Origin of the sequence: Mycobacterium sp. RTGN6 (assembly GCF_033804605.1) — a bacterium.
GTDB lineage: Bacteria > Actinomycetota > Actinomycetes > Mycobacteriales > Mycobacteriaceae > Mycobacterium.
Genome location: NZ_JAPZKZ010000008.1, coordinates 344086 through 396978 on the forward strand (window position 1 = coordinate 344086; position 52893 = coordinate 396978).

At 65.1% G+C, this 52893-nt stretch carries 51 protein-coding genes and 4 pseudogenes (1 of these 55 only partly in view); 26 read left to right on the top strand and 29 right to left on the bottom strand.

Going from position 1 to position 52893, the window contains the following annotated elements:
- The 11 genes from SLQ33_RS21300 to SLQ33_RS21350 form a co-directional block, all read left to right on the top strand.
- A protein-coding gene (locus SLQ33_RS21300) for a sugar ABC transporter ATP-binding protein (RefSeq protein ID WP_319455857.1) crosses the window boundary here: on the top strand, positions 1-222 show its 3' end. It extends 1311 nt beyond the left edge of the window; only the last 222 of its 1533 coding nucleotides appear in the window; its start codon lies off the left edge, out of view; its stop codon occupies positions 220-222.
- Complete coding sequence (locus SLQ33_RS21305) at positions 219-1304, top strand: ABC transporter permease (protein ID WP_319455858.1); 1086 nt, start codon at positions 219-221, stop codon at positions 1302-1304. The genes SLQ33_RS21300 and SLQ33_RS21305 overlap by 4 nt, the downstream gene beginning before the upstream one ends.
- On the top strand, positions 1301-2302 hold the full coding sequence (locus SLQ33_RS21310; protein ID WP_319455859.1) for an ABC transporter permease subunit: 1002 nt from the start codon (positions 1301-1303) through the stop codon (positions 2300-2302). The genes SLQ33_RS21305 and SLQ33_RS21310 overlap by 4 nt, the downstream gene beginning before the upstream one ends.
- Positions 2299-3327 (top strand): LacI family DNA-binding transcriptional regulator, encoded by a 1029-nt coding sequence (locus SLQ33_RS21315; RefSeq protein ID WP_319455860.1) that lies wholly within the window; start codon positions 2299-2301, stop codon positions 3325-3327. Before SLQ33_RS21310 ends, SLQ33_RS21315 begins: the two co-directional genes overlap by 4 nt.
- The gene (gene araB / locus SLQ33_RS21320) at positions 3309-4991 is read left to right on the top strand and encodes a ribulokinase (RefSeq protein ID WP_413467672.1); all 1683 of its coding nucleotides are present in this window, start codon (positions 3309-3311) and stop codon (positions 4989-4991) included. Before SLQ33_RS21315 ends, araB begins: the two co-directional genes overlap by 19 nt.
- Entirely contained in the window at positions 4988-5701 is a 714-nt protein-coding gene (locus tag SLQ33_RS21325) for an L-ribulose-5-phosphate 4-epimerase (RefSeq protein WP_319455862.1), read from the top strand. The genes araB and SLQ33_RS21325 overlap by 4 nt, the downstream gene beginning before the upstream one ends.
- Positions 5698-7209 carry an L-arabinose isomerase gene (araA, locus tag SLQ33_RS21330; RefSeq protein WP_319455863.1) on the top strand — a complete coding sequence of 504 codons (1512 nt, stop codon included), beginning with the start codon at positions 5698-5700 and terminating at the stop codon, positions 7207-7209. Before SLQ33_RS21325 ends, araA begins: the two co-directional genes overlap by 4 nt.
- A 4-nt stretch (positions 7210-7213) precedes the next feature.
- Complete coding sequence (locus tag SLQ33_RS21335; RefSeq protein ID WP_319455864.1) at positions 7214-8242, top strand: zinc-dependent alcohol dehydrogenase; 1029 nt, start codon at positions 7214-7216, stop codon at positions 8240-8242.
- 135 nt (positions 8243-8377) lie between these two features.
- Positions 8378-9676 (top strand): cytochrome P450, encoded by a 1299-nt coding sequence (locus SLQ33_RS21340; protein ID WP_319455865.1) that lies wholly within the window; start codon positions 8378-8380, stop codon positions 9674-9676.
- Between the two features lie 42 nt (positions 9677-9718).
- Positions 9719-10513 (top strand): SDR family oxidoreductase, encoded by a 795-nt coding sequence (locus SLQ33_RS21345; protein ID WP_319455866.1) that lies wholly within the window; start codon positions 9719-9721, stop codon positions 10511-10513.
- Entirely contained in the window at positions 10506-11276 is a 771-nt protein-coding gene (locus SLQ33_RS21350; protein ID WP_319455867.1) for an enoyl-CoA hydratase, read from the top strand. The genes SLQ33_RS21345 and SLQ33_RS21350 overlap by 8 nt, the downstream gene beginning before the upstream one ends.
- Before the next feature lie 11 nt (positions 11277-11287).
- On the opposite strand, the gene SLQ33_RS21355 is transcribed toward SLQ33_RS21350, so the two are convergent.
- Positions 11288-13051 (bottom strand): alpha/beta hydrolase, encoded by a 1764-nt coding sequence (locus tag SLQ33_RS21355; RefSeq protein WP_319455868.1) that lies wholly within the window; start codon positions 13049-13051, stop codon positions 11288-11290.
- A gap of 131 nt (positions 13052-13182) precedes the next feature.
- Here SLQ33_RS21355 and SLQ33_RS21360 point away from each other — a divergent pair, with 131 nt between their 5' ends.
- A complete protein-coding gene (locus SLQ33_RS21360) occupies positions 13183-13842 on the top strand; it encodes a TetR/AcrR family transcriptional regulator (protein WP_319455869.1) in 660 nt (219 codons plus the stop codon).
- On the opposite strand, the pseudogene SLQ33_RS21365 reads toward SLQ33_RS21360, so the two are convergent.
- The 3 genes and pseudogenes from SLQ33_RS21365 to SLQ33_RS21375 form a co-directional block, all read right to left on the bottom strand.
- Positions 13826-14648, bottom strand: a pseudogene (locus SLQ33_RS21365) (SDR family NAD(P)-dependent oxidoreductase). The gene SLQ33_RS21360 and the pseudogene SLQ33_RS21365 sit on opposite strands and share 17 nt — an antisense overlap.
- Positions 14645-14863: pseudogene (locus tag SLQ33_RS21370) on the bottom strand (hypothetical protein); the annotation flags it as partial. The pseudogenes SLQ33_RS21365 and SLQ33_RS21370, both read right to left, overlap by 4 nt.
- A 94-nt stretch (positions 14864-14957) precedes the next feature.
- Positions 14958-15647, bottom strand: coding sequence for a TetR/AcrR family transcriptional regulator (locus SLQ33_RS21375; protein ID WP_319455870.1), 690 nt, complete (start codon positions 15645-15647; stop codon positions 14958-14960).
- A gap of 43 nt (positions 15648-15690) precedes the next feature.
- On the opposite strand from SLQ33_RS21375, the gene SLQ33_RS21380 reads away from it, so the two are divergent.
- From SLQ33_RS21380 to SLQ33_RS21390, 3 genes are all read left to right on the top strand, one after another.
- Positions 15691-16374: a class I SAM-dependent methyltransferase gene (locus tag SLQ33_RS21380; protein ID WP_319455871.1), complete on the top strand. Its 684-nt coding sequence runs from the start codon at positions 15691-15693 to the stop codon at positions 16372-16374.
- Between the two features lie 134 nt (positions 16375-16508).
- Positions 16509-16934 (top strand): MmpS family transport accessory protein, encoded by a 426-nt coding sequence (locus SLQ33_RS21385; protein ID WP_319455872.1) that lies wholly within the window; start codon positions 16509-16511, stop codon positions 16932-16934.
- A complete protein-coding gene (locus tag SLQ33_RS21390; RefSeq protein WP_319455873.1) occupies positions 16931-19828 on the top strand; it encodes an MMPL family transporter in 2898 nt (965 codons plus the stop codon). Before SLQ33_RS21385 ends, SLQ33_RS21390 begins: the two co-directional genes overlap by 4 nt.
- A gap of 15 nt (positions 19829-19843) precedes the next feature.
- On the opposite strand, the gene SLQ33_RS21395 is transcribed toward SLQ33_RS21390, so the two are convergent.
- Positions 19844-20377 carry a VOC family protein gene (locus SLQ33_RS21395; RefSeq protein WP_319455874.1) on the bottom strand — a complete coding sequence of 178 codons (534 nt, stop codon included), beginning with the start codon at positions 20375-20377 and terminating at the stop codon, positions 19844-19846.
- A gap of 112 nt (positions 20378-20489) precedes the next feature.
- Here SLQ33_RS21395 and SLQ33_RS21400 point away from each other — a divergent pair, with 112 nt between their 5' ends.
- Complete coding sequence (locus tag SLQ33_RS21400; RefSeq protein ID WP_319455875.1) at positions 20490-21011, top strand: MarR family winged helix-turn-helix transcriptional regulator; 522 nt, start codon at positions 20490-20492, stop codon at positions 21009-21011.
- A 57-nt stretch (positions 21012-21068) separates the two neighbouring features.
- Here the strand turns inward: SLQ33_RS21400 and SLQ33_RS21405 are convergent, their stop codons facing one another.
- The 7 genes from SLQ33_RS21405 to SLQ33_RS21435 form a co-directional block, all read right to left on the bottom strand.
- Positions 21069-22091, bottom strand: coding sequence for a ketopantoate reductase family protein (locus tag SLQ33_RS21405; protein WP_319455876.1), 1023 nt, complete (start codon positions 22089-22091; stop codon positions 21069-21071).
- An 85-nt stretch (positions 22092-22176) separates the two neighbouring features.
- A complete protein-coding gene (locus tag SLQ33_RS21410; protein ID WP_319455877.1) occupies positions 22177-22728 on the bottom strand; it encodes a YceI family protein in 552 nt (183 codons plus the stop codon).
- A 47-nt stretch (positions 22729-22775) separates the two neighbouring features.
- Positions 22776-23636, bottom strand: coding sequence for an enoyl-CoA hydratase/isomerase family protein (locus tag SLQ33_RS21415; RefSeq protein ID WP_319455878.1), 861 nt, complete (start codon positions 23634-23636; stop codon positions 22776-22778).
- 31 nt (positions 23637-23667) lie between these two features.
- Positions 23668-25116, bottom strand: a complete 1449-nt coding sequence (locus SLQ33_RS21420; RefSeq protein ID WP_319455879.1) for an NAD-dependent succinate-semialdehyde dehydrogenase — start codon at positions 25114-25116, stop codon at positions 23668-23670.
- Positions 25113-26012, bottom strand: coding sequence for an NAD(P)-dependent oxidoreductase (locus SLQ33_RS21425; protein WP_319455880.1), 900 nt, complete (start codon positions 26010-26012; stop codon positions 25113-25115). Before SLQ33_RS21425 ends, SLQ33_RS21420 begins: the two co-directional genes overlap by 4 nt.
- Positions 26013-26072: 60 nt before the next feature.
- Positions 26073-27077: a transketolase family protein gene (locus tag SLQ33_RS21430; RefSeq protein WP_319455881.1), complete on the bottom strand. Its 1005-nt coding sequence runs from the start codon at positions 27075-27077 to the stop codon at positions 26073-26075.
- Complete coding sequence (locus SLQ33_RS21435) at positions 27070-27909, bottom strand: 1-deoxy-D-xylulose-5-phosphate synthase N-terminal domain-containing protein (RefSeq protein ID WP_319455882.1); 840 nt, start codon at positions 27907-27909, stop codon at positions 27070-27072. The genes SLQ33_RS21430 and SLQ33_RS21435 overlap by 8 nt, the downstream gene beginning before the upstream one ends.
- A gap of 113 nt (positions 27910-28022) precedes the next feature.
- Here SLQ33_RS21435 and SLQ33_RS21440 point away from each other — a divergent pair, with 113 nt between their 5' ends.
- Positions 28023-28784: a FadR/GntR family transcriptional regulator gene (locus SLQ33_RS21440; protein ID WP_319455883.1), complete on the top strand. Its 762-nt coding sequence runs from the start codon at positions 28023-28025 to the stop codon at positions 28782-28784.
- Between the two features lie 14 nt (positions 28785-28798).
- On the opposite strand, the gene SLQ33_RS21445 is transcribed toward SLQ33_RS21440, so the two are convergent.
- On the bottom strand, positions 28799-29719 hold the full coding sequence (locus SLQ33_RS21445; protein ID WP_319455884.1) for an IclR family transcriptional regulator: 921 nt from the start codon (positions 29717-29719) through the stop codon (positions 28799-28801).
- A 169-nt stretch (positions 29720-29888) separates the two neighbouring features.
- Here SLQ33_RS21445 and SLQ33_RS21450 point away from each other — a divergent pair, with 169 nt between their 5' ends.
- Positions 29889-30683 carry an SDR family NAD(P)-dependent oxidoreductase gene (locus tag SLQ33_RS21450; protein ID WP_319455885.1) on the top strand — a complete coding sequence of 265 codons (795 nt, stop codon included), beginning with the start codon at positions 29889-29891 and terminating at the stop codon, positions 30681-30683.
- Here the strand turns inward: SLQ33_RS21450 and SLQ33_RS21455 are convergent, their stop codons facing one another.
- Positions 30684-31151: a hypothetical protein gene (locus SLQ33_RS21455; protein WP_319455886.1), complete on the bottom strand. Its 468-nt coding sequence runs from the start codon at positions 31149-31151 to the stop codon at positions 30684-30686.
- A gap of 12 nt (positions 31152-31163) precedes the next feature.
- Positions 31164-31337, bottom strand: a pseudogene (locus SLQ33_RS33625) (TetR family transcriptional regulator); the annotation flags it as partial.
- Positions 31338-31659: 322 nt separating this feature from the next.
- On the opposite strand from SLQ33_RS33625, the gene SLQ33_RS21460 reads away from it, so the two are divergent.
- The 5 genes from SLQ33_RS21460 (at position 31660) to SLQ33_RS21480 (ending at position 35885) form a co-directional block, all read left to right on the top strand.
- Entirely contained in the window at positions 31660-32988 is a 1329-nt protein-coding gene (locus SLQ33_RS21460; RefSeq protein ID WP_319455887.1) for an aromatic ring-hydroxylating dioxygenase subunit alpha, read from the top strand.
- A gap of 57 nt (positions 32989-33045) precedes the next feature.
- Complete coding sequence (locus SLQ33_RS21465; RefSeq protein WP_319455888.1) at positions 33046-33579, top strand: 3-phenylpropionate/cinnamic acid dioxygenase subunit beta; 534 nt, start codon at positions 33046-33048, stop codon at positions 33577-33579.
- Between the two features lie 40 nt (positions 33580-33619).
- Positions 33620-34063 (top strand): hypothetical protein, encoded by a 444-nt coding sequence (locus tag SLQ33_RS21470; protein WP_319455889.1) that lies wholly within the window; start codon positions 33620-33622, stop codon positions 34061-34063.
- A 95-nt stretch (positions 34064-34158) separates the two neighbouring features.
- A complete protein-coding gene (locus SLQ33_RS21475; RefSeq protein ID WP_319455890.1) occupies positions 34159-35100 on the top strand; it encodes a PDR/VanB family oxidoreductase in 942 nt (313 codons plus the stop codon).
- 74 nt (positions 35101-35174) lie between these two features.
- Entirely contained in the window at positions 35175-35885 is a 711-nt protein-coding gene (locus SLQ33_RS21480; protein ID WP_319455891.1) for an IclR family transcriptional regulator, read from the top strand.
- Here the strand turns inward: SLQ33_RS21480 and SLQ33_RS33630 are convergent.
- Together SLQ33_RS33630 and SLQ33_RS21495 are read right to left on the bottom strand one after the other, a co-directional pair.
- Positions 35827-36307: pseudogene (locus SLQ33_RS33630) on the bottom strand (hypothetical protein); the annotation flags it as partial. The gene SLQ33_RS21480 and the pseudogene SLQ33_RS33630 overlap by 59 nt on opposite strands.
- A 7-nt stretch (positions 36308-36314) precedes the next feature.
- Positions 36315-36881 carry a MarR family winged helix-turn-helix transcriptional regulator gene (locus SLQ33_RS21495; RefSeq protein WP_319455893.1) on the bottom strand — a complete coding sequence of 189 codons (567 nt, stop codon included), beginning with the start codon at positions 36879-36881 and terminating at the stop codon, positions 36315-36317.
- A gap of 160 nt (positions 36882-37041) precedes the next feature.
- Between SLQ33_RS21495 and SLQ33_RS21500 the strand changes: the two genes are divergently transcribed.
- Together SLQ33_RS21500 and folP are read left to right on the top strand one after the other, a co-directional pair.
- The gene (locus SLQ33_RS21500) at positions 37042-37917 is read left to right on the top strand and encodes a methylenetetrahydrofolate reductase (protein WP_319455894.1); all 876 of its coding nucleotides are present in this window, start codon (positions 37042-37044) and stop codon (positions 37915-37917) included.
- 80 nt (positions 37918-37997) lie between these two features.
- Positions 37998-38822 (top strand): dihydropteroate synthase, encoded by an 825-nt coding sequence (folP, locus tag SLQ33_RS21505; RefSeq protein ID WP_319455895.1) that lies wholly within the window; start codon positions 37998-38000, stop codon positions 38820-38822.
- On the opposite strand, the gene SLQ33_RS21510 is transcribed toward folP, so the two are convergent.
- The 11 genes from SLQ33_RS21510 to SLQ33_RS21560 all read right to left on the bottom strand — a co-directional run bounded on the left by SLQ33_RS21510 (position 38819) and on the right by SLQ33_RS21560 (position 50596).
- On the bottom strand, positions 38819-40057 hold the full coding sequence (locus SLQ33_RS21510; protein WP_319455896.1) for an FAD-dependent monooxygenase: 1239 nt from the start codon (positions 40055-40057) through the stop codon (positions 38819-38821). The two genes, folP and SLQ33_RS21510, sit on opposite strands and share 4 nt — an antisense overlap.
- A 44-nt stretch (positions 40058-40101) precedes the next feature.
- A complete protein-coding gene (locus SLQ33_RS21515) occupies positions 40102-41796 on the bottom strand; it encodes an amidohydrolase (protein WP_319455897.1) in 1695 nt (564 codons plus the stop codon).
- On the bottom strand, positions 41796-43154 hold the full coding sequence (locus SLQ33_RS21520; protein ID WP_319455898.1) for a hypothetical protein: 1359 nt from the start codon (positions 43152-43154) through the stop codon (positions 41796-41798). Before SLQ33_RS21520 ends, SLQ33_RS21515 begins: the two co-directional genes overlap by 1 nt.
- A 219-nt stretch (positions 43155-43373) precedes the next feature.
- Positions 43374-44510: an aminodeoxychorismate synthase component I gene (gene pabB, locus SLQ33_RS21525; protein ID WP_319455899.1), complete on the bottom strand. Its 1137-nt coding sequence runs from the start codon at positions 44508-44510 to the stop codon at positions 43374-43376.
- A gap of 80 nt (positions 44511-44590) precedes the next feature.
- Positions 44591-44893, bottom strand: a complete 303-nt coding sequence (locus SLQ33_RS21530; RefSeq protein WP_319455900.1) for a bifunctional 3-phenylpropionate/cinnamic acid dioxygenase ferredoxin subunit — start codon at positions 44891-44893, stop codon at positions 44591-44593.
- A gap of 191 nt (positions 44894-45084) precedes the next feature.
- On the bottom strand, positions 45085-46143 hold the full coding sequence (gene dmpG / locus SLQ33_RS21535) for a 4-hydroxy-2-oxovalerate aldolase (RefSeq protein ID WP_319455901.1): 1059 nt from the start codon (positions 46141-46143) through the stop codon (positions 45085-45087).
- Positions 46140-47087, bottom strand: coding sequence for an acetaldehyde dehydrogenase (acetylating) (locus SLQ33_RS21540; RefSeq protein ID WP_319455902.1), 948 nt, complete (start codon positions 47085-47087; stop codon positions 46140-46142). Before SLQ33_RS21540 ends, dmpG begins: the two co-directional genes overlap by 4 nt.
- Positions 47088-47113: 26 nt before the next feature.
- Positions 47114-47908: a 2-keto-4-pentenoate hydratase gene (locus SLQ33_RS21545; RefSeq protein WP_319455903.1), complete on the bottom strand. Its 795-nt coding sequence runs from the start codon at positions 47906-47908 to the stop codon at positions 47114-47116.
- Positions 47905-48786: a bifunctional methylenetetrahydrofolate dehydrogenase/methenyltetrahydrofolate cyclohydrolase gene (locus SLQ33_RS21550; protein WP_319455904.1), complete on the bottom strand. Its 882-nt coding sequence runs from the start codon at positions 48784-48786 to the stop codon at positions 47905-47907. Before SLQ33_RS21550 ends, SLQ33_RS21545 begins: the two co-directional genes overlap by 4 nt.
- 10 nt (positions 48787-48796) lie before the next feature.
- Positions 48797-49654: a formyltetrahydrofolate deformylase gene (gene purU / locus SLQ33_RS21555; RefSeq protein ID WP_319455905.1), complete on the bottom strand. Its 858-nt coding sequence runs from the start codon at positions 49652-49654 to the stop codon at positions 48797-48799.
- Between the two features lie 258 nt (positions 49655-49912).
- Complete coding sequence (locus SLQ33_RS21560) at positions 49913-50596, bottom strand: TetR/AcrR family transcriptional regulator (protein ID WP_319455906.1); 684 nt, start codon at positions 50594-50596, stop codon at positions 49913-49915.
- 306 nt (positions 50597-50902) lie between these two features.
- On the opposite strand from SLQ33_RS21560, the gene SLQ33_RS21565 reads away from it, so the two are divergent.
- Positions 50903-51688, top strand: a complete 786-nt coding sequence (locus tag SLQ33_RS21565; RefSeq protein WP_319455907.1) for an IclR family transcriptional regulator — start codon at positions 50903-50905, stop codon at positions 51686-51688.
- A 98-nt stretch (positions 51689-51786) separates the two neighbouring features.
- Here the strand turns inward: SLQ33_RS21565 and SLQ33_RS21570 are convergent, their stop codons facing one another.
- A complete protein-coding gene (locus tag SLQ33_RS21570) occupies positions 51787-52632 on the bottom strand; it encodes an alpha/beta hydrolase (protein WP_319455908.1) in 846 nt (281 codons plus the stop codon).
- Between the last annotated feature and the right edge of the window lie 261 nt (positions 52633-52893).

Sequence of the window (52893 nt, forward strand, 5' to 3'; positions counted from 1 at the left end):
CGGGGTATCGACGTCGGCGCGAAGGCTCAGATTCAGAAACTCGTCGCCGACCTGGCCGCCGACGGGATGGGCGTGGTCTTCATCTCCGCAGAACTCGACGAGGTCTCGCGGATCAGCGACCGGATTGCCGTGCTGCGTGACGGGCACTACATCGCCCAGGTCGGGTCGGACTGCACCGTCAAGGAACTGACGGCCCTCATCGCCGGTGGGACGCAGCCGTGATCAAGAGAATCGGCGCATCGCCACTGCTCTGGCCGGCTCTGGCGCTGGTCGCACTGCTCGCGGTGAATGTCGTTCTCACGCCGACGTTTCTGAGCATCCGGGTGCAGGACGGCCACCTCTTCGGGAGCCTGATCGACATCCTCCGCAACGGCGCTCCCACGATGCTGGTGGCCCTCGGCATGACACTGGTCATCGCCTCGCGGGGTATTGACCTGTCGGTCGGCGCCGTCGTCGCCGTCAGCGGTGCGCTCGCGTGCGCCCACATCGCCGCCTCGGCCGACCCGACCAGCGCGGGCACCGTGATTTCCGCGATGGGAATCGCCCTCGGCGCCGCCGTCGCGCTCGGACTCTGGAACGGAATGCTGGTCTCCGTCTTTGGAATTCAGCCCATCATCGCCACGCTGGTCCTGATGACGGCGGGCCGCGGCATCGCGCTGTTCATCACCGACGGCCAGATCGTCACGACCGCAAGCGCACCGTTCAAGATTCTTGGCGCCGGTTTCGCGTTCGGCCTTCCGGTGGCGATCCTGGTGAGCCTGACGGTGTTCGCGCTGGTGGGTCTGCTGACCCGGCGCACCGCGTTGGGGATGCTGCTGGAATCGGTTGGCATCAACCCGGAAGCCAGCCGGCTGGCCGGAGTGCGTTACCGCACCATCGTCTTCGCCGTGTACGTCTTCAGCGCGCTGTGCGCCGGAATCGCCGGCCTGATGATCGCGTCGAACATCTCGGCGGCCGACGCCAACAACGCGGGACTGTGGATCGAGATGGACGCCATCCTGGCGGTGGTGATCGGGGGCACCTCGCTTCTGGGCGGACGGTTCAGTCTGACCGGAACCATCCTCGGCGCCTTGATCATTCAGACCTTGACCACGACGGTGTACACCGCAGGGATCACGCCGGAGACCACCCTGGTGTTCAAGGCCTTGGTGGTGATCGCGGTGTGTCTGCTGCAGGCGCCCAAGTTCCGCGCGCTGCTGTCGCGCAAGCGGCGCACCCCGACGCCACCCGCGCCAACTTCGGACGCACCCGTGCAGGCCCTGTCGGTACCCGTCCCACCGACCTCGGCGATGGCGACCAAATGAGCACCCCGACCACCACCCGGCCCCGGATCGACGTCGCCGACCTCGCACGGCGCGCGCGGGGCCGCTACCTGTCACCGCTCGCCTCGCTGGTGCTGTTCGTGGTGATGTTCGCCGTGGTCATCGCCCGATACGACTTCGCAAGCCCGACCCAGCTCTTCCTGAACCTGTTGGTGGACAACGCCTATCTGATCGTGCTCGCCGTTGGGATGACGTTCGTGATCCTCACCGGCGGCATCGACCTCAGCGTCGGATCCGTCGTCGCGTTGTCCACCGTCATCGTCGCCACCACCCTTCGGGCCGGCTGGCCCATGCCGCTGGCCGTCCTCACCGTGCTGGTGGTGGGCCCACTGCTCGGTCTGCTGATGGGCCTGGTCATCGAGTACTTCGACGTGCAACCGTTCATCGCCACGCTCGCCGGGATGTTCCTAGCCCGCGGATTGTGTTACGTGATCAGTGTCGACACGCTGCCGATCAAGGATCCGGTGCTGCGCGAACTCGGGTTGAACTACGTGTACCTGTACGAGGACAAGTTCATTCGGTGGACGGTCGTCATCGCACTCGTGGTCGTGCTGGTTGCCGTCTACGTGCTGCACGAGACCCGGTTCGGAAGGACGGTCTACGCCATCGGCGGCAACCGGCAATCGGCACAGTTGATGGGGCTCAACGCGTCTCGGGCACGGGTATCGGTGTACGCGATCAGCGGACTCTGTGCGTCGCTGGCCGGGCTGCTGCTCGCCGTGCAGAAGCTGTCCGGGTACAGCCTCAACGGCATCGGTCTGGAACTCGACGCCATCGCCGCCGCGGTAATCGGAGGCGTACTGCTTTCCGGCGGAGTGGGTTTCGTCCTCGGCTCGGTGATCGGCGTGCTGGTGCTCGGCACCATCCAGACCTTCGTCACGGCGGCAAACCTCGACTCCTACTGGACCCGCATCACGACTGGAATCCTGCTGCTGGTGTTCGTCCTTGTTCAACGCGTCTTGGTGAGGAAGTCCGAATGAACGGTCCCACAGGCCAACCGGTGACACAGAAACCGGTCATGGCCGACGTCGCACGACTGGCGGGCGTGAGCCACCAAACCGTGTCTCGGGTCATCAACGGGTCGCCGAGCATCCGGCCCGAGACGAAGGCGCGGGTCGAGCAGGCCATCGAAGAACTTGGGTACCGACCCAACACCGCGGCCCGCGCGCTGGTCACTAGGCGCTCCGGAATCGTCGGGATCGTCGGCACCAACAGCGGGCTTCACGGGCCGTCGAGCATTCAACGATCCGTGCAGGAGGCCGCCCGTGCGGCCGGCTACTTCTCGAGTCTGGTGCCCCTTGCCGAGGTGACCCGCGAGGAACTCCGCAGCGCCCTTGATCATCTCGCGCGTCAGTCCGTCGAGGCGATCGTCATGATCGCCGCGCAGGAGGAGGCGCTCGCCGTCGTGCACTCCGCGGAAGCGGGAGTGCCGATGATCGTGGTGGAAGGCGACCTGTCGGGGCGCGGGCTCAGTGTCGGCGTCGACCAGATCGACGGCGCGCGCCAGGCCACCCAACACCTAATCGACCTCGGGCATCGCGCCATCTACCACGTAACGGGCCCGCTGACCTACACCGAGGCCAAGGGCCGCCGCACCGGCTACGAGCAGGCCATGCGGGCAGCGGGGCTCGTTCCCCGAGCGGAGTGGGAGGGCGACTGGACCGCTGCCCGCGGCTACCAGCTCGGACGTGAGTTGGCGCGCGAAGGCGGTGCGACTGCGGTATTCGTGGCCAACGACCAGATGGCCATCGGGGTGCTGCACGCGTTCGCCGAGGCGCGTCTGCGGGTGCCGGACGACATCAGCATCGTCGGATTCGACGACATTCCCGAAGCCGGCTATCTGAATCCCGCGCTCACCACGGTGCGCCAGGACTTCAACGCCGTGGGTCAGCGCGCCATCGACATGGTCACCGCGACGTTGAACGGAGCGGCTGTGAGCGTGCCGCTGCTTGCCCCTGAACTGATCATCCGCGACAGCACTGCACCATGCGAGGAGACGCCGTGAGCGGCGAGAAGTACACCGTGGGTGTCGATTTCGGCACCCTCTCTGGACGTGCACTCGTCGTGCGCGTCAGCGATGGCCATGAGCTGTCCAGCGCCGAACACGCCTACGAGCACGCCGTCATCACCGATTCCCTACCCGGCAGCGCGGTCCGGTTGCCCAGCCTATGGGCGTTGCAGGTCCCCGCGGACTACGTCAACGTGCTGCGCACCGCCGTTCCAGAGGCGGTGGCGCGCGCCGGCATCGATCCCGCTGACGTGATCGGCATCGGCACCGACTTCACCGCCTGCACGATGGTTCCAGCGCGCAGCGACGGCACGCCGCTGTGTGAGCTGGAGCAGTACGCCGACCGGCCCCACGCATACGCCAAGTTGTGGCGACACCATTCGCCGCAACCGCAGGCGGACCGCATCAATGCCGTTGCCGCTCAACGCGGTGAGTCGTGGCTGCCCCGCTACGGCGGGTTGATCTCCAGCGAATGGGAGTTCGCGAAGGCGCTGGAAATCCTGCAGGAGGACCCGCAGGTGTACCAGGCGATCGACCGCTGGGTCGAAGCGGCCGACTGGATCGTGTGGCAACTGTCGGGCACCTACGTCCGCAATGCGTGCAGCGCGGGCTACAAGGGCATCCGCCAGGACGACCAGAATCCGTCGCGGGAGTTCCTCGCCGCGGTCCATCCAGACTTCGCCGACTTCGTCACTGAGAAGCTGGATCAGCCGCTGGGCCAACTCGGCGACCGCGCCGGTTCGCTCACCGCGCAGGCCGCCGAATGGACCGGACTCCCAGCGGGAATCGCCGTCGCCGTCGGCAACGTCGACGCCCACGTCACCGTGGCCGCGGCCGACGCCCTGGATTCGGGACAGCTGGTCGCGATCATGGGCACCTCGACCTGCCACGTGATGAATTCCGACGTGTTGCGCGCCGTTCCCGGAATGTGCGGCGTGGTGGACGGCGGCATCCTCGGCGGCAGCTGGGGATATGAAGCAGGCCAGTCCGGCGTTGGCGACATCTTCGCCTGGTTCGTCGACAACTGCGTCCCGGAGCGCTACCAGGTCGAGGCCCGCCAGCGCGGCATGTCGTTGCACGAGTACCTCACCGAGCTCGCGGGCACCCAGCACGTCGGCGAACACGGCCTGCTCGCCCTGGACTGGCACAGCGGAAACCGTTCGGTGCTCGTCGATCACGAACTCTCCGGTGTCATCGTCGGGCAGACGTTGGCGACCACCTGCGTCGACCAGTACCGGGCGCTGCTGGAGGCCACGGCGTTCGGTACCCGGATGATCGTGGAGACGTTCATCAACAGCGGAGTTCCCGTCACCGAGCTGGTGGTGGCCGGCGGGCTGCTGAAGAACCACCTGCTGATGCAGATCTACGCCGACGCCGTCGGGCTGCCACTTTCGACCGTGCCCTCGACGCAGGCACCTGCCCTCGGCTCCGCGATCCACGCCGCCACCGCCGCAGGGGCGTTCAGTGACGTCCGCGCTGCCGCCAAGCAGATGGGCAGACGAACCCGGCACGCCTACCACCCGATTCCCGAGAACGTCGCCGCCTATGACCGGCTCTACCGCGAGTACGTGGAGCTGTACGACTGGTTTGGCCGCGACAACAAGATGATGCGTCGACTCCGCAACATCGGGTCACGTGAACCGCTAGGAGCATTGCCATGACGATCACGTCGGAGACCGACAAGGTCATCGCCAGGCTGCGGCAGGAGGTCTGCGACTTGCACGCCCAGCTGACCCACTACCAATTGGTCATCTGGACGGCGGGCAATGTCTCGGCCCGCGTGCCCGATCGCGACCTCATGGTGATCAAACCATCGGGGGCGCAGTATGACTCGTTGACTGCCGACGACATGGTGGTGTGCGACCTGTACGGCAACCTCGTCGATGGTCACCTCACTCCGTCGTCGGACACCGCCGCCCACGCGTACGTGTATCGACACATGCCCGAAGTGGGTGGCGTCGTGCACACTCACTCCACCTACGCCACCGCGTGGGCCGCGCGTGGTGAGCCGATACCGTGCGTGCTCACGATGGCCGCCGACGAGTTCGGCGGCGACGTCCCGGTGGGGCCGTTCGCCCTCATCGGCGACGACTCCATCGGCCGCGGCATCGTCGAAACGTTGCGGGACAGCCGATCACCCGCGGTGCTGATGCGCAACCACGGACCGTTCACCATCGGCCCCACCGCGCACGCCGCGGTCAAGGCGGCGGTGATGGTCGAGGACGTGGCGCGCACCGTGCACATCAGCCGTCAACTCGGTTCGACGCCGCCGATCGACCCGTCCGACGTCGCGGCACTCTTCGACCGCTACCAAAACGTGTATGGCCAAGCCGCCCAACACTCCAACGCGTGTGAGGAGAATCAACGATGATCGCGTCCCGACTCGTCACCAGCCAGGTATGGCTGGTCACGGGCAGCCAGTCCATGTACGGACAGGAGATCCTCGACCAGGTCGCCGATCAGTCCCGCCAGCTCGCCGAGCAGCTCGACGCCAGCACGGAAGTCCCCGTCGAGGTGCGCTGGCTGCCCGTCGTCACCAGCTCCGACGAGATCGCGCGGGTGCTGGCCGAGGCGAACGCCCGATCCGAGTGCATCGGGGTGATCGCGTGGATGCATACGTTCTCGCCGGCCAAGATGTGGATCCGCGGGCTCAAGTCGCTGCGCAAGCCGCTGCTGCACTTCCACACTCAGTTCGCGGTCGAATTGCCCTGGCACAGTATCGACATGGACTTCATGAACCTCAACCAGGCCGCCCACGGCGACCGCGAGTTCGGCTACATCCAGTCGCGGTTGTCGACGTCCCGCAAGACCGTCGCCGGCCACGTCAGCGACCCGAACACGCGTCGCCGAGTCGGCTCGTGGGCACGCGCAGCGCTCGGCAACGCAGAGCTTTCGACGATGAAGGTGGCGAGGTTCGGTGACAACATGCGTGGGGTCGCCGTCACCGAAGGCGACAAAGTAGAGGCAGAAGCTCACTTCGGCGCATCGATCGACACCTACGGCGTCAACGATCTGGTGGACCTCGTGCAACGGGTACAGCCCGCTGACATCGACAAGTTGGTCCGCGAGTACGAGAGCGCCTACGAGATCGCCCCCGAGCTACGACCCGGCGGTGACCGGCACGCATCGTTGCGGCACGGCGCTCAGATCGAGCTCGGGCTGCGGAAATTCCTCCAGGACGGTGGATTCCACGCGTTCACGACGAACTTCGAGGACCTCGGCGGATTGCGTCAGCTACCGGGGCTCGCCGTGCAGAGGTTGATGGCCGACGGATACGGGTTCGGCGGAGAGGGCGACTGGAAGACCGCGCTCATGCTGCGCACGGTGAAGGTGATGGCCGAAGGCCTGCCGGGTGGTACCTCGTTCATGGAGGACTACACCTACGACCTGACGCCAGGCCTCGAGCGCATCCTCGGCGCCCACATGCTCGAGGTCTGCCCGAGCATCGCCGCCGGTGTCCCGACCCTTGAAGTCCATCCACTGGCCATCGGTGGCCGCGAAGACCCGGTGCGGCTTCGCTTCACCGCGGCGCCCGCGGACGCGGTGATCATAGGCATATGCGACATGGGTGCACGATTCCGCCTGGTGGCCAACGAGGTTCGGGTGGTCGAACCGACGGCGGCGCTGCCGAACCTTCCCGTCGCCTGCGCCGTGTGGGAGCCGCTGCCGTCCTGGTCCACCTCGGCCGAGGCGTGGTTGATCGCCGGCGCGCCGCACCATACGGTGCTGACCACGGCCGTCGGCACGGAGACCATCGACGACTTCGCCGCGATGACCGACACCGAACTGCTCATCATCGACGCAGACACGACGATGCGCCGCTTCCAGCACGAGGTGAAGTGGAACGACGTGTACCACCACGTCGCGGCCGGATTGTGACCCCATGATCGCCGCCCGACTCCACGGCGTGGGCGATCTGCGCGTCGCTGCGGAACCCGACCCCGGCCCGCCACCGCCGGGTTGGTCGCTGCTCGCCGTCACGTCGGTGGGGATCTGCGGCTCGGACCTGCACTGGTTCACCGACGGCGGGATCGGCGAGAACCGGATCGACACCCCAGTGGTGCCGGGACACGAATTCGCTGCCGTGGCCGTGACCGGTCCGCACGCCGGCCGACGCGTCGCCGTCGATCCGGCCATCGCCTGCGAGACCTGCGAGTTCTGCAAGTCTGGCCACCAGAACCTCTGCGCAGAAGTCCGTTTCGCGGGCCACGGGACCTTGGATGGGGCGCTGCGAGAGCACCTGGTGTGGCCCGACCACCTGCTGCACCCACTTCCGGATGGGCTCAGCGACGATGCCGGCGCCCTGCTCGAACCGCTTGGCGTTGCGATCCACGCGGTCGGGCTGAGTCACCTGCGCCCCGGAGCCGACGCGCTCGTGGTGGGCACAGGTCCCATCGGCGTGCTCGCGGTGCAAGTGGCACGCGAGTCCGGTGCCGGGCGAGTGTTCGCCGTCGAACCCCTAACGCACCGCAGGGCCACCGCTTTGCGCAGCGGAGCCGATGCCGTGTGGGCGCCGGAGGAGGCCGTCGATGCGATCATCGATGCGACCGGTGGTCGCGGTGTGGACGTCGCGATCGAGCTGGCCGGTACCGATGGCGCGATCGATTGCACGGTTGCCGCCACCCGGCCGGGTGGCCGCGTAGCACTCGGAGGCATCCCGTCGCAGGACAGGTCGTCGTTCGTCGCGTCGACGGCCCGCCGAAAGGGGTTGACCTTCACGATGGTCCGGCGAATGAACGACACCTACCCGCGCGCCATCGCGCTCGCCTCCAGCACGATCGACCTCGACGCGCTCGTCACCGACCGCCACCCACTCGACGACGCCGCCAAGGCCTTCGCCGCGGCCGCCGAGCGGCAGGGGGACAAGGTCGTCGTTGCCATCCGCGACGGTCGGGCGCCGCTCGGCGGCTGACATCCGCGGTTCTGACGTCGTCGATTCGAACCTCAAGGTAGAGTCGCGGACCGTACAACTGTAGTCTTTACCGTATTGCGATCGATAGGCTGGACGGAACAGCTACGGGCCCGTTGTACGGGATGGAGATGTCGGATGACCGCGCCGGAGTTGGTTCAACCAGTTGATCCGCCGAGTGGCGCGCGGCGGGTGGCGGACATCGTGGACGTCGACCTCACCGACTCCGTCGGCTTTTCGGAGGGCGTGCCCTATGACGCCTTCGACGCGCTGCTCGCGGCCGGCGGCATCGCATGGCACGCAGAGGCTCCCATCGACAGCTCGGTCGAGCACGGCGGCATCATCCAGTACGCCGACAGCCCGGGATTCTGGGCGGTGACGAGTCACCAACTGGTCGACGAGGTGTCGCGCAACCCGTCCCGGTTCTCGTCCGGGGTCGGCTCGACACTGTTGGAGACCGTCTCCCCGGAGACCCTGCCCCTGTTGCAAGCCTCGATGATCAACATGGACGCACCTGCACACCTCCGGCTGAGGCGCATCCTGTCGCCGATCCTCACGCCACGCGCCGTACGGAAACTCTTCGAATCGGTCGAAATGAACGCCCGTGAGATCGCCAGCGCGGCCGTCGACGACGAGCTCTGTGAACTCGTCACCAGCGTCTCGGCCGAACTGCCCCTGAGGGTTCTGGCCGACCTGTTTGGAATGCCGCACGAGGACCGCCACCTGCTGTTCAAGTGGAGTGACGCCGCCCTCGCCACCGAGAAGGCGACCGACGCCGACGTGGTGTCAGCGGGCCTGGACGCCTACGTCGAGTCGCTGGCCTATGCGCAGCGGATGGCCGAGGAGCGCCGCACTCGGCCGCTCGACGACATCGTGAGCATGATCGCCAACGCGGAGGTTGACGGGGACCGCCTGAGCGACTCCGAATTCGCCATGTTCTGGATGTTGCTCGTCGTCGCAGGCAACGAAACGACTCGGAATGCCGTGTCCGGGGCGGTGATCAGCCTTGTCGAGCATGACCAGTGGAGTTGGCTTGCCGCACATCCGGAACACCTGCCGACGGCCGTCGAGGAGCTGCTTCGCTACGTGTCACCGGTCCTGCACTTCCGCCGAACGGCGACCGAAGACACGGTCCTTGGCGATCAGTACGTCAGAGCCGGCGACAAGGTCGTCGTCTGGTTCAATGCCGCCAACCGGGACCCGGCCGTCTTCACCGAGCCCCACCAACTCAACCTGCTGCGCGAACCCAACCCCCACTTGGCATTCGGGGTTGGCCCGCATTTTTGTCTTGGCGCCCATCTTGCTCGCCTCGAACTCACCCACATGCTCGCCGAATTGCTCGACCACGCCCCAAATCTGCGGCTCGCCGGAACTCCGACCCGGTCACCGTCGAACTTCATCAACGGCATCAGTGCCCTCCCGGTGGCGTTTCGGTGATATCGCGAGCCGACTCCGACAAGAAGGAAAGTGCCGAGGCAGATGACTACTGACCAACGTCGAATCGTGGTGGTCGGCGCCGGATCGGGAATCGGGGCGGCGACCGCCAGGTTCTTTCACGAGCGCGGCGACTATGTACTGGGCGTCGACGTCCGCCCTCGACACGATGCGGCATCGGACTGGATCCAGTGCGACCTGCGCGAGCCCCTTGAGATCAAGGCCCTTCTCGCACAGCTGAGTTCAGGATGGGACGTCCTCGCGCACGTCGCCGGCGTGCCAGGAACGTTGCCGGCCCCCGACGTCTTCAAGATCAACTATCTGGGCATGCGACTCATGATCGACGGGATGATTCCGTTGATGCGGCGCGGCGGTTCGGTCGTCGTGGTGGCTTCGACCGCCGCCGTCGGTTGGGAACAGAACACCGCCGAGTTGTCGGGCTTGCTCGAGGCCACCGACACGGCATCGGTTGACCGTTGGCAAGCCGACCGCGATCCAACGATGGCCTATTACACGTCCAAGCAGGCGGTCGTGTCGTACGTCAAGCGGGCCTGCGGATCGGCGTGGTCCACCTACGGTGTCCGCGTCAACTCCGTCAGCCCCGGTCCCGTCGAAACACCGATTCTGGTGGATTTCGAATCACACATGGGCAAGGAGATGCTCGACGGGGTGCGCGACACCATCGGACGGCACGGGACCGTCGACGACATCGTGCCCGTGATTGCGTTTCTCGGCTCGGCCGAGGCCCAGTGGGTGAACGGCCAGGACATTCAGGTCGACGGCGGATTCACCGTGTCGTTGTTCAACCAGCCGCCGATTCCTGTCAGCGCCAATGGCTGACGGCACGGTCGACGTCGAGGTGGCCGATCGCGTCGCCATCATCACCATCAACCGGCCCACGAAACGCAATGCGTTGAATGTCGCACTGTTGCGGGAGCTGACCACAACCGTCGACAGGGTCGACGCCGACGACGACGTCGACGTGTTGATCCTCACCGGGGCCGACCCGGCCTTCTGCGCGGGCCTTGATCTACAGGAGGTGGGCGCCTCCGGTGGAGCCGTCGTCGCCGGGGGCGAGACTGATTCGTCGTCGCCGTGGCCCGCGTTGACCAAGCCAATCATCGGTGCCATCAACGGGGCGGCCATCACCGCCGGTTTCGAACTTGCCTTGCACTGCGACTTCCTCGTCGCCAGCGAGCAGGCCCGCTTCGCCGACACCCACCTGGCCGTCGGCGTCATGCCGGGCGGCGGGCTATCCGCCCTGCTGCCGCGACGCATCGGTTTTCCGCGTGCGGTCGAGCTCAGTCTCACCGGCCGTTTCGTCGGCGCCACAGAAGCACTCGAGCTCGGCCTGGTGAACCACGTTGTCCAGCATGCGGATCTCCTCGCGACAACGCGGGGCATCGCGCGCGACATCGCGGCGAAGGATCAGCGTGCGGTGCGCGCGTTGCTCGCCAGCTTCCATCGCATCGCGGGCGCCGACGGTGACGAATCAGCCCTCACCATCGAGCGTGAGACCGCGCGAACGTGGCTTCGATCGTTCGACCACACCGAGGTCGAGAACCGCCGGGAAGCGATCCTGACTCACAATCGCCGACAGTAACGCGGCGCGTTTCACACGGCGGTGGGCTGGCCGGCGAGCGGCTCGTAGACGAAGAAGTTCCTGGCCGCGAAGTCGAGCAGCCCGTTGAGCACGTAGCCGATCAGTGACACCTGCGCCGAGGGGAAGGGCAGCGCGACGGCGGTGGCGGTCCCAGTGCTGGTATCGATCTGGATGGTCTCCCCCGGCGCACCGTAGATTCCGTCGTCGGTTCCGGCGAACATGTCGTTGACCCAGCCCACGGCAAGCGTGCGGACGGCCTCGATGTTCTGAGGTTGCGAGAACCCCGCGATGAGGTACTCGCTGAACTGGATCAGAGGATTGCCGCCCTGTAGCGCGTCGATGTGCCGACCGCCCACGAGCATCACCCCGTTGAAGAGCCCGGGCCGGGCCGCCTCCAACTCGTCGCTCACCTTGCCGTTCATGTTCCAGAAGTAGCGCTCGGACGAAATGTTCAGCACCGGACGGTAGTTGACGCCGGTCAGCTTCTCGAGCGCGCTCGGCACTGCGCCGTTGAGATCGACGGCATCGAGCAGCAGCACACCGGCGAGGTCCGTGATCGCTCCGTTCTCGACCATGTAGCCGGCCGCACCCGAGACGAGGGTTCCGCCGAGCGAGTGCCCGGCCAGCACGAAGCTGGTCGGCAAGGTGACGTCGTATCCGGCGGCGGCACTGGCGCTTTCGGTCAGCGCCGCGCGGTCTCCGGTGAACAGCTCGGCGACCGCGCGCTGCATGGGCGTTCCGCCAAGCCACGCGCCGTCGGCGTCGAAGAAGTTGGACGTGATCGACGGAGCCACCACGATGCTGTGGGTCTGCTCGGCCAACGTTGCCGCGGTGTAGCTGTACATCGGGGCGCTGGCTCCCAGGCCGTGCTGCAAGTAGATGAGCCGGGTCGGTTCGGCGTCGGTTGGGAAGTACCAGTCCGCTTCCACCGATCGGCCGCCTGCGACGGGAATCGTCAGGGTGGACGTGCGCACGGTGACCGTGCTGCCCGCCGGCAGCACCGGAGGGCCATCGAAGACCTGGATCAACCCCATCACCAGGTTCAAGACGATCGAACCAACCACGTCGACCAGCGTCGGCGCGCGCGGGGCTGCCACCTCTTCGTCGAGCGTCACGGTCGAGCGCACCGCGACGGCCGCGGCCGCCTCCGTGGCCGCACCGGACTCCGGCTGCGAAGCAGCGGCGGTCGAATCGGTTTCGGCAGCGACGCGGGATTCGCTCGACACGGCTGCGGTACTCGACGCGGCCGCCTGCTCGGATTCCTCCGAGTGCGCCGTGGAGGTGTCGGACGGCGTGGTGGCAGCCGGCTTCGCCGCGCTCTCCGTTTCGGGCTTCGTTGAATTGTGGTCTTCCGTATGCGGTTTGGTGGCCTTCGATTCGTGGCCGGTGGTCGGCTCGGCGTCAGTCTCGGCGTCAGTCTCGGCCGGAACTGTTGGTTCGGATGACGGTTCGGCCGTCGGTTCGGCCGTCGGCTTCACGCCGCCTGTGTCGACGTCACTAGGGCTGTCGGCAGGCGTGCTGTCGTGCTCTGTCGGCTTCGTGGCGTCCGAGGATCCAGCGCCGTCCGTCTTCGACTCCGTCGACGTGGCACCGGTTTTCGTCGTCTTGGGCTCGTCGGCGACCGCGGGGCTCTTGGGTGTCGATGCTGATGACTCGCTGCTGGTGCTGCCGGCGCTGCCGGTTTCGGAAGCGGGCTCGGCGGTCGCATTCGCGGCCCCGGTAAGTGCTGCCGCGCCGATCGCCACCATCACCACGGCCATCCACAGAACAGCCATCAATCGATTGACCACACGGACCTCCTCAGCGTCGACGGTTACGTTAGAGGCCCACCAACGGTCTCCGAGGTTAATTGAACAAATTGAGCGAAATGTCATATATTGCGTAGGTCTACGACAGGACGCACCGAGTGAATGTCGCACCCCCCACCCGCCCTCGCGGCCGACCCGTCGGCGGCGGCATCTCGGCTGAACAGGCCAAGGACGCCTTCCTGGATGCGGCCGAGCAGTCGTTGGCGTCGCGCGGCTACCGCGCCTCGACCATGGACGTGATCGCGCGAGACGCGGGCTACTCTCGGGGGAGCATCTACCGCCACTTTCCGACCCGCGAGCGCCTCGTCGAAGCGCTCGTCCAGCGCGCGACGCAGCGCAATATCGCGCGGATCGTCGAGCGACAGCCGCCAGGCACCGACCCCATGAGCGCCCTGGTCGACAGCATGGTGATCGTGGCCACCGAACTCGTCGACGACCCGTTGATCAGGAACATCTCGGATCAAACCGACGAGCGCACGGTCGCGCACATGCTTGCCCACGACGCAGCGTTGACTCAGCTGGTTGAGGTGGGGATCGAAGCCATGTTCGCCCAGGACGGCGGAGCGCGATTCAGGCCCGGTGTCCGCCCAAAGGATGTGGCGCAGTTCCTCATTGGCACGTCGATGAGCATGCTGCTCGGCGTCATACCAGGGACTGAGGACCCCGCGATCGCGCGTCGCTACATCGAAGTGTTCGTGCTCCCGGCGCTCGTCGCCGACCCTCCCCCACCACGGGCCGTTTTCACCGAGAGTTCGTGAGCCTCGCGGCGTGGGCGAGCAGCCCGGCGTAACCCGCGCCGAGCAGCCGAGGCATCGCTGCGGCGACGCGCCCGTCCGGCCCGATGAGGATTCTGGCTCGGTTCTTCTCGACTCCCCGGAGGATGACCCGGGCGGCCTTCTCGGGCGAGGTCAGTGCCGCACGGTCGAAGAGTTTCGCCGCCTGTTCGGGGTCCTCTGCATCGGCGGTGCGCATGTTCGTGCCGAAGTTGGTACGTACGACACCTGGGTGCACGCAGTGCACGGTGACGGGACGACGTTCCATGATCATCTCCTGGCGCAGCGCCTCGGTGAGGCCGCGCACCGCGAACTTCGACGTGCTGTAGGCGCCCTGGTAGGGCACCGCGATAAGCCCGAAGGCACTCGACAGGTTGACCAACCGCGCGGGGTGCTTCCGGGAGCCGGACTCGATGAGCTGTGGCAGGAAGGCCTTGGTGCCGTTGACGACGCCGCCGATGTTGATGCCGATGAGCCAGTCGAAGTCCTTCCATGACATGTCGGCCACGCTGGCGAGCAGATCGACCCCGGCATTGTTGAACACCATGGAGGCGGGCCCAAGGTCGCGGCGCACGACGTCGGCGGATACGAGCACGGCTTCGCGGTCGGCGACGTCGAGCTGGTACGTCGTCATGTGGCCGGGAACGCAGATCGCTCGTGTTTCAGCGAGCCCCGTCTGCGAGATGTCGAAGGCTGCGACGTGTGCGCCGTCCCGGGTCAGCGAGCGTCAAAGCACGGCCGATGCCGGATCCGGCGCCCGTGACGACGGCAACACGGTCCTGGTAGGTCATGGCGCCGTCCGGTCCACTGACTGTGCCCCGACGATGGCGCGGATCCGGAGGCGCCGCTGGATGTCGGTGTTGTGCGATTGCGTGCTGGACTCAACGACTTTCGGGTGCCCTCGCTGTTCACCGATGCTGTCGGAGCCGTAGTACTGGCCGTTGTGCACGTCGGGAGCGGTGGCCGCGCGCAGTGTCGGCAGCGCACCCGTGCCGCGGTTCTGGGTCACCCCCACGCCAGCTGGGTGGGCCACCGAATCGGGCCCGGCAGATTACGGGTGAGCCCGGACTTTGCGCTCGGTTGGTCGCACCCTGCCCCGATTACACGATCGACAGGTGTCTGAGACACGCACGGACTTCCTCGCCAAGGTTGTGCTGGCCATCCTTTCGGGACCAACGTTGGCCGGCAACCCGGACGGCGGCCAGGAACGCAGCGGAGATGACCGCGGGTTGGGCATCATCGGGGTCGACGCGCAGCCGCGCCGCAATCAATTCAGTGAATTGCGTCTCCAGCTCGACAAACACTGCGAACTGCAGCTTCGCCAGGGCGGGAACGCTCAACACGATCTGAATCGCGGCCTCGAAATCTGAGGGTGGCGCTCCACCTTCCGCCAGTTGACTGACGGCCAAGTCGGCGAGATCGGCCAGCAGGTCGTGCGGGCCACCGCCGGCGAGGAAATCCTGCATTGCCACTGCAGACAAGGGCGGCGGCGAGGCAATCATCGCGGACTCCTTGTTGGCGAAGTAGTTGAAGAACGTGCGCACGGAGACACCGGCACGCTCGCTGATCAGGTCGACCGTGACGGCGTCATAGCCGCGATCCTGGACGAGTTCCAGTGCGACCCGGCGAATGTGATCATGCGTCTCCCGCTTGCGCCGCTCGCGAAGCGGTGAGGGACGGCTACTAGCGGACATGGCGTTGACCCTACATTCGACCAATACTGCATTCACTGCATATCTTGCATCTACTGCACTTTGTACTAGGGTGGACCGGGTGGCGACGAGCGGCACGAAGAAGATCCAACCAAGAAGGCAAACAGGGAAGAAGGAATCAATGACCGCACCACAACAGGACATGTGGGAATCGGCATATCGCGGCGGAGCTCCCGGCTTCACTGGGATACGCGTGCCATGGAGCCTCGGCGAGCCGCAGCCGGAGATCGCCGCTCTGATTGAACAGGGCAAGTTCCACGGCGACATCCTCGACGCCGGCTGCGGGGAAGCCGCCGTGTCGCTGTACCTGGCCGAACGCGGACATACCACCGTCGGACTCGACATTTCGCCAACGGGAATCGAACTGGCTCGTGCGGAAGCCACGAAATGTGGTCTGACCAACGCCACCTTCGAGGTCGCCGACATCAGCTCATTCACCGGCTACAACGGCCGCTTCGGCACAATCGTGGACAGCACGCTGTTCCACTCATTGCCCGTGGAGCTTCGTGAGGGCTACCAGCAGTCAATCGCACGGGCCGCGGCACCAGGCGCGTCGTACTTCGTGCTCACCTTCGACTCCACGAACATGCCCGCCGACATCCCCATCAATCCCGTCACCGCCGAGGAACTGCGTGCCGCGGTCGGAAAGTACTGGGAGATCGACGAACTCCGCCCGGCCCGCATCCACGTCAACGTCCCGGAAGAGATCGCCACGGCGGCCGGTTTCGCCGGGGCAGACATCCGTGACGAAGGCAACGGCCGCAAGTCCGTCCCCGCATGGCTGCTATCGGCCCAGCTCCGCTGACGTCCCATCCAAGCCGGCTAAGCGGTCAGCGAACGGGGAACGGGCGGAGTCGGAGCCGACCTCCGGCCCGCCAATCCGAGGAACCTCAAGCAATTCCCGATGAGAGAGGTCGTTGGGCAAATGGTGCCTCGGCAATGAGTGTTCTGAGGCGGACGTGGCTTCCGCTCATCATCGTGGTCGTAGTCGTCGTCGGCGGGTTGACCGTCGTGCGCATCCGCACCTTCTTCGGGTCGGCGGACGCGTATGCCTCCCCCAGTGCGCCGGCTGAGGAGAGCAAACCGTTCGATCCGAAGGTGGTCAGGTACGAGATCTTCGGCAGGGGTTCTTACGCGAACATCAACTATCTGGACCTCGACGCCCAGCCGCAGCGCCTGGATAATGCGCCGCTGCCATGGTCCCTGACGTTGAACAGCACCGTGCCATCGGTGTTTCCGAACATCGTGGCCCAGGGTGACGGCGACAGCATCACGTGCCGCATAACCGTTGACGACGAAGTCAAAGACGAACGCACTTCCACCGGCGTCACCGCCCAGACCTTTTGTTTGGTGAAATCCGCATGAGCGCAGCGATGAACGACGCACCGACCGACACCATCCCCGCTGTCGGGCCGCCGGTCAACAGCGGTCTGGCGGTGTGGATCCGCCGGCTGGCGATACCGATAATCCTTGGCTGGATCGCGGTCATCGCTGTCGTGAACATCGTTGTCCCCCAATTGGAAACGGTGGGGCAGATGCGTTCAGTCTCGATGACTCCCGACGATGCACCGTCGATGGTCGCGATGAAGCGCGTCGGCAAGACGTTCGAGGAGTTCGACTCCAACAGCTCGGCCATGATCGTGCTCGAGAGTGATCACGCTTTGGATGATGCGGCACACCAGTACTACGACCAGATCGTGGACAAGCTCGAACAGGACAAGAAGCACGTCGAGCATGTGCAGGACTTCTGGGGTGACCCGCTCACCGCGACCGGCGCCCAAAGCGCCGATGGGAGAGCCGCTTACGTCCAGGTGTATTCCGCCGGCAACCAAGGCGAAGCGCTGGCCAACGAATCAATAGAAGCGATTCAACACATTGTCGCAAGCGTCCAGGCACCGCCCGGACTGAAGACCTACGTGACCGGTCCGGCGGCCATGATGGCGGATCAGCAGAATGCCGGCGACCGCAGCATGCAGCTGATCGAGTTACTGACCTTCTCGGTGATCATCCTCATGCTGCTCTGGGTCTATAGGTCCATCGCGACAGTGCTGTTGACGCTAGTGATGGTGGCGCTCGAACTCGCCGCGGCCCGCGGTGTGGTGGCGTTTCTGGGCTTCCACGACATCATCGGGTTATCGACATACGCAACCACGTTGCTGGTGACGCTCGCGATAGCCGCCGCAACGGACTATGCCATCTTCCTGACCGGCCGCTATCAAGAGGCCCGTAGCGCCGGCGAGGACCGAGAAGCTGCGTACTTCACCATGTTCCGTGGTACTGCCCGCGTCATCCTCGGCTCAGGTCTGACCATCGCCGGAGCGACCTTCTGCCTGCATTTCACCAATCTGCCGTACTTCAAGACTCTCGGCATTCCGCTTGCCGTCGGCATGATGGTCGTCGTACTCGTTGCACTGACGCTGGGTCCTGCAATGATCACGGTGGCTAGCCGGTTCGGAAGGGTGCTGGAGCCGAGGCGCGCAATGCGGGTGCGGGGTTGGCGCAAGGTTGGCGCTGCGGTCGTGCGCTGGCCGGGGCCCATTCTGGTCGCCACCATCGCGCTGGCGTTAATCGGGCTGCTCACGCTGCCCGGGTACCGGACCAACTACAACGACCGCAATTACATGCCGACCGATCTGCCGGCCAACTCGGGCTATGCGGCCGCCGACCGACACTTCTCCCAGGCCAGGATGAACCCCGAATTGTTGATGATCGAAAGCGACCACGATCTAAGGAATTCGGCCGACTTCCTGGTCATCGACAAGGTGGCCAAGTCGATCTTCAGGATGCCCGGTATCGGCCGGGTTCAGGCCATCACCCGACCGCAGGGCACGCCCATCGAGCACACCTCGATCCCATTCCAGATCAGCATGCAGGGCACCACCCAGAAGATGAACGAGAAGTACAACGAAGACCTGATGGCCAACATGCTGAAACAGGCCAACGACATGCAGGCGACCATCGATTCCTTGGAGAAGATGTCGAGCGTCACCACGCAGATGGCCGCCACGATGCACAGCATGGTCGGCAGGATGAAGGACATGACCGTCGACATCGCCGAATTGCGTGACAACATAGCTAATTTCGATGATTTCTTCCGGCCGATCCGCAACTACTTCTACTGGGAGCCGCACTGTTTCGACATCCCCGTATGCTCGTCGATCCGCGCGGTATTCGACACCCTCGACGGCATTGACACCATGACCGACGACATCCAGTCTCTGATGCCCGACATGGAACGCCTGGATACGTTGATGCCACAAATGGTCGCCATCATGCCTTCGATGATCTCGACCATGAAGAACATGAAAACGATGATGCTGACGATGTATGCCACCCAAAAGGGCTTGCAGGATCAGCAGACGGCCGCATCGGACAACTCCGCCGCGATGGGTCAGGCCTTCGACGCATCCAAGAACGACGATTCGTTCTATCTGCCGCCGGAAACGTTCAACAACCCCGATTTCAAGCGGGGCATGAAGATGTTCCTCTCGCCCGACGGTCATGCGGTCAGATTCATCATCAGTCATGAGGCCGACCCGATGACCCCAGAGGGCATCTCTCACATCGAGGCCATCAAAGAAACGGCGAAGCAAGCGATCAAGGGGACCCCGCTGGAGGGTTCGAAAATCTACCTCGGCGGCACCGCCGCAATGTTCAAGGACATGCAGGAGGGTGCCAACTACGACTTGCTGATCGCCGGAATCGCCTCGCTGTGCCTGATTTTCATCATCATGCTGATCATCACCCGCAGCGTCGTCGCGGCCGCCGTGATCGTTGGCACCGTCGTGTTGTCCCTAGGTGCATCGTTCGGGCTGTCCGTGCTGATCTGGCAACACTTGATCGGGATCGAGCTGCACTGGATGGTGTTGGCGATGTCGGTCATCATCTTGTTGGCCGTCGGCTCCGACTACAACCTGCTGCTGGTCTCGCGGTTCAAGGAAGAGATCCACGCAGGACTGAACACGGGCATCATCCGCTCGATGGGCGGAACCGGTTCGGTGGTGACCTCGGCCGGCCTGGTGTTCGCGTTCACGATGATGTCAATGGCCGTGAGTGAATTGACTGTCGTCGGTCAGGTCGGCACGACCATCGGCCTCGGTTTGTTGTTCGACACGCTGATCATCAGATCGTTCATGACACCGGCGATCGCGGCGCTGCTAGGAAAGTGGTTCTGGTGGCCACAGCATGTCCGCAGCCGACCCGTGCCAGTGCCTTGGCCGACGCCCGTCCAACGCCACCCACAGGAGGCGCTGTTCTGATGAGTCGATGCTGGATCAGCGATCCGAAGACTCGGCCAGCGGTGGGCTTATCCCGTCGATGAACTGGTTGGCTGTTCGAACACCCGACCAGCGGTCCAATTCTGCTGAGAGATCCAGGCTTTCAACGACCGCAGCATTCTCGTAGGCGCCCCAATGCTCACGGGGCAGCAGCCACATGATCTCGAACTCGTTGTCGTCGGGATCCCGGCCGTACAGACTCTTCACGGCCCCGTGGCTGGACTCGCCAGTCAGTACGCCGGCATCGAGCATTGTTTGGCGGAATTCGACCAGCTCGTCGATCGTGTCGAGCTGCCAGCCCAGGTGGAGCAGGCCAAGCGAGGGACGCGACGCCAGCGCGGACCTCGGTAAGCCGAACAGGCCGAGGTCGTGGTGCTGCCCCGAGCGAGGCAGGCGCAGAAAGGCATGTCTCCCCCGTGGATCACGGGTGACGGGCTCCATGCCCAGCACCTCGACGTAGAAGCGCGTCGACCGATCAACGTCCGCGACTACCAACACGGCGTGGTTCAGGCGGACGGGTGACACAACCATCGGCGGGTGCCTCCTCCACTCAAGAACTGGACTACAAATAGATAGTTGTAGCTACAATCATCTACCGTACCTCGCTACAGTTGTAGCTGCAACTACTGATGAAGGGCACGGCGTGGGCACTCAATGGTTGGACGAGGACGAACTCGTCGCTTGGGTGCGTCTTGCTTCAGTGATGGAACTGCTGCCCGGCGTGCTCGACAGTCAACTACGCCGCGACGCCGAACTGATGCACTACGAATACTTCGTTCTGGCCATGTTGTCGGAGGCTCCGCAACGGACGCTGCGGATGACGGCTTTGGCGGCCAGGACCAACGCGACCCCAGCTCGCTTGTCCCACGTCGTGCGCCGACTCGAGGATCGAGACTTCATCGAGCGGTTCCCTTGCCCCCACGATGCGCGGGTGACAAATGCCCGCCTGACTGGTGCCGGGTTTGACAAGGTGCGCAACGCGGCACCGGGGCACGTCGCCACGGTCCGTCGGACCGTCATCGATGCTCTGACCACAAAGCAGGTGCACCACCTTGCCGAGATCGGTGAAGCCATCTTGGGCCGGCTGGATCCGGAAGGCACGATGTCGACCGCGCCCTACCTGGCCGACCGAGCGGCCCGGGTCGGGAGCAAATCCCGTAGGTGAAAACCACGCCCGACCTCAAACTCCCACGCTCCCAGCGTAATCCGGCTCTCGACCTCGTTAGTCTTGGGCGTGCGCGGCACCGAGAAGCGCACGCAGCCCGGCAGGCGAGCTGCCGCCGGGGGCGCGTTGGTTGCGGGCGTAATCCGTGACCAGACGCTGCAACAGGTCGTTGAGGGGAGTCGGCACACCATTGAGCCGGCCGAGGAGGGCAATCTCACCGTTGAGGTAGTCGGTCTCCACCGAACCCGTTCCGCGGACCAGGCTTTGCCGGGTTGAGCCACCGGCGCGGGGAGCACCTGCGATGGTCTGGATTTCCATCCGGTCGCCTTGCAGAGCGCGCCGTTCGTCGTCGGTGTTGTAGGCGATGCCGGCAGCTGCCAGCGCGGCTTTCCCCTCGGCCTCGCACTCCTGCCATAGCTCAGCCGTGGTTTTCGGGGATTTCGCCGCTTCATCGCCTAGCAGCGCGTCCAGCGCGTTGCCCAGGTTCTTCAGCAGCTTGCCGTACTTCCACCGCATCACGTCATCGACCACCGGCGCGTCGAAGACGCTTCGGGACAGGTCCGCGCCGATCTGTTCGACCACCGGGTCGACGCCGTGCGGATAGCGACCCACTATCAGGATCCCGCTCAAGGGCGCGCCATTCGTGATCACCACACCCGGCTCCAAATGCGTTGCAGGCAGCCAAACGCACAGGCCGTAGACCGTACGGAACAGCCGCTGAACCATGCGCTCATTGTCGACCCCGTTCTGCGCACAGACGATCGGAATCCTGTCACCGGCCACCCCGCCGCCGGCGACGGGCATCGCGGCCCACTCCCGGGCCGCACCCGCGGTGTCTTGCGACTTCACCGCGAGTATCAGGACGTCATCAGGTCCTAGCTCCCCGATGGCGGCTGGACCCTCCACAGTCGGGATCGCCTGCGCAAAGGTGCCCGAGGCGGTGATCAAGCGCAAGCCGTTACGCTGCAACGCCGCGAGGTGCGCTCCGCGAGCGACCAGCACGACGTCGTGGCCGCTTTGGGCAAGTCGCCCACCTATCGTGCCGCCGACGGCTCCCGCTCCGATGACGATGTAACGCACTGAAACACTCTCTACTAGGAAGTGTTGAACTCAACCCCCTTGAGGCCAACTCGTCTTTGGGCTTGCAACGCCCGCGGGCGCCAAGCTAGGCCTGTTTGAGCGCTTCGATCGACAGGGTGATGGTGACCTTGTCACCGACCACAGTACCGCCGGTTTCCAGTGGCATGTCGATGTCGATCCCGAAGTCCTTGCGGTTCAACATAACCGATGCTTCGAAACCAGCGACCTCACCGTGGCCCATGCCAGGATTGACGCCGTTGAACTCGAGGCCGAGGCTGATGGGCTTGGTCACCCCCTTGAGCGTGAACTCGCCATCGACGACGTAGTGGTCGCCATCCCTTGTGACGCCGGTCGAGGCGAACGTGGCCGCGGGGTGCTTGTCGACGTCGAAGAAGTCGGCCGACTTGATGTGCGCATCGCGTTGCTCGTTGCCAGTGTGGAGTGAGTCGACCGCGATTTCGGCCCTGACCGACGAGGTGCCGCCATCGGCGACGACGATCTCGCCGCTAAACGTCTCGAAGCTGCCACGCACCTTGCTCACCATCAAGTGCCGCACCGAAAAGCCGATCGACGAGTGCACGGGATCGATCGCCCAGGTGCCCGCGCTCAGCTCAGTGGTTCCGGTCGCTGCAGTCATGTGGATTTCCTCCTAGTTGATAGTTCGCCCAAACGTGTTCGGGGCCGCTAATCGAAGTTGTTCTTCCTACCTTCGCGTACGTAGTCGACGGTCGACTTGATGTGTCCCTCCCCGTGGATCGACTTCTTCTTCGCCACGTGTCCGAACATCTGAATTCCGAAGCCGCCGTCGAGGTCGTTGACGATCCGCTGCTTCCAGGGTCGCCGCACGATCTGGGTGGTGAGCCGGCGCGTGGTTCGCGGCTGCGTCATGATGTGGTCGGCGACGGTGTAGGCCCGGGCGATCAGCTCGTCGCGGGGCACGACTTCGTTGACCATGCCCCACTCGAGCGCCTTCTCGGCCGTGATCGCTTCTCCGGTCAGCAACGCGTAGGCGGCCCGCTTCACCCCGAGCAGTTCTTGGAAGGCGTTGTGGATGCCGTCGGCCGGCACGGACCCGATGTCGTAGTGCAGGTCGAAGATCGTGGCGTTCTCGGCGGCCAGCGTCACGTCGCACATGAGCACGATCTCGGAGTGGAAGCCCGGCCCGTTCATCAGGCCGATCGTTGGAATCTCCAGGTCGTTGATCAGCGAGCTGACGTTGATCCGACCGTCCTTGTAGGCGTATTCGTAGGCCCAGTACTCCATGTCGGCGTCTTCGAGGGCGAAGCCTTCAGGGTCAGACTTCATCATGAAGTCCTCACCGGATCCGGTGAGGATGAGGATCTCGTTCTGCGGGTCCGCACCGACGGTTTTGAGCATCTGGCCGAGGGAGCGGTGGTTCTGCACACTCAGCTGAATCGGGCCGTCCAACGTGTGTGCCTCTACCAGGAGGACACCGTCCTCACGGCGCGTCATGCGGTAGAAGTCCTTGAACCGCTCGCTGTAGTCCTCGAACTTGGGCGGCGCTATGAATTCCTGCAGTGACATCGTTCGGTCCTCTCCAAAGGTCGGGTTTCGGTCACCAGCTGGTGGCGATGTACTTGGTCTCGGTGTACTCGAGCAGGCCCTCGTGGCCGCCCTCGCGGCCCAGCCCGCTTTGCTTCGTTCCGCCGAACGGGGCCGCTGGGTCGGAAACGACCCCGCGATTGAGCCCGACCATCCCGGATTCGAGGGCCTCCGACGCTCGCAGGCCCGCGGCCAGGTCCCGGGTGTAGACGTAGGACACCAGTCCGTACTCGGTGTCGTTCGCCATCGCAATCGCGGACTCCGTGTCATCGACGCGCACGATCGGGGCGACCGGACCAAAGATCTCCTCACGCAGAATCGCTGCCGACGGCGGCACCTGGTCGAGGACCGTCGGCGCGTAGAAGCAACCCCGGCGGTCCAGGGCGTGACCGCCGGTACGCAGGACGGCACCTTGGCCGATCGCATCGGTGACCAGGCGGTCGACGGTGGCCACGGCCGCGTCGTTGATCAGAGGGCCAAGCTGGGTGTCGGCGTCACGACCCCGTCCGATGCGGAGCGCGGACATTGCCTCCGTCAACCGCGTCGAGAACTCGTCCGCGATCGAGCTGTGCACGAAGAACCGGTTCGCTGCCGTGCAGGCTTCTCCGCCGTTGCGCATCTTGGCGACCATCGCGCCGGCGACCGCCTCATCGACATCGGCGTCGGCGAGCACCAGGAACGGGGCGTTGCCGCCCAGCTCCATCGAGCTGCTGAGCACGGAGTCCGCCGCGGTGTGCAGCAGCGTCCGCCCGACCTCGGTCGAACCGGTGAAGGACACCTTGCGCACCGCCGGCTTTCGCATCATCGCCTCGACGACGGCGCCCGAGCGGCGGGCGGGCAGAACGTTGACCACCCCGCCCGGAACCCCCGCCTCTTCCAACAGGGCTCCGATCGCCAGGGCGGTCAGGGGTGTGTCGCTGGCCGGCTTCAGCACGACGCTGCATCCGGCGGCCAGTGCCGGTCCGATCTTGCGAGTGGCCATCGCCGCGGGGAAGTTCCACGGAGTCACGAGGACAGCGACGCCAATCGGCTGGCGCAGCACCAGAATTCGGTTCGTCCCCGCGGGGGCGGTCTGCACTGACCCGAGGACACGCACCGCCTCCTCGGAATACCACCGGAAGAACTCCGCCGCATAGGCGACCTCTCCCCGCGCGTCACCGATGGCCTTTCCGTTCTCGAGGCTGATCAGCTCGGCGAACTGGTCTGCCCGCTCGATCATCAGGTCGAAGGCCCGACGCAGCACGTCGGCGCGGTGCCGCGGCGAGGTCGCCGCCCAGGCCGGCATCGCCGCGGCGGCCACGTCGACGGCGCGCTCGGCGTCCTCGACCGATGCGCTGGCCACCGACGCGATCACCTCCGCCGACGACGGATCGACCACGTCGAAGCGCGCCCCGTCGGTAGCTGCCCGCCATTGCCCGCCGACGAGCAGGTCGGTGTGCAGGGCTGCTGCGACCCCAATCACGACAGGCCTTCGTCGAGCGCAGCGCCTCGGGCCTGCAGGTCGTAGAGAGACAGGAAGTCGACGTCCCGCTGGCCATTTCCGATCGCGGACTGGATCAGCTGATAGACGGCCGAGCCGACCGGCATCGGGACCTCCAGCGAGCGTGCCGCCCCGAGTCCGAGGTCGAAGTCCTTGCGCAAGAGTTCGGTGGTGAAGGTGGGGGTCCAGTCCCGCTTGATCAGGTCGTCGGAGCGCTTGCGGACCCAGTCCGACGCCAGCACCGTCCCGTTGAGGAACTCGAGGAATGCCGCGCGGTCGGTCCCGCCCTTCTCAGCGAGGCTGGTGACCTCGACGAGCGCCTGAACCATCATGCCCAGATACAGGTTGTGGCACAGCTTCACCAACCTGCTCTGCTCACCGTCACCGGCGTGAACGGCGACCTTCGCGATCTCCTCGAGGTAGGGCCTCGCCCGTTGGAAGACCTCGACGGGCCCGGATGCCACGATGCAGGCCCCGCCCTCGGCGACGACGTGGGGGTTGCCGCTGACGGGTGCCGCCAGGAAGTCGACTCCGACCGCGGCGGCCGCAGCTCGCACAGTTGCGGAGGTCTCCGGCGACACCGTCGAGCAATCGACGATGACGTCCGGCTTGGCGGCGCCACTCAGCAGACCACCAGGGCCGCTCACCACCTGCTCGAGGTCACGCGGGGTGGTGACCATCACGAACACGATGTCGCAGCCCCCGAGATCGACGATCTCGTCGACCGCGACGGCGCCCTTCGCTACGAGAGGTTGCGTCTTGGACTTCGTCCGGTTCCACACGTGCACCCGCTCGTCGGCGTCCACGAGCCGGCCGGCCATGGCCGCACCCATTCGTCCGGTCCCTAGCCAGCCGAGCGTCGGGTTGTTCGATGCCATTCGTTCTCCTTTGCCGATTGCCGGGCGCACCGCCAGGCAGCGACCCTCAGTGGACCGGTGTCAGACCGGCGAGTACTCACCCGTCGCAGCGACGGCGACCGGCGCGTCCGGGACGGGGCCGCTGCGGCCGAGCGCGCCCCACGCCGCGGCGATGATGCTCTGCGTGGACAATCCGTATTTCTCGAACAGGTACGGGCCGTCCAGGGAGCCCTCGGCGAACGTGTCCTGCAGGCCGACGCGGCGCAGCGGACGCCCCAGCCCGGCTTCCGCTACGGTCTCGGCCACCGCCGAGCCGAGTCCGCCGATCACGGAATGGTTCTCGGCGGTGACGATCGCCCTCACCTCGGCGGCCACACCCTGCACGGTCGCGGTGTCGAGCGGCTTGATCACCGGGACGTTGACGACCGCCGCGGACACCCCGTGCTCGCCGAGCACGCGCGCCGCCGAAAGCGCTGCGGCAAGCATCATCCCGCACGCGAAGAGCGCGACATCGGTACCACGCACGAGCACCTCGGCGCGATCGATGTCGAGGAAGTGGTCGTCCTCGAAGATCACCGGGATCTCGCCGCGCTTCAGCCGGACGTACACCGGACCGGGCAGATCGACGATCGCGTCGACCACCTGCCGTACCTCGACCGCGTCCGCGACGTCGATCACCGTCATGTTGGGCAACGCCCGCATCAGCGCAACGTCGTCGATGGCCTGATGGCTGGGTCCCCCCGGGGTGGAGACACCCGGCATGAACCCGATGATCCGGACCGGCAGGCTCGGGTAGGCGATGGCGTTCGCGATCTGGTCGTAGGGTCGCCGCGTGGCGAAGACGCCGAAGGTGTGGACGAACGGGATGTGTCCGCACCTAGCCAGCGCCCCGGCCATGCTCATCATGTTCGCCTCGGCCATCCCGCCGTGGATGAAGCGCTCGGGCAGCTCCGCCTGGAACAGGTCGATCTCGCACTGGCGGGTCAGGTCCCCAGTCAGGCAAAGCACCTCCGGACGGCGCCGCCCGAGGTCGAGGAGAGCGCGGCCGTACGGCTTGAGCTCGATCGGGTAGGGCGGCTCATGCACGGAGGACCTCCAGCTTGTCGGTGAGCTCGCCGATGGCCGCGTCGGCCAGGTTCGGCGGGAGCTTGATGAAATGCCCGTCGGCGTCGGGGGGCAGACAGTCCAGCCCGTGCACGGTCGACGTGCGGCACACCAGCACGCTCGGGCGATCCCGTTCCGCTACGGCGTCCTGCACTGCAGCGGCAACTGCCGCGATGTCGTGACCGTCCAACTCCTGCACGTGCCACCCGAACGCGGCCCACTTTCCAGCGATCGGTTCGAGCGTCGTGATCGAGTCGACCGGTCCGTCGACCTGCGAGTTGTTGGCGTCGAGCAGGACCACCACTCTGTCCAACCGGTGGTGGGCGCTGAACATTGCCGCTTCCCACACCTGCCCTTCCTCCAGCTCGCCGTCGCTGACCAAGGCGAATGTCGTCGCATCGGACCCTCGCATCCGATCCGACAGCGCCAGCCCGGCCGCGGCAGACAGGCCCTGACCGAGTGATCCGCAGGTGTAGTCGAGCACCGGGGAACGCTCCGTGCCGATGGCCTCGATCGGCGATCCGTTGCGGCCATAGCCGGCCACCTGGTCCTCCGTGAGCAGCCCCAGCTCGACAGCGGCGGCGAAGGGCGCGATGACGTAGTGGCCGGGAGAGCACACGAGCCGATCCATGCCTGGGCGGGCCGCGGCGAACACCGCGGAGATCTGCTCCGCTGCCGACAGTGCCTGACCGAGATAGCCGAACCCCTGCGGAGCCACCATCCGCACCGCCCGCAGGCGAATTCGCAGCGCCAACTCCTCCGCATCGTCGACGGTCCAGTGCGTTCCCGGATCGGACACACTTTGCGACACCATCGACTCTCCTTGCGAAAATTGGCTATGCCAAAGCTGGGGGCGAGTGCCATTGTGGTAAAGCCACTCGGGCATAAACAAGGCGATCGTTCCGCCAGGCGGAAAGGAGATATCTCGTGGCTGACCACACAGCGCCGCAGGCGAGCTCCCGACTGTCAGACGCGCTGGCCGACCGGATCCGCGAACTGATCATTCGCGAGAACATGGCCGAAGAAGCCCGACTGCCGTCGGAGCGGGAACTCGCTGCGAGGTTCGGCGCGAGCCGACCCATGGTCAGTCAGGCGCTGCGCTCGCTGTCCCTCATGGGCCTCGTCGAGATTCGGCGCGGCTCGGGTGCCTATGTCGTGCGGCGCCCCGAATCGACCTTCATCGCATCGGTCAATCTCATGCTCGAGTTGGACGAGCACTCGGTCGACGATTTGTTGGAGCTACGTTTCTGGCTTGAGAGCGTCGGGGTGCGCGAGGCGGCAACCCGCGTGCCCGAACTGCCCGCGTACGAGAAGGCCGAGTTGTTCAACAAGCTCCACCGGCTCGGGGCTGCCGCAGGCAACGCCTCCGAGTGGATCTCGGCGGACACGGTGTTCCACGCAGGTGTGGTCCGTGCGGCAGGCAATCCCTACCTCACAGCCGTATACGAAGGCGTTCACACCGCGGTGCTGTCGTATGAACACCGCCAGTGGGTGCAGAGCGAATCCGTTCCCGACTGGCTGCGTCACACGAGCTCGGAACAGCAATTGGCGCTGCACGCGCCCATTCTCGACGCGGTCCTCGCCGGCGACCCGGATGCAGCGAGCGTCGCGGTCACGGCCCACCACCGCGTCATGGTCGAGCATCTCAGGGCCGCTAAGACCCAGGCCGGCTCCCACGGAGGCGATTAGGCGCAGAAACCCGCTCAGGCCTGAAGGCGACGGTGCCCACGCCGTCCCGCGCCGTTCGACACGGCGGGCTCATCCAATTGGGGCGCGTAGGCAGCCTTTTCGACAACGAACGCGGCGTGGTCCGTCGCTGTCGAGCCGCTCGTTCGGGTCACTCCCGCGGCAAGCGTCCGTGAGAGGACACGCCCGATCCTGGTCGAGGCCTCTCGCACCATCGGAACGAGCGCCTCGCCCGATCCGTCTCCGACGGGAAAAGAGACGGAGACAGCAGCGACGGCTGAACCGTGAAGGTAAACCGGCGCGGCGAGGCATGCCAAGCTTTCCAACGATTCACCCCTGTCCACCGCGAAGCCGCGCGTCCGGATGACCGACAAAGTGCCGCGGATGTCACCCGGGTCGGTGATGCTGTTGCGGGTGAGAGGAGAAAGCTGAGCCCGCGGTCGGTCCCAGTCATGCTCTGCGGCCATCAGAGATTTCCCGATGGCAGTGCAGTGCGCAGGAAGGGGCTGGCCGATCTTGGCTGGCGTCGAGATGGATCCCGCCGCCGTGAGCTTCTCCAGATAGACCACATTGGTCTGGCGCAGAACCGCGAGATGCACCGGTTGTCTACTGCGGCGGTGCAATTCCTGTAGCACGGGCAGGGCGCGGCTGCGCAGGCGGCTCTCAGCGGATTCGACGCCCAGTGCAAAGATCCGCATACCGAGCTGATACGCCGCACCTTGGCGTTCGAGTGCTCCGGTCAGCAGCAGCATGCCGATGATGCGGTGGGCAGTCGACTTTGGCAATCGGCTCCGTCGGGCAATCTGCGCAAAAGTCAGGGTTTGGGGGCCACCCCGGAATGCGTCGAGGACATCGAAGCCACGTTCGAGCACGGAAGTCGTCTGAATCGACGAGTTCGACTGATGTGGGTCCTGTTGTAGTTCAGCATCTTCCGCCATCACGCTACCTTTACCAGGCCATCTCTAGAACGACATTCTAGACCGTACTCGTGATGCCGGTCATAGTCAATCCGCAATGTGTTCCGCGACGTGGAACTGCGACTGGTTGAAGTGGCGGAAGCTTCCGATGATGCAGATGCGCCGAGATCGGTCGCAGGAAGGAACTTCGATGAACAGGCTGCTCGGGACCACGGCGGTCGTCACGGGCGGTGGTTCGGGACTCGGCGCTGCGATCACTGAACGCTTCGTCGTGGAGGGTGGTCGAGTCGTCGTTCTGGACCGTTCTGAGACGAAGCTGCGGGTACTGGCTGATCGCTTCGGTGACAGCGTTCGCACCGTGTGCGGCAGCGTGACGGACTTCGCCGACAACGCGAAAGCCTGCATGATCGCCGAGGAGAATTTCGGCGGGTTGGACGTTTTGGTCGGCAACGCCGGGCTGTGGGACTTTTCTCGCTCGCTCCTCGGGTCCAGCGTCGAGCATCTCGACGCAGGTTTCGACGAACTCTTCGGCGTCAACGTCAAGGGTTACCTCCTGGGAGCCAAGGCCGCCGCCCCGTATCTGCTGGCACGTGGGGGCCGCATGGTGTTCACCTTGTCCAACGCTGCGCTATACCCCGGTGGCGGTGGCGGCGTGCTCTACACCGCGTCCAAGCACGCCGGACTGGGGCTCGTCCGCCAGCTTGCCTACGAATTGGCTCCGCAGATTCGGGTCAACGCGGTTGCGCCCGGGGGCATGGCAACCGACCTGCGCGGGCCTTCGGCGATGCAGTTGGCTGAACAGCCCATCGGAGACGTGTTGCCCATCGGGCAGCTACAGAAGGACACCCTGGCACTGGGTATCGAGGCCACCCCGGCCGACTACACCGAGGCCTACGTCCTACTTGCGGCTGAGGGTGAGGCGCGCACGGCGACCGGGACAGTCATCGATCTGACTGGCGTCGGCGTTCCGCGACGACCCCGCTGATCAGGAGCGCTCGACGAGCTGAGACATCGGAAAAGTGCCGTGCGCCACCGCATCATCGATGCAAAGGCCGATCAGATGCGCAAGTCGGCGCATCGTGATCTTGACCCTTTCGGCGTCGTCCGCTCGGCCAAGCGGTCGAACGCTGCCCCGGGTCAGGGAGATGGTCAACTCGGCCATCTCGACTGCGAAGGGACCAGGCCGCGGTACGCCCGCGTCGGTGGCGATGACTTGGATTACGTTGGCGATTTGCCCAAGCAAGTACCGCTCGCTTTGTTCGAAGGTTTCGATCAAGTCGCTGCCCGCGGGCGTCTCCTGATAGAGAACGGCCTCCAGCCGGAAATAGGTCGAACGGGTAGCGATCACGTCTGCGGCAGCGCCGTAGAACGCGCGTAGGCGTTCTTCCGTCTCGCCGCGAAGATCTTCAGGGCGTGGGAGTTCGGCGAAGAACGAGTCGATGTTCTCCCGCATGACGGCGGCGGCGATACTTGCCTTGTTGGCGAAGTGCCAGTAGAGCGACCCCGTAGGCAGTCCCGACTCCCGACAAATCGCTGCGATGGAGGTTCGGGTGTAACCGCGCTCAGCCATCAGTCGTTCCGCGGCGATGAGGATCAACTCACGGGAGCTGTTAGTGCCATCGGTACCGCGCGTCACCACGCCCTGACGATAGCGCAGCTCCGGTGCCCGGAGGCTTCCGTGCTCGGGGGAGTTCCGTTTGGCGGAACCAACGGTTGAGTAGGCCCGCGTTCAGGATCAGCCTTTTGATGCGCACCCGAGGTTGCAACGAAAGGAACACCGCCAGTGAGGATCACATCATTGGGCCATGCCTGGGTGGAAACACCCGACGCCAAGGTGTGGTCCACCTTCGGGCCAGACCTACTAGGACTCGCGGTACCTGCCGACACTGGGCGTCGCTTGAGTACCCACAGTTGGCTTCCCGCATAGCATTTGACTTCCTCGACGACGACAAGGAGTAGTGATGACCGATCTGGTGCACGCACGCACGGACCTACGAGGCGGTGCTGCGCTCGTCGAGGATGTCGCCCGAGCCCTGCAGGACGGCAGGATGCCTGCCGGCGTCTACAACGATGTCGACATCTTCGAGATGGAGAAGCACAGGATTTTCCGGCGCAGTTGGGCGTTCCTGGCCCACGAGTCCGAAATCCCGAACCCGGGGGACTACGTCGTCCGCTACATCGTGGACGATTCGTTCATCGTGGTGCGCGACGAGCACGGTGAGATCAGGGTGCTGTTCAATGCCTGTCGACACCGCGGGATGCAGGTGTGCCGCAGCGAGGTCGGCAATGCGTCGCACTTCCGTTGCCCCTACCACGCATGGACTTACAAGAACGACGGCGCACTACGCGGGGTGCCCTTCCGCGGAAGGATTTACGGCTCCAACCTCGACAGGTCGCAGTGGGGGCTGATGCCAATTCCGCGCATGGACTCCTACGATGGACTGATTTTCGGCAATCTCGACCTCGAGGCGCCGAGCTTGATCGAGTACCTGGGCGGCGCCGAGTGGTACCTGAACTTCTACACACGCAGGAGCGCGGCCGGCCTCGAATTCGTTGGTGCACCGCAACGATGGGTGGTTTCCGCTGATTGGAAGCTCGCCACGGAGAACTTCATTGGCGATGCGTACCACATCGCGTTTAGTCACCGCAGCACCATCGATGCGGGCATCACAGCGGTGTCCGGCTACGACTTCCATCTCGAGTCACCGCAGTGGGTCACCGACCGTGCAGGTGGTGGCCTGTTCCGAATTCCACCGGGAAGCTACGCAGGGTGCCCCCCAGAACTGGTCGCGGAATGGAAACGGAACCTCGATCCCGATCAGCTGCACATGCTCGAGGAGCTGAGCTTGATCCCGTCACATGGAAGCATCTTCCCCAACCTCAGCTTCCTCAACGCTCCTGCCGCGCCAGAGGCAGACGGTATTCCGGCCCCTTACACGACATTTCGGGTGTGGCAACCAGTGGGACCCGGGCGCATTGAAATCTGGTCATGGTTCGCAGTCGAGAAGGAGGCGTCCCAGGAGTTCAAGGATGCTTCCCGCAAGGCATACACGCTCTCGATGGGCGCCTCCGGAACGGTCGAGCAAGACGATGCGGAGAACTGGACCAGCATCACCCGTGTCGCCCGCGGCAACATGGCGAACGACTTCTACCTCAATTTCAGCATGGGGCTGAACCACCTTGAACCCATCCCGGACTGGCGTGGACCGGGTAAGGCCTACCCCATCGCCTACACAGAGTTCGCCCACCGCCAGATGTGGTCCACCTGGCTCGACTACATGACCACTTAGTCGCTTCGGCCGGGATCGGCGGGTTGAGCATACGTCCTACGACTGATCGGAATCCTGATGACGACAACCGAAATAACACCGGACCTCCCCGTGGACCGTGGAGTCTACGACGAGGTCCGCGACTTCTTGTTCCTCGAAGCCGAACTGCTCGACGACGGACGCCTCGAGGACTGGCTTGGGTTGCTCACAGACGATGTGCAATACCTCATGCCCGTGCGTGTTACCCGTGCCCGCGGCGAGGGGACGGGCTTCCTCGACAACATCTTTCACTTCGAGGAGAACAAGTATCGCTTGGCCAAGCGAATCGAACGCCTGGCCGGGGAGTACGCGTGGGCCGAGGATCCCCCCTCACGCACTCGCCATGTGATCTCCAACATCCGGGCCCGACCGGGCGCTGCTCCAGATGAGGTGTTGGTGAAGTCCATTGTCATCCTCTACCGGACACGCGGGGATTCACCCGCCTACGACCTACTTTCCGCGGAGCGTTGTGATGTGCTGCGCCACGGGGAGGGTGGCTGGCAATTGGCCCACCGGCGAATCCTGGTTGATCAGTCGACCCTGGCCACGCACAGCCTCTCGGTTTTCCTTTAAGGGTCGGCGAATGTCTTCGCCCGCAACGAACATCTCGATCGTGCTCAACGAAAGCGCGAAACCCTTGGTGTTCGTCACCAAGGTCCCCACACGAAACGGGAACCGCATAGAGATCGTCGCCGGCCGCTCCGGCGCCACCGTTCTTCTCGACCCGCTTCAGTTGGAAAGCCTTACATGGCAATCCGCGGAAACGTTCACACTGTGGCGCTTGGCGGCCGCCGACGACATGGCGGACCGCACTTGTCGCTACACACCTCATACGCAGGGTGAGAAGGTGACATCGATCGACTTCGGCAACGAGTTCGCGACGGTCCGGCTCAACCGGGTGAATGTAGATGAGTCCACCGACCGGCTCGAGATCGTCGCGCCCAAACTCGGTGGCAGTGTGCGGCTTTCCATCGTTGATCTTGAAGCGTTGGCTCTCCAGACCAAGGAGTCCCTGTCCCAGCTGCTCGAGTATCCCTACGGAGCAGGCGTGCGCTGACTTGAAGAGTCGGGGTCGAGCATCAATCCGCCGCAATCCGTTGCGTCGCAATTGATATCCGAAAGGACACACCATTGCACACCATTCACGACGAGGTGGACCTGCAGCTGCAGGTAACTGCTCGTAACGTCGGCGCTGAGGGCGTCGTCGTCCTCGACCTTCGATCCCCGTCCGGCGAGAATCTACCGGTGTGGTCTGCTGGCGCTCACATCGACATCAAGACCGGTCATGACCTGGTCCGGCAGTACTCGTTGTGCGGAGTTCCTGCTGAGCGCGACGTGTGGCGCATCGCGGTTCTGAGGGAGCCAGGCGGTCGGGGCGGCTCTCAGTACGTCCACGACAAACTTCATCAAGGTGCGCTGGTCGACGTGCGCGGTCCACGCAACCGTTTCCTCCTGGAGCGTGCGCCGAAATACATCTTCATCGCAGGGGGAATTGGCATTACTCCACTCCTGCCGATGGCCTGCGCGGCCGAGGACGCGGGCGCGGATTGGCAGCTGCACTATGGGGGTCGCAGTCGCGAGTCGATGGCCTTCTTGGCACGCCTGCAGGACGCCGGCAGGAACCGGGTCACGGTGTACCCGCGGGACGAGGTCGGCTTGCCTGACCTCACAGCCATTCTCGGAGCCCCGCAATCAGACACCCTGGTTTACGTCTGCGGGCCCGAGCCCCTCATCGAGGCGGTGGAGCGGCAATGCGAGTCCTGGCCGCGCGGCAGTCTGCATCTCGAGCGCTTCAGCCCGAAGGACGTCAGCGACCAGGTACGTGCCGAGACCTTCGAGGTGGAGCTGAGCACATCGGCGATAATCCTCACCGTCCCACCGGACAAGTCGATCCTCGAAGTGGTGAAGGAGGCAGGCGTTCACGTGGACTACTCCTGTGAGGAGGGGACGTGTGGGAGCTGTGAGATCAGCGTCCTCGAAGGCGAGATCGATCACCGCGATTCGGTATTGTCACCGGCCGACCAGCAGGCCAACGACACGATGTGCATCTGCGTGTCCAGGGCCGCCTGCCCGCGGCTCGTGCTTGATCTGTGAACCCCGCCGACATCATCGAACAGGAAGCTGCGGAGTGTTCTGAGCCCGCCGCCCACAGCTCCTCGCCGAGCAACGTGGCAAGTCGTACCTTGGCGCTGTTGAGCGCGTTCGACGAAACGCGGGCGGTGCTCGGGGTGACCGACCTGGCCCGGGCCGCCGCGGTACCCAAGTCAACTGCCCACCGCTTGCTGACGGTGATGCTTCGTCATGGCTACATCAAGCGAGACGGCAACCGGTACCGCCTCGCAGAGCACGTGTTCGAGCTGGGCTCGCGGGCCGCCGGCCCACGGGGACTCCGGGATCGTGCCATCCCGTTCATGGTCGAGTTGCATCACGAAACGCGGGCCGTCGTCCACCTCGCGGTCCTGCACGACGACCAGGTGCTCTACCTGGAGAAGGTGTTCGGACACGGCGGCTGGCCGTGTCCGACCGCCATTGGGAGTCGCAATCCGGCGCACTGCACGGCACTGGGCAAGGTGCTGTTGTCTCGCTCCCCCGACGGCGTCGTCGAAGACATCGTGCGGCGTGGGCTGCCCCGACTCACCGAGAAGACGGTCAGTGTCCCCGGGGCGTTCTACCGCGAACTGAGTCGGGCGCAGGACGACGGTGTTGCCGTCGAGATCGAGCAATGCCGACTCGGGCTTGCCTGCGTGGCCGCCCCGATCATCGATAGGCGAAGCCAGCAGCCGATCGCCGCGCTGTCGATCAGCACCACCACCGCCCACTTCAACGCAACGCGCCTGGCCGACCGAGTCCGAAAAGCCGCCGCCGCGCTGTCCAGCTGAACAACGGGCCCGACGTCCATCGGTCGGGCATCGACTCAGCAACAGCAGATGCGGACAGCGCCAGGGTGGCACTGTCCGCACGCCGTTCACCGGTCGAATCAGCTGCCGGCTTGGTAGTCGTCGAGGAAGTCCAACGTGACACTGGAGAACAAGTCCGGATATTCGAGCATCGCCCAGTCGGGGTGAAGTGCAAGACGAATCTGGGATGGTTTGTCAGCCAACGCTTCACCGCGAGGTCTCTTGGTGGAGGCGTTGTCGAGCAGGACGTGGCAGTCCAGGTTGGCGGGGACGTCAGCGTCGATCTTCTTGAGGAACGCCAGGAACTCCTGGGCGTGATGGCGGGCTTGCAGCGAGCCGATACCTTTGCCGGTGGCCAGGTCCAACGCGGCATCCAGACTCGAGGTGCCGCGCCGTACGTAGTCGAGCCAGTCAGGGTTGGACGAGGGACACGCGTCTGCGTTGCGGCTCAGGCGGTTCGTGGTCGCCGAAACCGATCAGAACCCGCCGTAGGGCGTCGGATGCCGCCTGGCTCGCCTCGACGGGCACGGCCCGGAAGAGGTCCTGCTGCACACGGGCCCACTCCTTGACGATCTCGTCGGCGAGCTCCAGGCCCGTCGTGGTCAGGCGAACGAAGCTGCTCCGCCCATCGGTCGAGTCGGGCGCGCGGGTCACCAGTTCGGCCTTCAGGAGACGATTGAGGACGTTGCTGGTGCCTCCCGAGGAGAGCAGGATGCGCTCGCGTAGGTCGGTCGGACGAAGCTCGTACGGCTCACCCACCGATCGAAGGGCGGTGAGCACCCCGTAGTCGGCACGGGTCATCCCCCACCGCGCCAGGCAGGAGTTCATTGCGTCCTCAAGCATCACGCCGAGCCTGCCGACGCGCTTGGTCAGGTCGTACTCGACGCGGTCGAGCCCACCGATCTGCGCATTTAGGTCCTCCGACAGTCGGTCGACGCGGTCGCGCGGGCCAACGCCGCGCTTCTCAGTGCCCGTCACGCTCCCACCTCGCTCAATCCCGTTCGACCCTCGCAGAATAGTACTCCAGCCGAATGCTTGATAGAAAGCTTGCGTAATAGCATTCCGGTGAGATATACCAGAGCGCGTAGCTCACGCGCTTCGAACTCCCGTCGCGTCCGGCTGCAGAGGAAGGAACGCCGTGCATCCCGACGAGAAGCCATCCGATGATGACGCCGAGGTCATCCGCACCCTGGTCGCCTCGGCAGCCCTCGAGGTCATTCCGATGCGCAGCGCCGAGGAGAAGCTCCAGCAGGTGCCGACCGGTACGACGATCACGGTGACCTGCTCCTCGAAATTCGGTCTCGACGCGACTCTGGCCCTGGCAGCCACCGCGGCCGCCCGTGGCCACCGGGTGATCCCGCACCTCGCGGCTCGCCAAATCGTCGACGAGGCCGAACTCGGGCGCATCGTCGAGACCCTGGTATCCACGGGGATCGAGGACCTCTTCGTCATCGGTGGCGACGCACCCGACCCCGCAGGCGAGTTTGCGTCGTCGGCCGAGCTACTGGAGGCGTTGGCCCGATCGGGCCACACCATCCGTTCGGTCGGCGTGGGGTGTTACCCCGAGGGACACCCGCAGATCGCCGACGACGTCCTGGTTGCCGACCTGTTGAGGAAGCAAGAGCTCGCGGCCACCTACATGGTGAGCCAGCTGTGTTTCCACGCCGGCTCGCTGGTGGACTGGGTGCAGCGGATCCGGGCCGCGGGCGTTCGCCTGCCGTTGAGCCTTGGGCTCGCCGCACCCCTCAAGACGAGGAAGCTCGTCGAGCTGTCGCTGCGCATCGGGGTTGGCTCCTCGATCAAGTTCCTCACCCACCAACGGGGCTTTGTGGGCAACCTGCTGGTCGGCAACACCTACCGGCCCGAGCACCTGCTCGACGAGATCGGCGACGACCTGACCTCCGACGACCTCGGGATCAAGGGGCTGCACCTGTTCTCGTTCAACCAGGTCGCCGCCACCATCGCGTGGCAACGAGAAGTCGACGGCAGTGCACCAATCGAACTGCGGCCCTGAACCAGCGACCGGCCGTGCTACCCGGGTTCTCCGAACCTCCGCAGATCCCCGGTTTGCCTTGCCCCGGCCGATGTCTCGTCATGGGCATCGTCAACGTCACCGCCGACTCCTTCTCAGACGGTGGTGCCTATCTGCGGACCGAAGATGCCATCCGCCACGCAAGGATGCTGGCCGCCCAAGGGGCCGACATCATCGACGTGGGCGGCGAGTCAACGCGTCCGGGTGCCCCGCGCGTACCCGTCGAGGTGGAGCTCGAGAACGTCGTCCCGGTCATCCGGGAACTTGCCTCCGCGGGATTGGCCGTCAGCGTGGACACCACCCGCAGTCGAGTCGCCGACCGCGCGCTGTCGGTCGGTGCCGTCGTCGTGAATGACGTGAGCGGCGGTCTCGCCGACCCAGCGATGGCCGCGTGTGTCGCCTCTTCCGGTGCCGCATACGTGGCGATGCATTGGCGTGCACCCAGCGCACAGATGAGGGGCCACGCCCAGTACGACGACGTCGTCCGCGACGTCGTAACGGAGCTCGAACGACGACTCGACGCGCTGGTCGCGTCCGGCGTCGATGCGGAACGCATCGTGCTCGACCCCGGCCTCGGGTTCGCCAAGAGAGCCGAGCACGACTGGCGCCTGCTGACTGCCCTCGACGAGTTGGGCCGCCTGGGAAGGCCGATCCTCGTCGGAGCCTCACGCAAGTCATTCCTCGTGGATGTGCTCGCCGACCTTCCCGGCCCCATGCCTCCCCCGAGGGAGCGCGATCCGGCCAGCGTGGCGGTCGCCGCGCTCGCAGCGGCCTCCGGCGCATACTGCGTCCGAGTGCACGACGTGCGCTCGACTCTGCAAGCCGTCGCGGTTGCCGCGAGCTGGTCCAGGGCGGCCACGAAGTCAGCGGCGACCCTGCTCCCCTAGCCCGCGTCGGAACCGTTCACACTCACCGGGCGCCGCTCCTCGAATTCCTGCTCGACGTCGTGTTCGTAGACCCAGCTGTTCGCCGTCAACGGGTCGGACGAGGCGAGCCGCTCGTCGCGGGCGACCTGCTCGGGGCCGTCCTCGAAGTGGTAGGAGTGCAGGCGCGCATTGGCGTTCTGCTGGATCGCGCCGCTTCTCGGTCGGCGGATCGCCGCGTAGGTCGAAAGGGCTTCCGCCACACCGTCTCGTGACACTCCCTGCAGGCTCCGGGCAAGCACTGCCGCGTCCTCGATCGCCTGTCCCGATCCCTGCGCGAAGAACGAGAGCATCGGGTGCGCGGCATCGCCAAGCAGCGCGATGGGCCCGTCGGTCCACGTGGGCAGTGGGTCGCTGTAGTAGAGCGCGAATTTGCGTGTGGTCGTGGCCGCGGAGATGAGGGCATCGACGGTCGGATGCCAACCCGCGAAGGCCTCCCGGAACTCCTCGACGGTTCCGTCAGCCCAATTCGAGGGGTGATCCCACGTCGGCGTGGGCACCGCGCAGACGAGGTTCACCACCTCTCCGCGTTCGATCGGGTAGTGCACGAAGTGTCGGTCCGGTCCCAACCAGATGGCCATCGCGGCGGGACGCGCGGGCAACGGCGTGGCGGCTCGGTCCGCGACGGCACGGAAGGCGTAATAACCGGAGAACAGCGGTGGGGCGAACCCAAATACCTTGGCGCGCAAGGGCGACTGGATACCGTCGGCGATGATGACGGCATCGAACACCGGCCGGTCGGGCTGGCCGTCGAGGACGAGCCGTACTCGCCCGTCGGGCAGCCGCTCGAGATCGGTACAGCGAGCACGCAGCCGGATCGTTCCCGCTGGGAGGCCCTGGCACAGCGCCGCGAGCAGCTTCGCCCGGTGCACGAGGAAGTACGGAGCCCCCCACGCCGCTCGGTTCGCGTCGCTGAGCTCCTGCTCGAAGATGATCTCGCCGGTGCGCCACTTGTGGAACTGCCAGATGACGTCAGGCGTCGCGGCGAACTCGGCGAGTCGCTCCGCGATCCCCACCCGCTCCAGTAGGCGCACGGCGTTGGGGCTCACCTGCACGCCTGCCCCGACCTCGCGAAACTCGTCGGCCTGCTCGAACACCGTCACGTCGACACCCGCTCGACGGAGGAATTGGGCGGCGGCGGCGCCGCCGATTCCGCCTCCGATGACGCCGACGCTCAACCGCGCTGAAGCTGCGGACATGGGTTCTTCCTTCCTGTGAAACCGGTGGACGCCGCCGGGGACTACTACCCCGTCACCGCAGCGGTGCCCGGCGCCGGGCGGGACGGGTGGAGCTCGATCGGGAGGTCCGCGAAGGCGTGTCCGGCATGCACCACGCGCCCGGCGACGATGGTCAATTCCGAAGTAATGGAGGGGATCTCGTCCTCGTCGACGGTGAAGTAGTCGGCCGACAGCACGCTCAGGTCGGCATCGGCCCCCGCCAAGAGGCGACCGCGGCGGTGGTCCTCGAACGAGAACCAAGTGCTGCCCCGGGTGTAGGCGTCGAGCGCCGTCGCACGGTCGAGCCGATGACGCGCGTCCCGACGGGGACCGCCGTCCTGGCATCGGCCGGTCACGAACCACCACAAGGCCCGCCACGGGTTGTAGGAGGCGGCGCGGGTGCCGTCGGTCCCGGCGCCGAACGGGATGCCGAGCTCTGCGATGTCCCCGAGGGGCGGGGCGTGCCGGAACACGTCCTCGCTCCACCTCTCGGCACAGACCGCACCCTTGTGGGAGATGCGGCTCTGCACCGTCAGCCCCAGCCCGAGCGCGCGCATCCGCTCGAGATTGCGCATGCTGGCGCACTCGGCGTGACACAACGACCACCGGAGGCCCTCGATCGGTACCTGCCGTACGACCGACTCGATGGCGTCCAGCACAACGGTCACCGAGGAGTCGAGGATCGCGTGGATGGTCAACGGCCACCCGCCGCGGGCGCTGCGCAGCAAGGTCTCGGCGAGCTCGTCGCGGGACTGCTGCGACACCGCGAACGGCGCCATGCCCTCCCAGTCATGACACCCGTAGTGCAGGGCTTCACCCAGACCGAGGACGGAGAGCATGTCGTCACCGAGCGCCGGCGTGAGGTAGCGCTGCCAGTTGGCGAGCTCCTCGGCCTCCCGACCGGCTGTGACGGCACCAACGAACATCCGCACCCGAAGCGGCAACTCGCCACGCCGCCAGAGTGCGCGCACGGCACCGTATTTCTCCGGCACCATGCCGAGCCCGCCTGCGTCGATTACGCCGGTGAGGCCCAACCCGGCGAGCCTGCCGAAGAAGGCCCGGGTGGACGCCTCCGACTCCTCGGTGGTCGGCTGCAAGGCCTCCGCTACGACGGCCTGGAACGCGGACACCCCGGTCAGGCGACCGTCCGGCGTGCCGTCGGACAGGCGGTACAAGGTGCCGCCCGACGGGTCCTGGCACTGGCCGGTCCAGCCGAGCGCCTGCAACGCAACGGTATTGAGCACGCCGTGATCGGCGAAGCCGTAGACCGGATGAACGAATACGGGATGCCGGGGCGCGGCAGCGTCGAGCTCGGTACGACTCGGCCCCCGACGCTCCGAGAACTGCGTCGGGTGCCACCCCCCAAGCGCGGTGATCCATCGCCCCGGCGCACGCTCGCGCGCCGCGACGGTGATGGAATCCAGAGCCGCGGCCACCGAGCCCGTCTGAGTCCAGTCGAGTTCGGCGAGGTAGCTCCACCCTGCGCGCACGGCGTGCAGGTGCGAGTCCACCAGACCCGGGACTATCCGACGCCCCTCGACATCGACCACGTTGGTGTGGCTTCCGATATACGGGAACACCTCGGAATCGCCGCCGACGGCCTGGATCCGGCCGTCGGTTACCGCGACGGCCGTCGGCATCCCATCCCCAAGTGCACAGGTGCGGTCGGTCCACACCCGCCCACCGACGAGAACAAGGTCCGCGGGAATGGTGGCCGGCATCAGACGAGCGGGCTCGAGCTGATCGTGGCGCGGATGTGCGTCTGCACGTGACGCTCGACGGTGGGCTTGCGCGAGCCGCCGCCGCTCTCGCCCCAGACGACGGTGACTTCGGCTCCGTCTCGGATGTCGGCCTCGTCGAGCATCGCCAACGACAGCCAGCCGCCGACGTTGACCGTGTATCCGGCGTAGGTCGACAGACCGACGAGCCGATCGCCGATCAGGACTTGGTCGAAGGGCAACGACGAATAGACCGTTTTCGGGGTGTCGAGGTATTTCGCGCCGGTACCGGGCTCGTCGAAGAGACTGCTCGCGATCACCCGTTGCACGTCGTCGTCGTTCCAGCGCAGCCACACCTTGCGCCGGTGGGGTCCGTCGGCCAGCTTTTCGAGGGCCGAGCGGCCGATGAAGTCGTGGTCGAACTTCACGAGGTGGCCGTATCCCAGTTCCCACGGGGTTTGGTAGTAGTCGGCGATATCGGCGGACTCGAAGCTACCGCCCAGCGAAATGCTCGCCTCCCAGCTGTCGGCACCGAGCCACTGCCGGTACGGCTTCATCGCGTCACCCGAGTAGATCGCCGGGGTCACCGAGGGAATCCATCCCGACTCGAACGTGGTCGTCGGGTACGCGATGGCCCCGCCGCGAACCAGACCGAACTCCCCTCCCGCCTGCACGAGTGCCTCCATGACCTCGGGTCCCTGCTCAGCCGGCCCAATGAGCTCCAGACCGGTCAGCTCCTCACCGGGGATGCCGGACATGGTGTGGTTGAGCGCACGGACCGGGCAACCGGCCAGGCTGAACTCACCCATCTGGAAGAACTTGATCCGCGCGATCGGACCGCCATGGGCCTTTTCCACGACGCGGCCCGCGTTCGGCCCCTGCAGCTGATACCGGAATGTCCGGCGAAGCCCCTTGTTCGCAAGGGTCCTTTCATCACGTGACACCGTCACGTCGTAACCGCCAGTTTCGGCGCGATAGGCCACCCAGTTCGGGATGGCCGGCCGGCCGACGAGACTCACCTCGTCGTCCTCGAACCCGAACAGGATCGAATCGCCGACGACGTGGCCGTCCTCGTTGCAGGCCACAAACTGCTTCGCCTTGTTCCGTCCGAAGGTGCCGAAGCCGTTGACCCCGGTGTCCGAGAGCAGGCGTCTCACGTCAGGCCCGGTGAAGTAGACGTCGGTCATGTGGAAGGACTGGTCGAAGACGACAGCGGTCTTCTTCCACGCCGCCTGCTCATCACGCCAGTTTCCGAATTCACCAGTGCCGGGGATCTCGAACGCACCGGCCTGGGCGTTCCTGAGCATCTCGACCGCGCTCCCGATGCGGTTGATCTTGTCGTCAAGACTCTCGGTGGTCATGTCGCTGTCTCCTCGTATCGGTCGACGAGGTGACGCACCCGGCTCGGGGAGCGCGACGTCGTCGTAAGCGCGGAATTTCCAGAATCTGTATATCTCACTGTAAAGCTTCTTGTCTAGCTATATGAACAGATTCTCTCTCGTGGTCGGTGTCCGGGTGTGGGCATGACGGACGGACCGGCGGTAGACCGGCGAATTGACACGGACACGGTGCCCGTCAAGTCATGTGGTAAGCAGCGCGGCCTTGGCCTGGAGTTCGGCGTACTCGCTGGCGGGCCGCGAATCCCAGGTGATGCCACCGCCGGTGCCATAGGTGGCGATTCCGGTGCTTCGGTCTGCGACCGTGGTGCGGATCGCCACGTTGAAGCGCGCACGGACGGGCTGGTCAGGCGGTGCGACGACGCCTATCGCTCCGCAGTAGACGCCGCGGGGCCCGTCCTCGAGGTCCCGGATGAGTTCCATCGTCCTGGCCTTCGGCGCACCGGTGACCGATCCGCAAGGAAACAACGCTCGGAAGACATCGACCAGGTCGACGTCGGGCCGCAACTGCGCAACGACTTCGGACGTGAGCTGGTACACCGTCTCGTACCGTTCGGCGCGGCACAACGACGTGACCGCCACCCCGCCCGTCACGGCAAGCTGTGCGACATCGTTGCGGACCAGATCGACGATCATGATGTTCTCCGCGCGCTCCTTCGCGCTGGCCTGCAGCGCGCCGACCATCTCGGCGTCTTCCGCGGGGGTGCGCCCGCGGGGGGCAGTACCCTTCATCGGTCGCATCAGCAGCCGGTCGCCGGAGATTTTGAAGAAGAGCTCAGGACTCGCACTTGCGATCACGAAGCGTCCGAGATCCAGAAAGGCGTTGTAGGAACTGCCCTGACCGTGCGCCATGTCCCCGTACAGTTGGAATAGGTCTCCGTCGACGTCGGCTGACAGCCTCGTCGTCAGGTTGCACTGATAGGTCTCCCCCGCGGCGATGAGCCGGCGGACCGATTCGAGTCGACGTCGATGCTCGTCCGGTCCCCACTGATATCTCCACTCTCCGACGCGATACGAGCGCTGAGCCCGCGGCACCACCACCGGCACGGATTCGGGACTGGGGCACACTCCGAACCAGGCCAGGGGCAGGCCATCCACCGGTTCGTGGACGACGTGCGTCGGATCGAGACCTGCCGCGGCCTCGTACGAGACGAACCCATAGGCCCACGAGCCCTGACGGGTAACTCGGTCTACCTCTGCGAGAACCTCGGCCACGTGTTCCGGACGGGTCGCCACGAGTTCGTGAACAGTCGTGCGGAAGAACTGCGCGCCACCACCGCGCATGTCGTCGAACCGGGCCCAGGGCGTCGGCGGCCTCATGGGGCGATCAACCCCGCGGCGTCTGCAACGGCGTAGCCGAAGCGGCGACGTTCACCAACGTGTCCTCGATCGTGGCATGCCTAGACGTCGACGAAGACGATGTCGTCTTCCACCCGCACCGGGTAGGTCGCAACGTCCTCGGTCGCCGGCAGGGTGAGCGCGCGACCGGTGCGAAGGCAGAACTTGGCAAAGTGCCACGAGCACTCGACCTCGGTGCCGTCGAGGTAACCTTCGGCCAGCGACGACTGGCCATGGGTGCAGATGTCGCCGATGGCGAAGTACTCGCCGTCGACGTGGAACACCGCCACCGGCGGATCGGCTTCCACCCTGATTCCCTCGTCGGGTTCGAAATCTCCGACACTGCACGCCTTTATCCACGCCACCGTCGGCCTCCTCTTGTTGCTGTCTGTCGGTCTGATCGTCGTGCTCAACCATGAAGATGAGCGTCATGGCGCATACCTAGAAGACAAGCCCACTCGTGCCGCGACGGGAACTCTGGCGTTCCATTCGGCGGAACATCCGTCCCAACCCCGGCGCTCGGTCAGCACGCGGCGGATCGATCGTGAGCGCGACGTCAGAGGGGTTCTGCAGTGCTCTGCAAAGCTGCCAGGTCGAGCGCGATATCGGCGATGAGGTCTTCCTGCCCACCGACCAGGCCGCGCTCACCGACCGCGAGAAGGATTGCGCGCGTGTCGAGTCCGTACTCCTTTGCGGCAAACTCGGCATGTCGCAGGAAGCTCGAATAGACACCGGCAAAGCCGAGCGTCAACGTCTCACGATCGACTTGAACGGGTCGGTCTTGCAATGGTCGAACGATGTCGTCGGCCGCATCCTGTAACCCGAAGAGATCGCAATTATGCTTCCACCCATGCAAATTCGCGACCGCCACGAACGGTTCGATCGGGCAGTTGCCTGCGCCAGCGCCGTGACCGGCGAGCGACGCGTCGACCCGGATGACTCCCTCTTCCACCGCCACCACTGAATTGGCCACCGACAGCGACAGATTCTGGTGTGCATGGATACCGATCTGCGTGTCCGCGTCGAGCACGTCACGGTACGCGCGGATGCGCTTGCGGACACCGTCCATCGTCAGGCGTCCGCCAGAGTCGGTCACGTAGACACAAAGCGCGCCATACGATTCCATCAACTTCGCCTGCTCTGCCAACTGCTCTGGCTCCGCGAGATGCGACATCATCAGGAAGCCGGCAACGTCCATACCCAGCTCACGGGCCTTGGCGATGTGCTGCGCCGAGACGTCGGCCTCGGTGCAGTGCGTAGCCACTCGCACGGACGTCACGCCAAGGTCGAATGCGTGCTGTAGCTCGGACACGGTACCGACGCCGGGAAGCAGCAGAGTGGTCAGCTTGGCCCGATGGACCACCGATGCCGCCGCTTCGATCCACTCCCAATCGGTATTGCTGCCGGGACCGTACGTCAGGCTGTGGCCGGCGAGACCGTCGCCGTGGGTGACCTCGATCGCGTCGACGCCCGCGGTGTCGAGCGCGCTAGCGACCCTCGCGACGTTGGCCGGGCTGATGCGATGCCGCATCGCGTGCATGCCGTCACGCAGGGTGACGTCCTGAATGTAGAGCGCGGCACCATCGGCTGCATTCGGACGGGAAGTGTCGGTCATCGTGCCAGCTCCAGAGCCTTGGCTTCGGCGATCGTCTCCGCCACTTGCACTGCGGCAGAGGTCATGATGTCGAGATTCCCCGCGTACGCGGGGAGATAGTGCGCGGCACCTTCGACTTCGAGGAAGACCGACACCTTCCACAAGCCGGGCCCCTTCTCGACACCACCGGTCAGCGTGGCAACGGATTCGGCGTCGTCTAGCCGGGTGAACTGCACGTCTTGTTTGAGCCGGTACCCCGGTACGTAGGCGGACACCGTTGCGACCATGTCGAGGACCGACCGGCGGATCGCGTCCTGGTCGGGCTCTGTCACCAGCGTGAGCACCGTGTCGCGCATGATGAGCGGCGGCTCCGCCGGATTGAGCACGATGATCGCCTTTCCGTACGCCGCACCCCCGACCTCAACGATTGCCGCGGACGTGGTTTCGGTGAACTCATCGATGTTCGCGCGGGTTCCCGGCCCTGCGGACTTCGACGCGATCGAGGCCACGATCTCTGCGTAATGCACTGGGGTCACGGCAGAGATCGCCGCCACGATGGGGATGGTCGCCTGACCGCCACACGTCACCATGTTCAGATCGGGAGCATCCAGGTGTTCGTCGAGGTTGACCGCGGGTACCACGTACGGGCCGATTGCTGCCGGTGTGAGATCGATGAGGCGCTTACCGTACGGCCGCAGTGCTTCCTCGTTGGCCACATGGACTTTCGCCGACGTCGAGTCGAAGATGATGTCGATGTCGGCGAAGTCGGGGTGCGCGATCAGGCCGTGCACGCCGGAGTCGACGGTGCTGATGCCCATCCGCCGGGCCCGGGCCAGGCCGTCCGACGCCGGGTCGATGCCGACCAGAACGACGATCTCGACGTTCTTCGCGACGCGCTTGAGTTTGATGACGAGATCGGTGCCGATATTTCCCGATCCGATGACCGCGGCTTTTGTGCGACTCACGTTGTCCTGCTTTCAATGTCGAAATGTCACCTGTCGGGCACGGAGCTGAATGTCGCGGCGACGTCGCCGATGCCGGAGAGCGAGGCCCGGTACGTCGAACCCGGCTTCACGACGACCATCGGCCCGAGCGCGCCGGAGAGAATCACTTCGCCTGCCCGAAGCGGAGCTCGGTAGGTCAGGCTGACATTCGCCAACCACGCCAGGGCGGCCCATGGACTGCCGAGACAATCGGCTCCCTTGCCGTTCGAGACCTCTTCGCCGTCGGCGGTCATGGTCATCGCAACGTCGGCGAGGTTCGGAGTCCTACTGCGCTCCAGTGCATCCCCGAGCACGTAGAGCCCCGACGACGCGTTGTCGGCGACGGTGTCAGCGAGACTGATGTCCCAGTTCGCGATTCGACTGTCAACGATCTCGAACGCCGCGAACGCCGTGCTCACGAACTCCGGCGCCGCCGCGGCGGTGACGGGCTCGGTGATGTCGCGTGACAACAGAAACGCGACCTCGACTTCAATCTTTGGTTGTAGCAATCGTGTCGAGTCCACTCGTGCGTCATTCGAGCAGTCCATGTCGTCGAGGAGGACGCCGAAGTCGGGCTGGTCCACGCCCAGTTGCTTCTGTACTGCTGGCGACGTCAGACCGATCTTGCGGCCGACCCGGGTTCGGCCATCGGTCAAAAGCCTTTCGATGTTGTGTGATTGAACCCGATACGCGGAATCGATGTCTTCGCTTCCAATCAAGTCGCGCACCGGTCCGCACGGCGTACCGGTTGCACTAGCTCGTTCGAGTCTGGCCGCGGCCTCGTTGATCACTTGTTGGTTCACGGCTGCCTTTCTGCAATTTCGACGACATTGGCCAACAACATGGCGCGGGTCATCGGTCCGACGCCACCAGGCATGGGCGCGAGAAACCCTGCGGTGCCGACGACGTCGGGGGCGACGTCGCCGACGAGGCCCGCTTCAGTGAGGGTGATGCCGACGTCGACGACGACTGCGCCTGGACGCAGATCGTCGGCCTGTACGAGCGCCGCGGAGCCTGCTGCGGCTACGACGATGTCTGCACGTCGGACGTGGTCGGCGATGTTGCGGGTTTCTTGGTGGCACAGGGTCACCGTGGCGCTCTCGGTATTGCGCGTCAGGAGCAAGCCCAGCGGCCGGCCGACGGTGACCCCGCAGCCGATGACGACCACGTCGGCACCGGTCAACGGGATGCAGTAGCGGCGAAGCAACGCGACGATGCCGCGGGGAGTGCAGGGCAGCGTGCCAGGCACCCCGAGCACCAGCCGACCGAGGTTGACTGGGTGCAGCCCGTCCGCATCCTTGTCGGGGTCGATCGACTCGAGGATCCGTCCCCGATCGATCGCCTCAGGGAGGGGAAGCTGGACGATGAAACCCGTGCAGGCGGCGTCGTGGTTGAGGTCGTCGACGGCGCGACGCACGTCGGCTTCAGTTGCGTCAGCGGGGAGTTCGACCCTGATCGATTCAACGCCGATCTTCGCGCAGTCCCGATGTTTGCCGGCAACGTAGGAGACACTGCCGGGATCGGCACCGACGAGCACGGTACCAAGACCCGGCCGAATTCCCCGTTTGTGTAGCTGCCCTACCCTGCCGCGCAGTTCCTCCATGATGATGTCGGCAGTGTGTTTGCCGTCGAGCACGTATGTCAGCGGCGTTGGCGGGGAGAATTCGGCGGCGGCGGTCATTGGGGTTGCTTCACTCCGGAAAGACGACGGTGGTCTTGCCATGGATGAGAACTCGTTGATGAAGGTGGTGCGAGACCGCACGGGCGAGGACCCGGCGTTCGATGTCTCGACCCTTGCGGATCAGGCGCTCTGGTGTGTCCCGGTGACTGATCGGTTCGACGTCTTGGACGATGATGGGGCCTTCGTCGAGGTCGCCGGTGACGTAGTGCGCAGTCGCTCCGATCAGCTTCACGCCGCGGGCGTGCGCTTGGTGATAGGGCTTTGCACCTTTGAAGCCCGGCAGGAACGAGTGATGAATGTTGATACACCGGCCATGGAGGTAGCGGGAGAGCTCGTCGGACAGGATCTGCATGTACCGGGCGAGCACGACGAGTTCGATGTCGTGCTCTTCGATGATGCTGACGAGCTTGGCTTCTTGTTCGATCCTCGTGTCGGCAGTGACCGGTAGGTGGTGGAACGCGATGTCACCGAAATCTATGTGCGAGTACGTCTCTCGCGGATGGTTGGAAACCACGCCCGCAACCTCCATGGGCAAGTCGCCGTTGCGCCACCGGTACAGCAGATCCACCAGACAGTGATCGCTCTTCGACGCCATGAGCAGCACGCGAATCCGATCCGAATTCGCCGACATCGACCATTCAGCGGCCAGCGGGGTGAGGCTCTCGCTCAAGTTCTGCTCGACGTGGCTCTTGCCAACGCCGCTGGGCACCTCGAACTCGACGCGGCAAAAGAACTGCCCGCTCAGGGTGTCGTTGAACTGCTGGGCATCGAGAATGTTCCCACCGATTCGAACGAGATACGTCGTGACCCTGCTGACGATGCCGGGCTTGTCTGGGCAGGCGAACTTCACCGTGTAAGTGGATGTCACGGATCAGACTCTCCTGCCGGGAGAGTCGATCTCGTTTACCGACCGCTTGTTCGCGCTCGCCACTTCGTGTCGCTCCTAGGTACTTTGGTCCACCGGCAAGACAGTGCCGATGCGCACCTCCATCACACCCCGTTGCGCGCCAATCTTGGCGCCGAGCGTTCCGTGGGGTGGAACCCTGAGGCGCGACACGGCTTCTGGTGGGCGAGCCGCACGGGTCGTCGGCTCAGACTGGCGGATGAGCGCCGCCGAGCGCGCTCATCAAGCGGTAATGGAGGCTTGCAGGGCTGCGCCGAACATCCGCGTGATTTCGTCGATCTCCTCTGCGCTCGGCTTCGGCCCATCTGGGTCCAGGAGCAAGCCGAACGCGAACAGGCCGATCGCAATCATCTGTGAAACCATCACCTTCGCCCGGACTTGCGGGTTCGGTCCTGAGAGCACCGCTGTCAACGGCTCGGTGAATCGGCGGTCAATCTCGGTCGAGAGAACTGACCTGGCATCTCCCACGTCGAGCGATCTCAAGGCAGCAATCGGCGCGGCGACCAGCTCAGGTGTCAGCCACGTCTCGACCTGAAACTTGGCCAGTCTCAGACCCAACGTTTCCGTTGGGCCAGCCAGCACGTCGTCGCCCACGCGGGACGGGGAGCTTTCGCGCAGTACCGCTCGAAAGAGCTCGACCTTCGATCCGAAGTAACGCACGACGAGCGCGGCAGTCACCCCGGCATCAGCCGCGATTTCCTTCAGAGTGACAGTCGCGTACCCACCACTAGCGAACCGTCGAGCGGCCGCGGCGAGAATCTCTTCTCGAGTTCGTCGCGCACACCGTCTTCGACGTGGCCGGGCCGAGCCGACCGACGGTGGGTCGGCCGTATCGGGCTGGCGTCGAGACTGTGTCGTGCCGGCCTGTTCAGTGGGTTGATCTGCCATATCCCTTACCGATGCCATTTAGTGCACGCTCCAAGTTAACTGGATGGGTTGCGGCCGGAAATCTGAGGTCCCTTCCATCGCGCTGCCACCTATTTCCGCGACGGCCAGCAAAGACCCACAGCGGACGCAGCGACATGTCCATCCGGGTGCCCTTCGCGGTGGATTTCCGTTGATGTGACCGTGACCACAACATCGATTCGAATGTGGTCGACACCACTGCCGGCCTGTGCTAGCGTCAGCCAAGTAAACCACGGTTTACTTCTCGGATCAGCACCAGCCCCCACCGAGAAGGCCGTCGTCAGGATGTGTATTGCGAGGTCGTCAATGAGCGCCGACATCATCGAACAGGAAGCTGCGGAGTGTTCTGAGCCCGCCGCCCACAGCTCCTCGCCGAGCAACGTGGCAAGTCGTACCTTGGCGCTGTTGAGCGCGTTCGACGAAACGCGGGCGGTGCTCGGGGTGACCGAGCTTGCCCGGGCCGCCGCGGTACCCAAGTCAACTGCGCACCGTTTGCTGACGGTGATGCTTCGTCATGGCTACATCAAGCGAGACGGCAACCGGTACCGCCTCGCAGAGCACGTGTTCGAGCTGGGCTCGCGGGCCGCCGGCCCACGGGGACTCCGGGATCGTGCCATCCCGTTCATGGTGGAGTTGCATCACGAAACGCGTGCGGTCGTCCATCTCGCGGTCCTGCACGACGATCAGGTGCTCTACCTGGAGAAGGTGTTCGGACATGGCGGTTGGCCGTGTCCGACCGCCATTGGGAGTCGCAATCCGGCGCACTGCACGGCACTGGGCAAGGTGCTGTTGTCTCGCTCCCCTGGCGGCGTCGTCGAAGACATCGTGCGGCGTGGGCTGCCCCGACTTACCGAGAAGACGGTCAGTGTCCCTGGGGCGTTCTACCGCGAGTTGAGTCGGGCGCAGGACGACGGTGTTGCCGTCGAGATCGAGCAATGCCGACTCGGGCTTGCCTGCGTGGCCGCGCCGATCATCGATAGGCGAAGCCAGCAGCCGATCGCCGCGCTGTCGATCAGCACCACCACCGCCCACTTCAACGCAACGCGCCTGGCCGACCGAGTCCGAAAAGCCGCCGCCGCGCTGTCCATCTGAGCAACGGGCCCGACGTCCATCGGTCGGGCATCGACTCAGCAACAGCAGATGCGGACAGCGCCAGGGTGGCACTGTCCGCACGCCGTTCACCGGTCGAATCAGCTGCCGGCTTGGTAGTCGTCGAGGAAGTCCAACGTGACACTGGAGAACAAGTCCGGATATTCGAGCATCGCCCAGTGGCGGCAATGAGGGACGAGGTAGCCGGTGGAGTTCTCGAGGAGTTGGAGGTACAGGTAAGCGTTGGCGATGGGGCACACGAGGTCGTCTTTGCCGTTGAAGACGAGGGTTCGTGTCTTGATTTGAGCGATGTCACTTCGCTTGTAGTCCAGGCTGTTCTCCCGTACCCAGGCCAGGACGGCGCTATAGGCGGCGCGGATGTGCGGCTGCACCGAAAGTTCGTAACGATATTGGACTTGGTCCTCGGTGGCTTGGTAGCCGGGATTGGCCAGCGCCGAGATCACCCGGCGCATACCGTCGGGCGTGAAGTCGTAACCCATGAGATTGACGAAGGCCGCCTTCGCCTCCTCGGTCTGCGGGGCGTCGGCCGTCACTCCAGCAGAACCCATGAGGATCAGGTTCGACACCAGGTCGGGTCGGCGCATCGCCACGCCCATTGCGGTCGCCCCGCCCATGGAATTTCCCACGATGCTGACGCGCTCGAGCCCGAGTGCCTCGATGAACGCGATGATCTGATCGTTACGCGATTCCTGGCTGTAAGTGAAGTTGGCCGGATCGGGCGCGTCGGTGTGGCCGAACCCGACCAGGTCGGCGACGATCGTGCGCTTGCGCTTCGCGAACAGCGGTAGACACTTCGACCAGTTCGAGATGCCGTCGGCCCCGGCGCCACCGCCGTGCAACAGGATCACCGGGTCGCCGGAGCCCTCATCGAGGTAATAGGTCCGGAAACCGCCCGTCTTCACGAAATTGCCGTTGTTGTTACCCATGGTCTTGTGCACACCTTTCCTAGTGATTCTTTCGAAAAACAAGCAATCTGAACATGTTTGGGAGTGAGAGCCCCGAGTGAGAGCCGGACCTCGCCGAATTCGTGGCGCCGCGAATCGTGGGAGTTAGACGTCGGCCGGCACCAGGGCGGATTCGGCATCGACGGGCTCGGAACATCCCGGCGGTAGGGCATTGACCGGTCGGTGACCCCACATGCTGGAGGCGTCCATGTAGGTGACCACCCACTCGTCGTCGTCATCGAC

Bases quoted from the DNA above. Each gene is read 5' to 3' on its own strand.
- SLQ33_RS21310 (WP_319455859.1), top strand. From the start codon at position 1,301: ATGAGCACCCCGACCACCACCCGGCCCCGGATCGACGTCGCCGACCTC.
- SLQ33_RS21315 (WP_319455860.1), top strand. From the start codon at position 2,299: ATGAACGGTCCCACAGGCCAACCGGTGACACAGAAACCGGTCATGGCC.
- araB (WP_413467672.1), top strand. From the start codon at position 3,309: ATGCGAGGAGACGCCGTGAGCGGCGAGAAGTACACCGTGGGTGTCGAT.
- SLQ33_RS21325 (WP_319455862.1), top strand. From the start codon at position 4,988: ATGACGATCACGTCGGAGACCGACAAGGTCATCGCCAGGCTGCGGCAG.
- araA (WP_319455863.1), top strand. From the start codon at position 5,698: ATGATCGCGTCCCGACTCGTCACCAGCCAGGTATGGCTGGTCACGGGC.
- SLQ33_RS21335 (WP_319455864.1), top strand. From the start codon at position 7,214: ATGATCGCCGCCCGACTCCACGGCGTGGGCGATCTGCGCGTCGCTGCG.
- SLQ33_RS21340 (WP_319455865.1), top strand. From the start codon at position 8,378: ATGACCGCGCCGGAGTTGGTTCAACCAGTTGATCCGCCGAGTGGCGCG.
- SLQ33_RS21345 (WP_319455866.1), top strand. From the start codon at position 9,719: ATGACTACTGACCAACGTCGAATCGTGGTGGTCGGCGCCGGATCGGGA.
- SLQ33_RS21350 (WP_319455867.1), top strand. From the start codon at position 10,506: ATGGCTGACGGCACGGTCGACGTCGAGGTGGCCGATCGCGTCGCCATC.
- SLQ33_RS21355 (WP_319455868.1), bottom strand. From the start codon at position 13,051: ATGGCTGTTCTGTGGATGGCCGTGGTGATGGTGGCGATCGGCGCGGCA.
- SLQ33_RS21380 (WP_319455871.1), top strand. From the start codon at position 15,691: ATGACCGCACCACAACAGGACATGTGGGAATCGGCATATCGCGGCGGA.
- SLQ33_RS21385 (WP_319455872.1), top strand. From the start codon at position 16,509: ATGAGTGTTCTGAGGCGGACGTGGCTTCCGCTCATCATCGTGGTCGTA.
- SLQ33_RS21390 (WP_319455873.1), top strand. From the start codon at position 16,931: ATGAGCGCAGCGATGAACGACGCACCGACCGACACCATCCCCGCTGTC.
- SLQ33_RS21395 (WP_319455874.1), bottom strand. From the start codon at position 20,377: ATGGTTGTGTCACCCGTCCGCCTGAACCACGCCGTGTTGGTAGTCGCG.
- SLQ33_RS21410 (WP_319455877.1), bottom strand. From the start codon at position 22,728: ATGACTGCAGCGACCGGAACCACTGAGCTGAGCGCGGGCACCTGGGCG.
- SLQ33_RS21415 (WP_319455878.1), bottom strand. From the start codon at position 23,636: ATGTCACTGCAGGAATTCATAGCGCCGCCCAAGTTCGAGGACTACAGC.
- SLQ33_RS21425 (WP_319455880.1), bottom strand. From the start codon at position 26,012: ATGGCATCGAACAACCCGACGCTCGGCTGGCTAGGGACCGGACGAATG.
- SLQ33_RS21435 (WP_319455882.1), bottom strand. From the start codon at position 27,909: ATGGTGTCGCAAAGTGTGTCCGATCCGGGAACGCACTGGACCGTCGAC.
- SLQ33_RS21445 (WP_319455884.1), bottom strand. From the start codon at position 29,719: ATGGCGGAAGATGCTGAACTACAACAGGACCCACATCAGTCGAACTCG.
- SLQ33_RS21450 (WP_319455885.1), top strand. From the start codon at position 29,889: ATGAACAGGCTGCTCGGGACCACGGCGGTCGTCACGGGCGGTGGTTCG.
- SLQ33_RS21455 (WP_319455886.1), bottom strand. From the start codon at position 31,151: ATGCGGGAGAACATCGACTCGTTCTTCGCCGAACTCCCACGCCCTGAA.
- SLQ33_RS21460 (WP_319455887.1), top strand. From the start codon at position 31,660: ATGACCGATCTGGTGCACGCACGCACGGACCTACGAGGCGGTGCTGCG.
- SLQ33_RS21465 (WP_319455888.1), top strand. From the start codon at position 33,046: ATGACGACAACCGAAATAACACCGGACCTCCCCGTGGACCGTGGAGTC.
- folP (WP_319455895.1), top strand. From the start codon at position 37,998: ATGGGCATCGTCAACGTCACCGCCGACTCCTTCTCAGACGGTGGTGCC.
- SLQ33_RS21510 (WP_319455896.1), bottom strand. From the start codon at position 40,057: ATGTCCGCAGCTTCAGCGCGGTTGAGCGTCGGCGTCATCGGAGGCGGA.
- SLQ33_RS21515 (WP_319455897.1), bottom strand. From the start codon at position 41,796: ATGCCGGCCACCATTCCCGCGGACCTTGTTCTCGTCGGTGGGCGGGTG.
- SLQ33_RS21520 (WP_319455898.1), bottom strand. From the start codon at position 43,154: ATGACCACCGAGAGTCTTGACGACAAGATCAACCGCATCGGGAGCGCG.
- pabB (WP_319455899.1), bottom strand. From the start codon at position 44,510: ATGAGGCCGCCGACGCCCTGGGCCCGGTTCGACGACATGCGCGGTGGT.
- dmpG (WP_319455901.1), bottom strand. From the start codon at position 46,143: ATGACCGACACTTCCCGTCCGAATGCAGCCGATGGTGCCGCGCTCTAC.
- SLQ33_RS21550 (WP_319455904.1), bottom strand. From the start codon at position 48,786: ATGACCGCCGCCGCCGAATTCTCCCCGCCAACGCCGCTGACATACGTG.
- SLQ33_RS21560 (WP_319455906.1), bottom strand. From the start codon at position 50,596: ATGGCATCGGTAAGGGATATGGCAGATCAACCCACTGAACAGGCCGGC.
- SLQ33_RS21565 (WP_319455907.1), top strand. From the start codon at position 50,903: ATGAGCGCCGACATCATCGAACAGGAAGCTGCGGAGTGTTCTGAGCCC.
- SLQ33_RS21570 (WP_319455908.1), bottom strand. From the start codon at position 52,632: ATGGGTAACAACAACGGCAATTTCGTGAAGACGGGCGGTTTCCGGACC.